Source organism: Microcystis wesenbergii FACHB-1317, assembly GCF_014696875.1.
Classification (GTDB): domain Bacteria; phylum Cyanobacteriota; class Cyanobacteriia; order Cyanobacteriales; family Microcystaceae; genus Microcystis; species Microcystis wesenbergii_A.
In genome coordinates this window covers 1-57,362 of record NZ_JACJQV010000166.1, presented here as the reverse complement: position 1 = coordinate 57,362, position 57,362 = coordinate 1, and the positions used below count along the sequence as shown (strand labels likewise).

Here is a 57,362-nt window from a genome sequence, read left to right as displayed (position 1 = left end):
GAGACTGCCGCTTTCACTGGCATTTAATTAAGAGGAACAACCGATGGCAACTTATAAAGTCACCCTGAAAACACCCGATGGCGAGCATACAATTGATGTTCCCGATGATGAGTACATTCTCGATGTAGCTGAAGAAGCAGGACTGGACTTACCTTATTCCTGCCGTGCGGGAGCTTGCTCCAACTGTGCCGGTAAACTTATATCCGGTAGTGTCGATCAATCCGATCAGTCCTTCCTCAGTGACGATCAAATGGAAGCTGGTTTCATCCTGACCTGTGTCTCCTATCCCACCTCTGACTGTGTGATCGTCACCCACCAAGAAGAAGAAGCTTTACAGTAATCTAAGATTGTCAGAAAACTCCCGTTCAAGCCATGGCACTTAACGGGAGTTATTTTATGGCTCAAAAATTTTTTCCCTAAACACTTGTGTGTTTTAGCTAAGGGTGCTATGATTGATAATCGTGGAATTAATGGGTCGGTGCCCGAGTGGTTAATGGGGGCGGACTGTAAATCCGTTGGCTACGCCTACGCTGGTTCGAATCCGGCCCGGCCCACCACGATCAATGCCCGTGTAGCTCAGTGGTAGAGCACACCCTTGGTAAGGGTGAGGTCATGAGTTCAATCCTCATCACGGGCTTAGATGGGAAAAGTTGTGATGATGGGATTTCTTTGATCCTCTTCACGCAATTTCATCTTAAGAAACCTGTGCGTTCGCCCTAGGAGCTTAAGCTGTACTGCATTTAAACTGCGTCTGGGAAAATTGAGGACAAATGCTCGAACTCCCTCTCTGGTGCTCCCTTCTCTGGTGCAGTCTTAAGGAGTAATTGAGATAGTCAACAGCTTATCCCCGTGAGCAGAGATAAGATAGAATGATATAACATCATCTGGGATTTTCTCTGATGCTATATTAGACCTCTTGTAAAAATCAAAAATTGTTGTTAGGGTTAGGAGTCAGTAGCCAGTAGTGAGTAGTCAGGCTTCGGCCGTGAGCTCAGCGTTCGACTGAGCTCACGCCGAAGTCCGAACGGAGAATTAAGGGTCTATTTACAGATTTTATGCCATTTAATCCTTATTTTTGACGTTTTTGAACCCTCAAAAGTTAATTATGCAAGAGGTTTATTATAAAAATGTCCAATCAGTCCTCACCTAACTCCACAGAAATACAAGAAATTTTCGATCGGATCGCTCCCGAATATGACCGACTTAATCAAGAATTAAGTTTAGGATTACACCGCGTCTGGAAATTAATGACAGTCAAGTGGTGTCAACCCGAAAAAGGCGATTTTGCCCTCGATATCTGTTGTGGTAGCGGCGACCTAACTAACCTATTATCAAAACAAGTGGGTAAAACCGGCCAAGTGATCGGACTAGATTTTTCCCCACAACAATTAAAAATCGCCCGTCAACGTTTTAGCGCCACTAATATTAACTGGATGGAAGGGGATGCCCTCAATTTACCCTTTGCCGATTCTAGCTTTGATTGTGCCACCATTGGCTATGGATTACGCAATGTGGTCGATATTGCCCAATCTTTGGGGGAATTATACCGAGTCTTGAAACCGGGCGCTAAAGCGGCGATTCTGGACTTCCATCAACCCACCGAAACCATCGCCAAATTATTCCAAAACTGGTATCTCGATCATATCGTCGTTCCCGCTGCCGAGCGCTACGGTTTAACTGACCAGTACGCTTATATTAGTCCCAGTATCGATCGCTTTCCCCAGGGCCGAGAACAGGTAAAATTAGGCTATCAGTCGGGATTTTCCAGCGCTGTTCACTATCCACTCCTAGCAGGACTGATGGGAGTGTTAGTCTTGAAGAAATAACCTACTGACATTTCCGTTTATTTTTTGCTGCTAAATTGAATCTCCCTACTCTTTGGACATGGATATTACCGCCGATCGCGGGGGCAATTATTGGCTATTTTACGAACGATGTAGCCATAAAAATGCTATTTCGTCCCTACAAGGCGATTTATATCGGTAAGCGTCCTCTTCCCTTTACCCCGGGGCTAATTCCTCGCAATCAAGATCGATTAGCTGTCCGGGTATCGGATACGATCATGGGTTCCCTGTTAACCCCCGAGGAACTACAAAAACTGGCTAAACGACTCCTCGACACGGAAAGGGTACAGGGGGCGATACTCTGGCTGTTACAATTAGCTTTAAAACAAATCAAAGGCGATCGGCAAGCAAAAACCGCCGAGATTTTGGCGGCGATTCTTCACGATTTATTCGGGGAATCTTTAGCGAGATTACTAAAAGTTTTAGCCCGACGACAGGACTTTTTAGAAAAACAGATCAATCAAATTTTTGATCGCCTAGTCTTAGAATTTTCTCTCAGTGAACAACAGGCCCGACAATTCTCCGATTGGCTATTAGAAACTGTCCTACCCCCCGATATTATCCGTCTAGCTTTAATCGATTTTTTAACCGATCGCAATATTCAAGTTATCGATGAAGGATTTCGGGAAAAAACCAGTGGAACCTATTGGGTAGTAGCCAATTTATTCGGTTTACGCAATGCCCTCGCTCGCTTACGCACTTTTTGCCTTGATGAAAAGGATTTAGCTAATACCAGAATCAAAGAATTATTACTATCTTTAGAGATGCGTAATCGTCTGAAAAACTGGTTACAAAGTATCTCTTTGCAAAATTTACCTATCTCCACCGTCAGACAATTGCGTAAAACCACCAGAGACACGGTGCGAATTTATATTCAAGAAAGTGGCGAACAATTTCTGCAAGATTTTGGACAAACGATCGACTGGCATCAAATAGCTAATTTAATTATTAATCGTCTGCAATCTTCGGTGTCAATGACTACATCATTAGGGGTAATTAGTCAAGAGTTAGCGTTAATTTTAGAGCGTTATCTAGAGGAAGATTTAGAGAAATTAGTCGCCCAAATTATCCCGATTCTCAACATTGATCAGGTAATCCGCGATCGGGTAAATGCCACTTCCCCGGCCGATCTGGAAAATGCCATCCAAGGCATTGTTAAACAGGAATTACAGGGAATTGTTAATCTTGGTGGTATTCTCGGTCTTCTAGTTGGACTAATACAAACAATTATTTTAATTGCACAGAATCCGGCGTAATAATTGGGGGGTTAAACTAAGTTAACCCCCCGCAATTATCCCGTTTATTTTTAAGGTAAAATCAAAAAACTTCCCTGACAGAAAAGAGTTTGATCGTCGAGAATAAAAGATTTAATCTCCACATCTTTACCTAAATCGACGGTAAAAGGTTGCAAATCAATAGATAAATCTGGGGCTAAACCTTGCCATTGTCGGGGACTAATCCCTAAAGTGCGGGCATCTTCTAGGGTAATATCAGCGCTAAAAATTACTTCTGCACCTGTTTCTCTGTGGCCGAGAAGAGAGAAATAACCCTGATTTAAGAGAACATTTTTCCAGTTAAAACGCTGTTGTGAGATAATTTCTCTGGCGTTAACAACTCCGTTATTTTCTAGGGAAAAAATTAGTAAATCGGCAAAAGCATTAATTAAAATAGTCGAGGCGATCGAATTATTTAAATCCTGCTCGTTAATTTCCACCTCACCGCTAACCCGAATAGGTTCCAAAATTTTTAGGGGTTTCCCTCGCAAAACCTGCCCGATATTAAGACGAATATTTTCCCCTCTTAATTGCGCTTTACCTAGATGTAAACCTTGATAAATCGCTCTTCCTACGGCTAAAAATACCCCGGGGATATAACCGCGCAAAATTTGCCGATCATGACCTTGCAGCTGCATTTCTAAATCTTCTATCTGTTCTACTTGTGTTCTTAAGAACAGACGTACTGCTGGCGGCAAAACCTTACTAATAATCTCACTTTGAGTATTGACCCACATAAACGTTATCTCACTCACTCCACAATGTTTCTAATTGTAACAGAGCTAGATCGATCGAACCATGAGGGGCTGCCGTCAGCTATCATACTAAATCCGTTGAGTAGAGGCGAGTTATGAGGAGAGGCAAAAGGCAAAAGGCAAAAGGCAAAAGGCAAAGGGGAATAAATAATCAGTTTTTAAGCAGGTAGGCGTTAAAAATCATCAGATGCCCCCCTTATCAAGGGGGGATTAAGGGGGGATCGGCACCCCCCTTATCAAGGGTAGATCCCCCCGCCTATCGGCACCCCCCTTATCAAGGGGGGCAGGGGGGATCGAACCTAAAATTCATTTTTAATTTAATTATAACCAACAACTTAATAACTGGATTTGGTATCAGTTATAGCTAAAAACTTCGCTACTTTCTGTTTACTGATTACTGATCACTGATCACTGACAAGCCGCTAATTTTTAGGTTTTTGAGGCGTTGAGGGAATTAAAACGAGGGGAAAGATAGGCGACTAAAATCCCGAGGACAAAACCGATTAAATTGCGGAAAAGGGGCAGTAATTCACTGGTGCGAGTAACCACCGGTCCGATGCCAAAAGCAACGAAGAGGATAAACCAGAGGGGAGAGACAATTAAAACCCATTGCCAAGCGAAAACCTGTCCTTCTTTGCGAGGAATACCGGCAAAACCGAAGACTAAACCGCCGACAATTGAGGTAATTAAAGTTAGGATCCACTGTTCCCTCGGTAAACCGGGGACCACCGCACAACCACCTTTAACTAAACAAGCTTTTACCGTGTCCAAAGATTGTACGATCGCATTATTTTCGCCATTTTCCCGGACAAAATACATATTACCGAAACGGGCCTGTAATTCGATCCAAAAAGTGCGGGGTAAAAATTCATAGACGGCATCACCAATACTAAAAGATAGTAGATTACCGCCGCGACCATCGGCCACTAGGAGAATACTTTTATCATCCAATCCCCAGAAATTAATCACTGCCCGGCCGGGGCTGCGGTCATATTGGGTTAAAACTCGCATTTTCCAGCCGGTTTCCCCTTGAAATGTCTCGATATCTCGGATTAATGCCTCTTCCTGTTTTGCGGGTAGATAATTGGCTAAATCAACGATCGGAGTGGCTTGATTGGGCAGTAATTCGGGATTATTCACCGCTAGAGCTTGATTTGGGCAGATAATCCAACCCAGACAGCTAATGACACCAATTACAAGAGCGATCGAGATTCCTCGGCAAAAACGATTGAGCATAGCACTTCTAGACAATGAGAATTTTTTCAGCAAGGGTGTAGGCTAACTTTCAGTTTCTTTACACTTATTTACTTTATCTTAAGGGAATTCTCAACTTTAGTCACCCAGTTATCGGTCATCAGATGCGAGTTTTCAGTTCACTCTCCAGAAACTCAACTCAAGCTGATGAGGTCTCAACCAGTGGCATTAACTGGATCTTTTGCCAAAATGGAGTAAATATAGTAGCGGGGGGATGGTCAATGACAGCACAGGAAGTATTAGAGTTAATTCAACGGGCAAAGGACGAAAGAGCGGGGGAGTTGGATCTGTCTGGCAGAAACTTAACAGAAATTCCCCCCGAAATCGCTCACCTCACCTCCCTGAAAAGCCTCTCTCTCAGCTATAACCAAATCAGCGAGATTCCAGAAGCGCTCGCTCACCTCACCTCCCTGCAATACCTCAACCTCAGAAATAACCAAATCAGCGAGATTCCAGAAGCGCTCGCTCACCTCACCTCCCTGCAAGTCCTCAACCTCAGCGATAACCAAATCAGGGAGATTCCAGAAGCACTCGCTCACCTCACCTCCCTGCAATTCCTCGACCTCAGCTATAACCAAATCAGGGAGATACCAGAAGCGCTCGCTCAACTCACCTCCCTGCAAGTCCTCAACCTCAGCGATAACCAAATCAGCGAGATACCAGAAGCGCTCGCTCACCTCACCTCCCTGCAAAGCCTCCACCTCAGCGATAACCAAATCAGCGAGATTCCAGAAGCGCTCGCTCAACTCACCTCCCTGCAACATCTCTATCTCAGCGATAACCAAATCAGCGAGATTCCAGAAGCGCTCGCTCAACTCACCTCCCTGCAAGTCCTCAACCTCAGCTATAACCAAATCAGGGAGATTCCAGAAGCGCTCGCTCAACTCACCTCCCTGCAAGTCCTCAACCTCAGCTATAACCAAATCAGGGAGATTCCAGAAGCGCTCGCTCAACTTACCTCCCTGCAATGGCTCTGCCTCAGCAATAACCCAGGGGACCTGCGTAGGAATAATATCCCAGCCAGACAGTCGCTCTGTAGAAGAATCAGACAAGCCATAAATGGTACATTATCAAAGCGCAAGTCCCCAGCGAGAAACCAACAACGATGACACCCCCCAAGAAACCCCCGAATCGGAGCAGTAAAGATTTGCATACCACAGAAAGGTAACTTAGGCAAAAAACTTTACAAATATTTAGGGTTTGCTGAAAAAGTTTGTTGGTGGGGTTAGGATTCAGGATTCGGTCGTCAGGATTCAGGAGTCAGTCCCGATGAAAAAATTTTCACCCCCACAGATGAAAGAGGTTTCCTTCCCCACACCCCACACCCCACACCCTACACCCCACTTCCCCATCTCCTTAACTGCGTTTCCAAGTATTCCAAGCGACTTTAAAACCGATCAAGAGGCGACGGCTGCCACGATCGAGCTTGCTGAGACCAGCTTTAGCACTACCGAGACTGCGATCGACTCCTTGGACAACTTGGCGGGTACTTTTAACCCCTTCATCGATATTGTCGGTTAATTCGCTGATTTCCGCCCCTGTCAGGCGAATTGCCTCTAGAGTCGGGGGAAATTCCCGATGGAGGGTATCGAATAATTTTTCGGCACTGCGGGCTGCCCGGGCTAACTCTTGCAGGGCAGGTAAAGCGGCGATGAAAACCGCCGTTAAACTAACGGCGACTAGCAGTAAAGAACATCCTAGCCAGAAAATAGGTTCGGTCATTTAATAGTGATTCGAGTGTTGATTATCGCCTTGGGGGGATTCTTGCGAGTCGGGGAAAGGATTGTCCGTGGCTAGACTTTGACTAGCTTCGATTCCAGCTGTCACCGCCTCTTTTAATCTCATTAAAGTATCATCCCAATTACGCCGGGCTGATTCCGATAGGCGATCGGCCTGCAATTGCATCGTTGTGGTCAGATCTTCGGCTAATTCAGGCAAAGCCCTGGCGGATTTTTGCAGAATTCGACGGGTTTCTTTTCCAGATCTGGGTGCTACTAATAAACCCGCCGCTACTCCGATCGCACTGCCCACTAAAACCCCGACGAGGAATAAGCCACCGTTACCGTTATTTTTATCTGCCATAGGATTGCCCTTGTACTTAATTCCCAATTTTACGAGCAATTACACTTCTCTTGTGCAGTTTCTTCGGCAAAATTTTGGACTGTTGCTCTTGGTAAAGAAAAACAGAGGCTCTCTTAGGTTTGGTGGGCAAAATGTATTCTAAGATACAGTCCTGCTGGCGAGCGAGTGGAAGGAACCACAAAGACACAAAGGACACAAAGATTGATCGATCATAGAGTAAGTTAAACTTATCACACAGAACCTAGAAGAGCCAAACAGACCTAGAAGGGATAAATTGAGAAAAAATAGCGATCGGGAAAAACCTGATTTTATGGCTGACTTTGAGCCAATAAGGGAGTGAAAAAGAAGAACCTCTGGGAGTCTTGCCGTGTTTCGACCCCAAAGGTTCTTCTTATGCTGAACTTATACTCCTCACACAATATTTATATTACACACAACCCACTGCTTTTGTCAAGAGGTTTATGACATTTTTTTCCACAGACCTCTGGCCAAATTAATTTCCCAGGGTCGTTAGGCGCTCTTGTCGGGGACAGTTAAGTAGGGTTTGCGGCAAAAAGTTTTTCCTGGGGGCAGGGTGTGGGGTGTGGGGTGTGGGGTGTGGGGTGTGGGGTGTGGGGTGTGGGGTGTGGGGTGTGGGGTGTGGGGTGTGGGGTGTGGGGTGTGGGGTGTGGGGTGTGGGGTGTGGGGTGTGGGGTGTGGGGTGTGGGGTGTGGGGTGTGGGGTGTGGGGTGTGGGATCAACTATTACCTTCAAGCCACGTTTTTAAATCTCGTTCTGGTTTAGCCACATTGAATAAATGTAAACCAAAATCCTCTGAAATATCTTGACAAATTTTCACTCCTCTGATGCTGTTGCCTTTTTCATCTAAAAGGGGCGAAAAAGTCCCAATTCCCAACTGATGGGGAACTACTGCCGTAATTCCGCCACCGACACCGCTTTTTGCTGGTAATCCTACCCGATAGGCCCATTCTCCCGAAGCGTCGTACATTCCACAGGTAAGCATAACACTGATCACATCTTGAACGTAGTGTTCATCGATCGCCCGTATTCCTGTGATTGGGTTGACACCTCCATTAGCTAAGGTAGCAGCCATCAGAGCTAAATCGTGAGCATGGACGAGTATGGCGCATTGTTGACAGTAAAGATCGAGGGTTTCTTCAATTTTATCGCTGACCATGCCAAAATTTAGCATCAGATAAGCCATGGCCCGATTGCGATTGCCGGTGGATTTTTCCGAGAGAAAAACGGGGACATTAATCTCGTGATCCCTGCCGGTATAGCGTTTAAACATTTCTAAAATACGTTTTAGCCTTTCCGTGGCATTCTGTCCGGTGATTAAATCCGTGGTAGCGATCGCACCAGCATTAACCATAGGATTATAGGGACGATTGGTTTTTTCATCGAGAATAATCGAGTTAAAAGCTTCTCCGGTGGGTTCAACCCCGACTTTACTATTAACGTATTCTCTTCCGTGATCTTCTAGAGCTAATCCAAAGACAAAAGCTTTAGAAATTGATTGTACTGTAAAGGTTTGCTGACAGTCTCCCACCTCAAAAATCTGACCATCAGTGCTAATTACGGAAATACCAAACCATTGGGGGGCTGCTAGGGCTAATTCCGGAATATAATCGGCGATATGACCCGTCTGTAAATCAGAGTATTTTGCGTGCAGATAGTTAAGATAGTTCCGAAAAGGATAGACTAACTCTTGCTCGGAATTGACGGGACTAATAAAATCTTTTGGGGAAGCCATAGAGGAGTATAGCAGTTATCGTTTAATTGCCCCTCTAGAGACGGTAATAAGCGCATCTCTAGAGAATTTCTGTAATCCCTAATTAACTTCTCGAACCGCGATAAATGCGATCAGCTTGGGAGGGTTCTAAATAATTATAGCCCGGTTTTTGGGTTGAGGAGCCGTTCTTTTTGGCCACAGTATTAACCGCAGGAGTCGCTTTTTTTAAGTCCGCGTGAGTCCTGATATAATCCTCAGAAATCTTGAAGGGATGACTATTGGGAAGATGACGACTAGAGGGTAATTTTTCTTCTGGTTCGGGATGGGTAATTTTACTATGGGGAGCGACAAAATCGTGTAGGATGGGATCATAGGCTAAGATTTCACCGGTTTCAATGCGAAAAATCCAACCGTGTAGAGATAATTTACCCTGATGTAATCGGGAACGAATAATTGGATAGCTTTGCAAATTACTTAACTGATTGAGAACATTTTCTGCTACTGTCACCTCGATCAGTTCTTCTCCTTCTAGTTCTTTGTAATTATCCTTAACTAAACGTCGAGTAGCTTCTGCTTGTTTTAACCAATCGTAAACTAAAGGCATTTCATCGGCCAGACTCTGCAATTTTAACAAACCTTTCATCGCTCCACAATGGGAGTGACCGCAGATAATCACTTGCTCGATGCCGAGAGCGTTGATAGCATATTCTATAGATGCACCTTCACCACCATTAGTTGCTCCGTAGGGAGGAATTATATTTCCCGCATTGCGAATTACGAATAATTCCCCCACCTCCGCTTGGGTAATTAGGTTAGGATCGATACGGGAATCGGAACAGGTGATAAACAGGATTCTCGGTTTTTGTCCGTGGGAGAGTTGCTCAAATAATTGCCGATGTTCATCAAAATAACCACTCTGGAACTTTTCTAGTCCCTCTAGGAGTTTCTTCATAATAATTTTTCTGGTTTAGTTCGATCGCTATTGAGTCGATCCTTTCAGCATTATCGGGCATGAGATAACAGCAATGCAACTGGCCAGATTAGCGATCGTTATCGGCTGCGAGATCGGTTATATTTTGTTAAGATAAGATACAGACTGTATCTAAGCAAATTTTATTTTATGGAAACTGCAACAATTTTGGGTGTTTCGATCGCTGCCGCTTTGGTGGGGATTACCGCTTTAGCTCTTTATACCGCTTTTGGACCGCCGGCAGCAGAATTAAGCGATCCTTTTGAAGATCACGAAGATTAATTCTTTAATAACCATGTGGCTATCTGCCAAGGAGAAATTTGCTCCATAGGATCGATCGCTCTTTCTAAACCGTCGATCGATTCTTTTACTGTTAATTGTAATTGATTTTGCCAATCGATAACAGCGTTTTCTCCCTGACATTCATAGACGCGCATTACCCAACTCTGAGGGGATGTTTCACTTTGTTTGAAACTCATTAAAATTAAGTTATCGGCCGAGAATTTTAACCATTGTGCCACGGGTGGCAACTGGGTTGATCGAGAAGAATTATTAATAAAAATAACGTTGACAGGTGAGTTTAACTGCCAAGCGTGATGGACAGTTTTCGCCGTTTTCCAGTTACCTTGATGGGGATATATTGCATAGGTAAATTCTTGGTTTCCCAGATCCGCCTCGGGATCTGGCCAGCGGGGACTTCTCAACAGAGTTAATCGCAGTTGCTGGTTAGTAGCATCATAGCCATATTTATTATTATTTAAAAGACTTACCCCATAGTTTGCTTCTGTATCGGTTAAATCCGCCCATTTATGGGCGTAAACTTCCCATTTTGGCGATTCTGGTTCGTGATCACGCTCGATCGCACCACAGGCAATTTCATAGGTGGTAAAATCGCTGTTGAGGGTGAGAGGAAAAGCGGTTTTTACTAAAGTATGTTCCTGTTGCCAATTAACAATAGTTTTAATCTGGAGAATAGGAGAATCTTTTTCTAAGATATAATCTTGACAAAATTGCGAATCACCTAAACTTCTGATCACGCGAATCTGCCAGCGCAAGGCACCACATTCTAAGCATTCGATCGATTTTAATACTGTTTTAGGTAAGGGATATTGTTGATAATTCGGATCGATATTCCAAGCGTCCCAATATTGTCCTTGATCTTTAAATGCCTGTAACTGATTACCAGCAGCTTGCAGGATTTCTTTTTGATTAATTATATCAAATATACTATCTATATCCCCCGTTTCCGAGTTAATGGTAACTTTGAGCAGTCCATTATCTAAAGTAAATTGGCAGTTAGTTAAATTTTTCTCCGTTGCTTGCTGATTGGGAACTAACCAAAACAACTTATAACCCACAGAAGGAATATTTTCAGCGAGAAATAATAGCTGATTGTCGTGGGATAATTGCGAAGGACAGAGACAATTATTCAAGTCATAAACCGAACAATTGACAGATTCTACAGCTAAAGAGATAACCTGGGATATTTCCCAGTTAAGAGAATTAAAAACTAGAAAAGGTTTTGCTTGGGGATGGGGGGGATTAGGTAAATTAATTTGAGTGGCAATTGCCTGTAAAGCTTGATCTAAAATTGCTTCACCTGTGCTGATAACTTGCTGCCATAACTGATTGGCATCCCTAAACACTTCGGGGATAGAAGTACCGGGAAGTATATCGTGAAACTGATTTAATAAAACCTTTTTCCATGCGGATTCTATCTCGACTTTCGGATAGGGAATCTCTAGTAAGATATTAGCCAGAGAAGACCATAATTCCCCTTGATACAAGAGGATTTCACAGTAACGATTATAGGCCTTTTGGTCGGCGTGGGTAGTATAACAACCGCGATGGAATTCTAGATATAATTCATCATCCCAGATAGGAAGATTACTTGTCTCCAGACTGTCCAGATAAGTTGTTGCTTGGCTAAATTTTAGCTGGGGGAAAAAAGGAGATTTTTGCCAACGTTGGGCCACCTCTAACATATCACGAGTCGGACCGCCGCCATGGTCACCAACACCGGGCAGCCAAAAAATATCTTTTAAGCCGGTTTGCTGTTCCCAATTGAGAGCATGATCGGTCATAATAATTGGGTTAGTATCCATAACTCCGGCAACATTGGGAGGAGACATGAGGGAAAGAATTTTACTGCCATCGGGAGATTGCCACCAGAAAAAACCGTGGGGAAATTTAGTCGTATCATTCCAATGTAGTTTACCGGTTACAAAATATTTGATGCCAAAGGATTTAAGAATTTGCGGCAATTGGTAGGGAAAACCAAAGGTATCCGGCAGCCAAGCAGTTTTAGTGATTTGTCCAAATTTTTCTTGAAAATATTGTTGTCCATAAAGCAGCTGTCGAAATAGGGATTCTCCAGAGATTAAATTGACTTCTGGTTCTACCCACATCCCGCCCAAAAGTTCCCAAGATTGCCCTTTATATGCCTCTAGAATTGCTTGAAACAGGTCAGGATGATGTTTTTCTATCCATTCGTAAATTAGGGGACTAGAATGACCAAATATGAGGGCAGGAAAATCTTTTTGCAGGTTTAAAACCGAGATAAAAGTGTTTTTTGCCACTTGCCAAGTTTCTGCCAACGGCCACAACCAAGCCATATCTAAATGTGCGTGACCGAGAAGATGAAAACTGCGTTCTTTCAGAGGTTTAGCGAGGAGTTGCAGGGATTGACGAATTGATTCTAGGGATTGATTAAATTTATCTTTGTTGGTGACATTATTCCAGTCAATATTATCGAGAGTAGCGGTAAAAGCTGCTAAGTTTTCAGGATAAAAAGTTTGCAGATAATTATGGAGAATGGTTAATTCATCAGCAACAAAACTAGGATCGATCGCTTGGCTATATTCATAGATTAACTCTGATTTCATCAAACCACCAATATCATGATTAGGACTGACTAAACGGAGAGTAACAAGAATTTCTTGACCAGTAGAGACCGAGTTAGAAAGTAAAATGCGCGTGGAAGAATCAAAGAGATCTCCCGCTTGGATAAATTGATTATTAACATAAATTTTGACATCTTCCGCCCACCAAGTTAAGATTAATCTCAGTTCCATTCCCTCTAAAGGATAACCGGCTAAATGTTCGGGGACAATAATTTTTTGAGTTAGATATTGGATTTGTCTGCCGGCCGGCCAAATAATGTATTGTTTTTCATTGAGAGTGACGGGTTGAATTGGTTTTCCCGCTGCTGTAGCGATCAACCAATTTTTCTGAACATCTGTGCGGGTGAGGTGAGACAGTTTAGCGATGTTGTCGAGGGGAGACATAGGCCAACAAATAAGTTAATTTTGACTATTTTAAGCGATCGATGCCTAATCGGGCTAGGGGGGAACTTATGTTAACGCAATAATTCTGAAGATTTGCTTAATCTCATCTTTAGTCAAACCAATAGTTTATTAGATCAAGTTAAAGCTGAGGAACTAAAAATCCCAATACTCACCGCATCTGGATAACGTTCATCTACCAAGTATTTCCTCTGTTCGGCCAATCAATACTAGTACGTTGCTCAGTCACTGCAAGCTGCCTCCTTTTAAGGACATGAATAAGTTACTAACTCCCTTTTTGGCTCAATTTTTGCTCAGAGGTGCGTTCATTCTTAGCCGGCATCATTGGACAAATTAGGCTGAATTTATCTCTCCCATTATCCGTGATTATGGCTTTGACAGACCATTACTTCGATTGACCTGAATTGGGACAATTTAGATAAATGCACAATTAAAGCTTTTTGTCAAGAAAATAACATTAAACTTATTATTGATACCTGCCATCCTCACGCCCAAATTATCTGGCAATTAGGGATTAATTACGCTACCCTAACTAATATCCCCTATCTGCACCCTATCAAAAAATCAGTCTTGAGCTAGATAGTTTAGAAACCCTCCAAGATATCGCCCCCCTGTTCATCCGTCTGCTACCTGTTGTAAACTCGTTAGAGACAGCCTGAGAAGCAGCATTGACCAGCAATCAAATTATTGCCCTCCGTCCCCCATTTGCCTCGATTTAGAACTGGCTTTTGCCCGTACCCACCCTAATTATCCCAAAAAACTAGCAATTTTAACGATATTATCGATTTTTTCTGGAATATTATGACTGAAACTATCACTACCACCATTAGCGATCGCATCTGTAAACACATGAACAAAGATCACGGTGATGCCGTGCTTTTCTACGCTCAAGTTTACGGTAATATCACCGATGCAGAAACTGCTCAAATGCTCTCCATCGATCCCCAAGGCATGGATTTAGCCGTAGAAAAATTAGGGGAGAGTCAAACAATTAGAATACCTTTTGAGCGCACCCTAGAATCAGCCAAGGATGCCCATAATATCCTCGTTGAGATGCTAAAAGTTAATCAAACCCCCCCTTGACAAAGCCCGATTTTGCCCCTATCACCGAAAAAGATCAACCTAGAGAATTAGCCCATGAATCAGGTTAATAGTACGGGAATAAAAATACCCAAATCTGGCTGGCACTTACTGCCTTTTTTAGTCTTGGGTATGCTAGTTTTTGCTTTTAATTCCTCCCTAGAATTAAATTATCTAGTCAAGGGTTATATTACTCTCTTGGAATTACAGGCAGGCATCGTGGTTTTATACTTTCTTTTGGCTAAATTAGGGAAATCTCAAAAATTATGAGAAATAGAACTATAGCGGCTTTACTAGCCTTTTTTCTCGGTTATCTTGGCATCCATAAGTTTTATCTAGGGGAAAATTTGGCAGGTATTTTTTATCTACTTTTCTTCTGGACTTTTATCCCCGGCATCATTGCTTTTTTTGAATTTATTGGTTTAATCATCATGTCAGATCAAGCTTTTGATGCTAAATATAATCCTAACTATCTCCCCAGCAGTAGAGAGCGAGGACTGCCAGAATCAGCCCAGCAAAAAACCGCTACTTTACTCCAGCTTAAAAAACTTTACGATCAGGGAATTATTACTGCTGAAGAATACGAAGAAAAACGCAGAAAATATTTAGATTCTCTTTAAAAAAATATGTCTAATCTCTCTCCTCGCCCTCCCGAATCTTCCGAGTGGATCTGGCTATCTTTAGTCCCAGTTTTTGGTGGGCTTGCCATTGCTAATGCTGGCAAGAAAACTAATAACCAAAGTTGGTTATCCGTCGGCATTGCCTTGACAGTTATCTCCTTTATTTTCCTTACACAAGAGTCTTTTATCGTCATTTGGTTTGCCCAAATCGGCCTGGGTTTATACATCCGTCAACAGCTTAATTCCCATCCAATAGCTTCGGCAAATAGAACCGATTCTAGACAGTCATCCTCTCCTCTCGAAAAAATTGATATTAACAGCTGTTCCACCAACGATCTGGTTCATAAATTAGGGTTGCCGATTGTCTATGCCAATGATATCGTTTCTGTCCGTAATGAAGGACATATTTTTACCCATTTAGAAGAATTACACTTCCTGGCTGGTTTACCGGAAAATTATCTCAAAAAATTGGAACCTTTGATTATCTTTGCCTACGATATTCGCCAAGAAGTTGACGTTTCTTGGCGTTGTTTAAACTACTACTCCGTTGCGGAATTAGTCAATCTCGGTCTTGACTTTTCCGTGGCTGATAAAATTGTCGCCGAAAGAGAAAAAAACGGTGTCTATCGTTCGGCGATCGAAGTGAGAAACCGGACAGGTATTCCCTTAAAATCCTATCAGCAATTGCTCTAATTAGCTTGATTCTAGTTATGGCTTGAATTGCTTTTCTATCAAAGACAGGATCCAACTTCTGGGCAAAAAACGGGGCAGATTGACGATAATTTTATTAGCCAATTTACCGGCTACCACGTTGGGGCGTTTGTTTGCCAAGGCGGTTAAAGCCTCTTGTACCACCACTTCTGCCGAATCTAACCGGCCGTTTTTGCCCATAAAGGCACTGGGAAATCGGGCCACCTCAAAAAAATTCGATTCCGTCGGACCGGGGCAAAGAGCAAGGATTTTAACGCCTTTGTCTTTATTTTCTGCCCAGAGAGACTCGCTAAAACTGAGGACAAAAGCTTTTGTCGCCGCATAGACGGAAAGATAGGGCAGCGGTTGAAACCCGGCAATGGAAGCAACATTGATAATTGCCCCCCCAGTGCCGGCAAGCATCGGACGGAGAAAATAGTGGCTTAATTCCACCAATACCAGATTATTTAACTGGATCATTTCTAACTGTCGGGCTAAATCCTGCTCGCTAAAAGCACCATAATCACCAAAACCGGCATTATTGACCAGTAAATCAACGTTGATTCCTTTTTGGTTCACCGTATCATATACTAGCTTTCCCGCCCCAGCAACGGTCAGATCTTGAACGATAACTGTCACTTTTACCCCGTATTGTTCCCCCAATTCCGCTGCTAATTGTTCTAGTTTATCCCTAGATCTAGCGACTAAAATTAGCTCCATTTGCCGTTGGGCAAGTTGACGGGCAAAGACGACACCGATACCAGTGGAAGCACCGGTAATGAGGGCTGTTTTCATAGAAGATCAATCAAAAATAGCTTTTTTGCTGGAATTGTACCACAATTACCCATCCATTTACAGTTCTTAACTTGGCGGGGAAGGCATTTTTTCAACTCAGAATATATGTTAGGCTAGAAATAGAACAAAGGTCGAGGAAGGTGCAGAAATGACAGTTATAAGCTTCACTGATCAAGATATTGCCAAATATACCGCCGCTGATATTGCTTCTTTAGCCGAACGACTAGAAAAAGATGAGTATAGCAACCCCTTCGAGGCTTTGCGGGATTGGCACCTGTTGCGGGCGATCGCTTTTCAAAGACAGGAATTAGCGGAATCTTATCTTTATCTGTTGGATCTAGAGGCCTACGATGAGGCTTAAAGTGGCTTCGTTAAACAAAACTTAACACAAATTACTGGGGGTGTGAGACTAGCACACCCATTATTTTTGTTTATGGTATTCTCTGGCTGAAAAAAGCCTCTAGCTTTTTGCCTCTTCTTTCCCTACTATCAATAACAAAGTATTTTTAGGCGATCGACTAAATTATGGGCAAACAATACAACGTTTATGGGATCGGTAACGCGCTCGTTGATATGGAATTTCAAGTCTCTCCTGAATTACTGCAAGAATTAGGCATCGATAAAGGAGTGATGACGCTGGTGGACGAAAATCGTCAAACCCAGTTGATGGAAAAATTGGCTCTTGATTGTAAACGCAGCGGTGGCGGATCGGCGGCGAATACCCTAGTAGCGATCGCTCAGTTGGGGGGTAGAGGTTTCTATTCCTGTAAAGTGGGTAATGACGAATTAGGTAAGTTTTATCTGCAAGATCTGCGGGCCTGTGGTTTGCATACCAATGAACACGGCGGCGAAAAAGAGGTGGGAATCACGGGAAAATGTCTAGTGTTCGTCACTCCCGATGCCGATCGCACCATGAATACTTTTCTCGGCATCACCGGGGAAATTTCCGAACGAGAATTAGTCCCTTCAGCGATCGCTAATGCCGATTATCTCTATCTCGAAGGTTATCTCGTCACCTCTCCCACTGCCAAAGCTGCCGCTATTAAAGGGCGAGAAATTGCTCAGGCTGCTGGAGTTAAAACCGCTTTATCCCTGTCGGATCCCAATATGGCGATCTTCTTCCGGGAGGGATTACTGGAAATGATCGGAACCGGGTTAGATTTCGTTTTCGCTAATGAGTCGGAAGCTTTGACTATTTCTGGCAGCGAGGAAATTGAGTCAGCGATCGCCTATTTTAAAACCATTGCCAAAGGATTCGCTATCACCCGGGGTGCCAGTGGTTCTTTGATCTATGATGGCGAAAATCTCTTGGAAATTGACCCCCATCCCGTACAGGCGATCGATACCGTCGGTGCGGGGGATATGTATGCAGGTGCGTTTCTCTACGGTATTACCCACGGTATGGGTTACAAAGGAGCGGGAAATCTCGCTTCTCTAGCGGCTGCCCGGGTGGTTTCTACTTTTGGGGCGCGTTTACAAACCGAGGAAATTCAATCCCTGCGCGATTCGAGCGTTTTGGGATAGGTTTTGTCGGTGATCAGCTTTCAGTCAGTAGTCAGGTTTTTTCTCTCTGCTCCCTGCTCATAGTCTTAACCAGTAATTTAGATAGGGTTTGCTGAATAAATTTGAAATGTAGGCAAAGTAAGGGTTTTGGGGCTTTTCTCGCTCCCACAGGTGCAAGATTTTGAGAGAATCGTCGTTCAAAACCTTGCGTCTTCATCGGCCCGCGTCCTGTAGGGGCGAAGCATTCGGACAATAACCTATCGGTGAAAACGTAGATTTTCTATCCGAATGCTTCGCCCGTACTTATTCAGCAAACCCTAGATAGTCAGACTAAATCCTGTTTAAAAGGTATAGGAGAGTGGGGAGAAGGGAGCGGGTTTTTAAAGTTGGATTGGGAGTTAATCATACTATTAAAAACCGATTCAGTATAACGGTAAAGTTAGACCTTCTTCACCGATAACTTTGGCTGAGTCACAGCGCTTCAATCGTAACGCGCCCACCTTCCACTGCCTCAATCTGAAGTTTAAAGCCATACAAAAGATCCATCCCCACACATCATAAGGGCTTTCTCTGGCTGCGACTGCCAAAACGGAAGACGGCTCTATGTCCAATCCGAATCACCCAAGGTTGAGCATCAGGGACACGCTCCTAGAGATGATCGGTAGCAGTAATCGTATCGTCGGCAAGCTCAAACGCTCCAGTTTCGATGTCGATCGCCACAATTCTCCCCTGATTTCCCTCCTCTACCTGAGAACGTACCTGAGATTCATAAATCTCATTACCACGTCGAGCGAATTCTTCTTTGCTGTAGCGGGGTTGTCGAACTGTCATTGAAGCGACCCTGTGGCAACTTTTGCCCTCTATTTTAACCTAAACATCGGGAATCTTCGCTAACATTCCCCAACTAGGCCCACAAGAGCGGCATCGCACTTAAACCCACAGCTTCAATCAATGGGCATGGTGCGTTCCCCAAAAATCGATCGCTGGAGCAGTAGCACTTGCATTAGGGAACGCACCCTACAAGATACGCGATCGCACTTGCATTAGGGAACGCACCCTACAAGATCGGCGATCGCGCTACAAGAGAAAATCTAAGCACCGCCCAACATGCTCATAGTAATCCAGGTACTCCTCCTTTGTGACTTCCCAAGCAATACTTTCATCAGAACCAGGATGTGAAACACGATTAGAGTTTCTACGATCAAATAGGTTTCTGACTTTTATACATACCTCATGCTGGATACCCTTTGATTGCAAGAACTTAACTACATCGTTGACATCATAATTTTTCTTGTTTGCTTGTTCCTGTTTTATACAAACGGCATGAATTTCATTAACTAAATGATTAAGTGCAACGGAATAAGATGCGCTTTTCTCACTTAAAACTCGTAGCTTTGTCTGTTCAAGAACATCAGGCATCTCAGACAACTTTTTCATGTGCATACAGGCAAGATTATAGTATCCAGGCTGATGACAATTTAACTTGCAATCAAGGAAAATACCAATAATGTTACTCATGTGAAAGTTTTGCTTCAGCTTCTCTAATAGTTTTGTATCAGCAAATTTAGTCTGACACAAGAACTTGATAATTAAGTCGGCATCCCCTGTAGTGATAATTGTCTTATCTAAACAAAACTTCCTAAAATTATTAGTTGCAGTCGTATCTTTAAGTAGAATGATTAATATTTCAAGGGGCTGTACTTTAACTAAATTAAAATCAAAATCATTAAAAATTTTCTCTATTTTTTCCTTGTTTTCTGGTTTATCAAGGATCTGCTCAACACTTTTGTCAAATACTTCTTGAAGAATTTCCTCTTGTACTGAATCACCTCTCACAAAATAGTCTTCTACTCTGGAGTTTTTAATTTTCCTTAACTCTTCAAATATTTCTTCTAGTTTATCTTGAGGAGTTTTAGTAGGGGGTTCGGATTCCTCCTCTTCTTCCTCCTCGTCTTCTTGAATAGCACGAAAATATTCATCACTGGGAGATGACTTTCTAATATTTTTCAATAGCTCCTCTTTTTCTTCTTCTTGAGATAGTCTGTAAAGCCGTGTTTTCAGATTAAGCTTGAGACCAAGCTGACTATATAGAACCTCGGCGATTTGAGAAGCAATTGAATGAACGAACAAACCCTGATCCTTTTGATCAATAATATCTTTGAATGTTATAGAGATATAAATGTCATCGGTGTATCTAATAATCTTATGCGAGTCAACAACATGTTTGTAGCTATTCAGTACATCGTCAATGAATAGATCACCAAAAACTAAATACAAGTATCCAAGGAAACTTGAAATAATATTGTTGTCTCCTTGAGGTATGCCAGACTTACCATTCGAGATGAATTGAAATAAGCAAATAATTTGCTCCCTTGTAAACATGTCATAAGCCAAATTAGCCTGAACACTTGGCTTGATAAAACGGCTGAGAAGGCTTAACAATGTTGATATTGATAACTCATTAAAATAATTTTCAATATCAAGCTTTAATATTACTTTGCTTGCGTTGTCTAACTTAGTTTCTTCTTTAATTTTTAACTTAAACTGCTCGTGAAAACTACGATAATATACATTCTTTGGATTGATTTGGAGCTTGTTGGATTTGTAGGTGAGGTTGCCACCATAAAAAGCTTCAATGCTATCAATCTTTTTATATGTTTCAATTAAGAATTCTTGCGATAACTTAAGCAAATAAAGCCCGATGGAATAGTATACAGTTCTCATTGGGTAGGTAAAAAATTTATAATCTCTTAGCCCTAGCCCTGGTTTAGGAATGACGTAGGAGAGAACAGAAAACTCTTTCTTTAAACCATAAAAGAGGCTACTGGATATTTTTATATTGAAATAGTCTTGTGTTGGATGGTTGAGGCAATTTATATCTAGCCTCTCATAATAAAACATACTGAGAGTATTAAAGTGCCTATTGTTCATCTTCTGCTTAATCTGAAAATTAAGAAGATCCAGTGCATCTTGCCATAGGTCGAAGTTTATGAAATACCCAAGTTGGGTTCTGCCACTTTTGGTCATTGCTCAATTTCAACAGAAGCCTTGTTTTAATCTAGAGCGCCCATGAAGTAAGCCCTTCCTTCACATGCTGATAATCTTTTGGGCCTGCTCCCTAAGGGCTATGCGGCATAACGGCTAAGTTGAGCGGCGGCTAATATCCTTTGCACCACTATCAATATCTCTCGCTCGTCCGCTCCAACGTGTTGTTAGACCGTGTTTTCGAGATAAGGTAACAACTTCTCTGCCACTTTCAGCTTGTTGCTTTTGCAAATCAGCAAAGATGGCTTTCAAGTCATGATTGAATGACCGAGAGTACTCTTCACGAATTTTGTGGATCTCTTCCACAATCTCATCCTGAAACATAATCAACCTCCGAGAAGTTCATAGGGTGTACAAAGAATTGGCAACTCGTAGCCAAAATCAAGGCTGATCTCTGCCAACTTTCCTTGAATTTGAGCATTGGCGATGTGCTTGCAATTCCAGGTGAGCAGGTAATCCATGCCGTGAACGGTTGCGGCGGCGATATGAACAGCATCAATATCAGCTTTTGCGGGAAGGTTGCTGCGTTCCGGGGATTGCTCTGCTAAATCTAGCACAGCTTGGTTCAAGTCGAGTAAAGATAGATTAGCAAGGATTTCTAGTCATAGACGGTTTCGCTCACGGCAATCTAGAAAATCTATCCAATGCCTATCCTACCGCATTTAATCTTGGTTCTGAGGGTGTTGGGTAATAGTCGTCAACCCAACCTTGTACGTGAAATATTCTTGTCAGCATAAAGTTGCCGCAGAAAGCGGTAGTCCCTGATCAAGCAACAGCTTCATAGCGATTAGGAAGTTCAATGATGCGATCATCCAAGTAGGAAGAGGCAAAAATTAGGGCTTGTCGAATATCTTCATCCTCCAGTTCCGGAAACTCTTGATGTAATTCTGCTCGATCGGGATAAGTTGCCAGTAGCTCAATCACTCGACGAACCGTAAGGCGAAGATTACGAATGCAGGGTTGCCCATTCATACGGTTTGGATGGCTCGTAATACGATCTAGTTTCATTAGAGTAATTCTATCGCTTCATGATCATTTTAACCTTTAGCGGGGTAAGCAATGCCTGAAAGACATCCCCCACATATCCATTCTCTGTCATCAGATAAACCGTCACCGATACCATCCTTATATCACGTCCAAAAGCGTGTTAGCCAGATTAGCCCACAGCACACTTAAACCCACAGCTTCAATCAATGAGCATGGTGCGTTCCCCAAAATCGATCAGTGGAGCAGTAGAAGTTGCATTAGGGAACGCACCCTACAAGATCGGCGATCTGCTATGCAGTGCCTTCGGCATCGCACTACAAGATCGGCGATCACACTGCTAGTAACCTCGATAATCACAATGGCAGCTTTCGGCAGTCCGCTCCAGCCGAATTGTTAGCCTGGGTGATGGGCAACTTTTAATTCTCGTTTTGCACGCCGAATACACCACCTAGCTGGTCGAACCTTGCTGCTGTCACGCAATTCCTTAAGGCGAATCTCAAGTTCACTGAACCTGTTTTTTAGCTCACTTTCATCTGCTGTCTTAGCTGCTTGATAGCCTTCTACTAAGCTTTGTAATGCTTTTATTAATCGGCGGCATTCGGCTTGATGATCATCACACTTAAAACCTGTATGGATTCCTGTAAGAATTGCAGCTACTAGAGATAAGCTGCCGCTAACTAGCTCCCAAGTGACACCCCAAAACTTAGATTGACCGAGAAGTGTAAATCCTGCTATGAGCGGTAACACGATCCCACACCCTCTAGAAAAAGCTCCAAAAGGCTCCAATACCCCAAGCCAAATCTCAAAAGCTCTTTGTTCTACTTTGAGTTCATACTCACGTTGGCTAAACAAGTCTAAAACTCGCTCAATTTGTTCGTGGTTCATCAACTTCCGTAATCCAAAAATAGAGTTTTGTGTTTGCCCGAAAATTTAGACCGTTAACATTTTACCAGTACAACGTATGGACGGGGTGCTGATTGAGCCTGAACCTGATTTACAGATAATTTACCTATTCCTAGTGGATTGATGACTAGGAGCAAACTTAGTAGAAATGCACTGAGAGAGAATAGAGGATTACGGCGAGTTTTCATGAGAGTGAGCTTGTAGGGCTGTAATTTCTTCGTCTAAAGATAAGCACCCTGTAAAAGATTTCATCCATATGTAAGTAATTTCCGGACAAACGCCAAAAGGTGAACTTGTGGCTGCTGTCTCAACCAAGGTCTAGCGGGCTAACTACATATTACACGGAAACTTTCTGCATAAAACTCTCCATAGTAACGATATGGGTCAACTTTCGGTATATCATTCCATTTAAGAGCGATCGCCAGAACTTTTCCCTATATCAACCCCAAAAGCGTGTTAGCCAGATTAGCATATTGCCAAAAACCTTGTTTAACTAAATTTCTGACAATTAGGCTCATTCTAGCGATGATTCTTCGATCTGACCGCACCCATTGACAAAAATTTACAATTATTCGACCTTTAGCGATCGCTATCGGGGGATAGTTGTTTTTTGTTACAGCAGTGGGGAGAAGGGAGCGGGTTTTTCAAGTTGAATTGGCAGTTAATCATGCTATTAAAAACCGATTCAGTATAAAGACCCCGTTATGCCGTGTCCCTACAGATAGACTTCAATGGCTCTAGCATTCGGCGCGTCACGGAATAAAAATGCGTCTTGCGCCTCGATAGGTATCAATATCAAGCACAATTTCAACAAGACTTTCAACACACCGACCTCGATATTCGGAATCATTCAAAAGCCGATCAGCATTGCTAACGGTGATCACAGGCAATGACTCTGAGGTATTTTCTTCACGCATGACCTGCTCTAGGGAATCTTTCCCTTCCATACTGCGATTAGCGGTAAGCAAAATCATCTGATTCTCTTGAGCAAGTCGCCAAACCGTCCTGTCATCACTGTTGATCGACAAATCCATCTCTGCAAAGGTGACGAACTGCATCGGGACGATATCAAGCCAGCCCTGAGTTGCGATCGCACCCAAGAAAACCAAGGCATGACCTTTGAGATTGTGATCAATCAAAAAAATCATACTTTCGACTCACGCTTTGCCTTAGCCACTCGAAGCTTTTCCCAAGCAGCCTCGGAGCCTGGCTTAGGTGGTTGCGCAGCAATACGGGCAACTCGCTCACGATTTTGCTCTTCGTAATACTGTCGGAGTTCTTCAGCTTCTTTGAGAACTTGCTGGTACTCAGCTTCCACATCCGCACGATGAGCCTCAATATAAGCCAGGGCAGTGTTAATTTGCTCTTCCGTCAGATCAAATAATCCCTGAATGAACTTAGGTGGATATTGAGCAGTCACATAATCCATCACATCGTAGAGGGTGATGCGGGTTCCTGCGATTGTCAGTCCTCGCTCTGTACGAATGATAGCGGTTTTTCCATTAGATGCGAGCGTCATAGCTATAGTCTCAGTCTTTCACCATCTCATTCCATATTACCGCATGAAAAAGCAAGGTGAGCAAACGCCCACCCTGACTACTAATTCGCAAGCTCTTTAATCCTCAACCCAGACTTTCAAAATGTATTTCAGCCTCGTTCCTGCATCTAGCCAGTAGTGAACTCCAATATCTGGCAATTCAGTATCATTTGTGTGAGCATCACCAGGCCCCGTACTACACGATCGGCGATCAAATTTAGACCACAGCTTCAATCAATGGGCATGGTGCGTTCCCCAAAATCGATCGCTGGAGCAGTAGAAGTTGCATTAGGCAACGCACCCTACCAGATCGGCGATCTGCTATGCAGTGCCTTCGGCATCGCACTGACAATTAGGCTAATTCTAGCGATGATTCTTCGATCTGACCGCACCCCTTGACAACAATTTATAATTATTCGACCTTTAGCGATCGCTATCGGGGGATAGTTGTTTTTTGTTACAGCAGTATGGAGCAGTCTAACTGATGGCTATATTTCCAGATTATCGCCCGCAGGAAACCAATCTTCATCGAGAATTTGTTCAAGGGAACCAATGGGAATAACGGGGAAAGTATCGAGGGGTAATTGAGAGCGGTCACTGGCATTTTTTCGGGCTGAAAGATAACATTCATCAAAAATTTCCAAAAGATAAGGTTTCAGACTAGGACTATCTTTAAGTTCATCTAATATATCGAGACGAAAAGTTCTAATCTCTCCCTTCCAGTGACCTTCGTTTCTCTCTCTTTCTGCCGCCCAATATTTGAGCTTAAGTAAATGTTCTAATAATCGGGTTAACAGACTTTTAATTGTGCGCTTTTCACTCCTTCCCATACTTGCTAACTCCTCTAGTAAATTCTCTAAATCTACCCGCTCAAACTGTCTCGCTTGCAGTTGATTAATAGTAGTTCTAATCCAGAGATAAAAGTCTTCTTCGTACAGGGTTTTATTATCCATAATTTACCTCTATATATTACTCGTGGTCATTAGTGGGAAACCAATCTTCATCGAGAATTTGTTCAAGGGAACCAATGGGAATAGCGGGGAAAGTATCGAGGGGTAATTGAGTTCTAACTTGAGCCTCTTTTCTAGCAAATTGATAGCATTCCTCAAAGATTTCGAGAATATAAGGTTTCAGACTAGGGCTATCTTTAATTTCTTCGATTATTTGTCGGCGAAAGTTGATAATTTCCCCTTTCCAGTGACCCTCATTTCTAGATTTTTCTCCTGTCCAGTAAGTTAGTTTCAGCAAATGTACCAGTAATTGAATCAAAAGATTTTCGATTTTGCGCTTTTCACTCCTTCCCATACTTGCTAATTCCTCCAGTAAATTCTCTAAATCTACCCGCTCAAACTGTCTCGCTTGCAGTTGATTAATAGTAGTTCTAATCCAGAGATAAAAGTCTTGTTCGTACAGGGTTTTATTATCCATAATTGACCTCTATATATTACTCATGGTTATTAGTGGGAAACCAATCTTCATCGAGAATTTGTTCAAGGGAACCAAGGGGAATAGCGGGGAAAGTATCGAGGGGTAATTGAGAGCGATCACTAGCATCTTTTCTAGCAAATTGATAGCATTCCTCAAAGATTTCCAAAAGATAGGGTTTGAGACTAGGGCTATCTTTAACTTCTTTGATTATTTGTCGGCGAAAGTTTCTAATTTCCCCTTTCCAGTGACCCTCATTTCTAGCTTTTTCTCCTGTCCAGTAAGTTAGTTTCAGCAAATGTACCAGTAATTGAATCAAAAGATTTTCGATTTTGCGCTTTTCACTCCTTCCCATACTTGCTAACTCCTCCAGTAAATTATCTAAATCTACCCGCTCAAACTGTCTGGCTTGCAGTTGATTAATAGTAGTTCTAATCCAGAGATAAAAGTCTTGTTCGTACAGAGTTTTATTTTCCATAAATACTCACTTAAACTAAATAAAACGGGGATAATCATAAAACTTAACTATACAAACTAGCCACATATTCACCATAGCCATTATAGGGCAGAGTTTCGATAATTTCCCAAGATAAATCACTTCTACTGCCGATAAATTTCTCCGTTGCTTGCGACCAACGGGGATGGGGTTTACTGGGGTTCACATTAGCCTCAAAATCGTATTCGTGAGCGTCAATTGTGTTCCAGTAGGTGGCTGGTTGTTTGGCGGTAAATTCAATTTTTACTATTGATTTTGCCCCTTTAAAACCGTATTTCCAAGGAATAACCATTCGCAAGGGTGCGCCGTGTTGTTTGGGTAAATCATGCCCGAAAATTCCCAGGGCAAAGAAAGCTAATTCATTGGCCATTTCTTCAATTCTTAAACCTTCTGTATAAGGCCAAGGTAAGGCTCCTAAATGTAATCCTGGCCCTTTGGTAATTTCGGGATCATAAAAGGAGGTAAAACGGACGAATTTTGCTTCGGGTTTTGGTTCCACTGCCGCAATTAAAGCACTCATGGGAAACCCCAACCAAGGTAACACCATTGACCAAGCTTCCACACAACGAAAACGATAGATTCTTTCTTCGAGAGGAAAGGTTTTTTTAATAGTATCTATATCGTAGGTTTGGGGATTTTTTACCAATCCTCCCACTTCTACCGTCCAGGGATTCGTCGGTAGTTTCTGCGCTTTTAACCAGATATTTTTCCCCCCTCCGAACTCATAAAAATTGTTATATTTCCCGGCTACAGTTTCGGCAGCTATGGGGCGATTTACCGTTAAAAACTGCGGATTCTTGCTGAACCCTTCAATTTTAGGTAATTGCAAACTTTTTTCTAAAGCTTCCGAGGAGGAGGATTTACCACAAGCAGTTAATAATAGGGAACTCCCCGCAATTCCTGTCCCGATTAACCCCTGTAAAAAGCGACGACGGTTAAAATAAACACTTTCGGAAGTAACTTCATTTTCGGAAATTTGCCAGGATTTAGCTAAACGAATTAAGACCATAATTATCCCCAATTTTATTGACAAAAAAACAGAGTTATGATATGGGATACCACAACTCTGATTGTACAATAGTTTGTCAGTTTTTTTAAGAAATTTCGGCGAGCATCGGGGCCGTCACCAGAGGTTCCCGTCGTCCTTTTAAGACCATGGGAACTCCTCGCGAGGGAGCAAGGGTTAAACCGCGGCGGCTGGGTTTTTCGGGGGTATTATTAACTAGAGTTAACTGATAATTGGCCAAAATTGTGGCGATAGCGATTTTCATCTCGTAGATAGCTAAAACTTCCCCGATACAACGACGCGCTCCACCACCAAAAGGCATATATTCGTAGGGGGTGAATTGTTTTTCTAAAAAGCGTTCTGGTTTAAAAGTATGGGAATCGGGGAAAGTTTGCTCGCGGTGGTGGGACAGATAAATACAACCCATAAGAATTGTCCCTTTTTCTAAAGGATAACCATCTAGTTCTACCGGTTCTTGCACTACTCGCGGAAAAGTTAACATTCCCACGGGATGAATGCGTAAAGTTTCCGAACAAACCGCCGAAAGATAGGGTAATCGAGTTATATCAATGGGGTTAGGATTATCTCCTAAAGTGGCTATTTCTTGCAGAATTTTTGCTTTAATTTCTGGATAGCGATGGGTCCAGTAGAGCGCCCAAGACATAGCAGTGGCTGTGGTTTCATGACCGGCGAATAATAAGGTCATTAATTCATCGCGCAATTCCTTATCGCTCATCGGGTTGCCTTCTTCATCCCGGGCCGACATCAGTAGTGATAAAATATCGGTACGATTGGGGTTAGGATTAGCTTTTCTTTCGGCAATTTCTGTATAGATAATATCATCAATTTTTTCTTGGTAACGCTGGTATTTTCCCCAGGGACTCCAAGCACCCAAATCAGCCCGCAAAATTGGGAAAAATAACAAAGAAGCCATCACTGGAGAGTTAAAAATATCGAGCATTTCAGCCAGAATTTTTTTCAGGGTTTGATAACGTTCCCCTTGACTAATTCCAAAAACTGCCTCCATAATTACTTGTAAAGCAATCGCTGTGGTGGCTGAACGGGCCTTAAAAGGTTGATTTTCGGGCAATTCTGCCATTACTCTCAGGGTAATATCGCGGATTAAATCGCCGTAAAAACGCATTCTCTCCCCGTGAAAAGGTGGCAATAAAAGCTGACGGCGTTTTTTGTGGATGTCTCCGTCTAACATGACGACGGAATAATCACCAATAATCGGGGCAATAATCCGATTTGCTTCCCCCGGTGCCGAAAATTGTTTACGGTCATTAGTTAAAATTTGTTGTAGGGCCGAAGGACTACTGACAAAGATAAAATTATCTACAGTTAAACCCACTTTTGTGCTAAAAATATCGCCATGCTTGCGGGCGGCATTTTCCATAAAAGCTACGGGATTAATGATCCATTGTGCCATTTGCACGAAGGTGGGGGCCTTGACCTTGGGGAGGATTTTCATAGATTAATTGCTATATCCAATGCTAATTATTTCTAATTGTGACATTTTTTCCCCAGAGACGGCAAGGTGTAATAAGCTGCCCGCGCATTTAAATTGCTTATTGAGATGAGGCAAGAGGCACTCTTGCAAGGGGCAAGAGGCAAAAGTAAAGGGATTAGGGGAGATTTAGCTAATCTAAGGATAGGCAGTTAAGATACCTCTTAGCTTATCAAGTAAACAGCAAAATTTACCGGGCTGTTGCTTGTCCTATCTTCTCCCAGAGAGGGGGATTTTCTGGGAATTTTCAGGATTGGCTTTCTGGTCTAAACAATGATAACTACGGTAGAATAGCCCCTAGTTCTATTTAATTCGCTTTTATAGTTTAATCTCTCTTTTATTCTCTTTTTAGGGACTTGTGATGATTATTTCCCAGTCCAGCAACTGGAAAAAGCTGGTTATTTGCCGTTATTTGCCGCTGCTAATCGCCTTTAGCGGCACTTTTCTCCTGACTACTTCCCCCGCTTTTGCCCTCGAATCCAGTGCCTCCACCGGTTTTAATCCTCAAACTATTCTTTTCCATGCCTTAACTTGGGTGGATAGTTTGGGGTCTGTGGGAGCGATCGCGTTTATAATTATCTATATTCTAGCTACTGTGGCCTTTTTTCCAGGTTCAATCCTGACTTTAGGGGCTGGTGTGGTTTTTGGCTTGGTTTTAGGCTCTTTTTACGTCTTTATCGGGGCAACTATCGGCGCTGCTGCCGCTTTTCTGGTGGGACGTTATCTGGCTAGGGGTTGGGTGGTGGAAAAAATTCAAGGTAATAGTAAATTTCAAGCTATCGATGAAGCTGTGGGAAAAGAAGGCCTAAAAATAGTGCTTTTAACCCGTTTATCTCCCATATTTCCTTTTAATCTGCTCAATTATGCCTATGGTGTCACCGGGGTTTCCCTGAAAGATTATCTACTAGGTTCCGCAGGCATGATTCCGGGGACGATAATGTATGTCTATATTGGCTCTTTAGCGGGCAGTCTTGCCACTATCGGCACCTCAACACCAGCCACTAACCCAACTTTACAATGGACTATTCGCCTGATCGGTTTTATCGCTACCGTTGCCGTCACCCTCTACGTCACAAAAATTGCCCGTCACGCCCTGGCATCAGTTATCAATGAATAGTCATCAGTTATCAGCCAGGGGTGTGGGGGAATGGGGAAGTGGGGGAATGGGGAAGTGGGGTGTGGGGTGTGGGGTGATGGGAAGTGGGGTGTGGGGAGTTTTCTCAGTTAACTGATAACTGATAACTGATAACTGATAACTGATAACTGATAACTGATAACTGATAACTGATAACTGATAACTGATAACTGACTCCTCAAAACCCAAGACTCTGCACCTCACAACTATGGGAATTGCTATAACTGCTTTAATAAACCTCTTGCATAATTAATTTTTCAGGGTTCAAAAACGGCAAAAATAAGAATTAAATTGCATAAAATCTGTAAATAGACCATTTAACTGATTATTATTCATTCTTAATTCTCCTGACTACTGACTACTGGCTACTGACTCCTAACCCTAACAACAATTTTTGATTTTTACAAGAGGTCTAATATGTTTCAAAATAGCTCCAGTGAAGTTAATATTCTCCCGGTGGACGAACATAATCAAAAATTAGTTAATCATGTTCATCCTGCCGATTGGGTCAATCCCCAACCCCAAGATTGTTATGATTTAGTCGTCATCGGTGCGGGTACTGCGGGTTTAGTTGTAGCGGCGGGGGCGGCGGGTTTAGATATAGGTTTAAAAGTGGCTTTAGTGGAAAAACACTTAATGGGGGGAGATTGCCTCAATTTCGGTTGTATTCCTTCTAAATGTTTGATTCGTTCCTCTAGAATTATCGGGGAAATTGAGAAAGCCAAAAAATTAGGAATTAATATTGGGGATACTAGGGTAGATTTTGCCAGAGTCATGACCAGAATGCGGCAAATTCGCGCCGATATTAGCCCTCATGATTCGGTGCAACGTTTCCAAAAACTAGGTATCGATGTTTTCTTGGGTAGCGCTCGTTTTTTAGGACAAAATGCTGTGGAAGTCGCGGGAAAAACCCTCGCTTATAAAAAAGCCGTCATTGCCACTGGTGCTGGGGCCTTTCATCCCGATATCCCCGGACTAAAAGAAGCGGGATTTTATACCAATGAAACAATTTTTTCCCTAACAGAATTGCCTCCCCGATTAGCTGTTATCGGTGGCGGGCCGATTGGTTGTGAATTAGCCCAAGCTTTTCAACGGTTAGGCGCGCAGGTGATTTTATTTCATAATCATTCCCATCTTTTGAATAAAGAAGACCAAGAAGCAGCCGAAATTATTGAGAATACTTTCCTGCGGGAAGGAATGCAGTTAATTCTCTCCTGCCAAATTGAACGGGTGACAAAAAATGAGCAGGGTAAAACCATTGAATATACTAGCAACGGTCAAGGAGCAACTATCACCGTTGACGAGATTTTAGTCGGTGCTGGCCGGGAGCCTAATGTGTCAGGATTAAATTTAGAAGCGGTAGCCGTGGAATACGATACTCGTCGGGGAGTCAAAGTTAATGATTATCTGCAAACTACTAACCCGAAAATTTATGCGGCCGGTGATATCTGTATGGATTGGAAATTTACCCATGCTGCCGATGCAGCCGCCCGTATTGTGATTAAAAATACTCTTTTTTCTCCCTTCGGTTTCGGACGCTATAAGCTCAGTAATTTAGTTATGCCTTGGGTCACTTATACCGACCCAGAAATCGCCCATGTGGGCATGGATGAAACCCAAGCACAGACCCGGGGATTGGTCACTAATACTATTAAAATTCCTTTGAGTATAGTCGATCGAGCTATCGCTGATGGGGAAACAGCAGGTTTTTTAAAAATTATTCACAAACAAGGTTCCGACCAAATTTTAGGAGCCACTATCGTCGCCACCCACGCCGGTGAGATGATTTCCGAAATTACCACCGCTATGGTTGCTAAAATCGGACTGAGTAAACTGTCTATGGTTATTCATCCCTATCCCACCCAAGCGGAAGCGATTAAAAAGGCCGCCGATGCCTATCGCCGAACTCTCTTGACTCCTAATAGTCAAAAATTCTTGGAATTGTTGGCTAAATTATCGGGTTAAAATCAATGATTGCCACCGGAGAACTGCGGCAGAACTTTGAACAATTCTGGTGGGAATTATAGTCATTTCAATTAAGATTGAGAATATCAATGCCAGAGTTCATAAGGGGTTCACCGGTCTAGAGTGTATCAGACTTATCTGAAATGACTATATAATCGCCATCTCCGAAGAGGAAACCATCTTGAAATACAGCAACAAAAACCCTACCATATTCTACTTATTCCGTAGCTATCGAATATTTCATCTGCGCTAATAATCGACATTTTTTCTACCATCGCTTGAGCAATTAATAATCGATCAAACGGGTCACGATGATGAAATGGTAAAGTTGTGACAACTGTAAGATGTGCCATGCTGATTGATAGAATTTCCATGTCGTTAAGTTGCACTTGTTGAGGAATAAATTGATCGTATGTATTGGGTATGGTTAGCTTGCCAATACTAACTTTGATGGCAATTTCCCACAAACTGGCAATACTCAACAGTAGATCGACATCTGATTCAATTAAATTTTTAGCATCAATACTCAACTGAGGACTGTTATTAATAAACCAAAGAAATGTATGGGTATCGAGTAATAATTTCATCCCATGTACTCACTGAAATCTTCCAAAGGTTCATCAAAATCAGGTGACATCCAGATTAATCCTTTGGCACTCCCACTCTGACGGCGTTTTGGGGGTGGAGTCAATCGCACTAATTTTAAAACCGGTTGATCATTCTGGGTGATGATAATCTCATCCCCCTTGAGTGCAGATTGCAATAAGCTTTCTAGTTGTGTTTGAGCTTGATTTATATCAATTTGGTGCATAGTCTCTTATTATTAAAGTTTTCTAGAAGTTTAGCAACAAAAATCTCCCATCACTATCCAATTCTAAAAAGTGATGGAAACCATGACACCATCCAAGATATCAAATTTCCTTGGCATCAACTCACTATCAAAGTGCAAAAAGGGCATTCAGCTAATATTCTATCGATAATTCGGTGGACATTGCTGAAGTTGAGCATTGACTTCATCAAGTGACTTTTGAACTTCCTTTAAATTGTATTCTGCGTTAATTTTATCCGCTTGTGTTGGTTGGCTGTATGGACTTGGTGATGAAATTTGCTGTTTCCAGGACTGAACGAGAAATTCCGCTCCTTCCTTCTGTTGCATGAGACTGATGCAATTTTCGTGTACAGAACGTGGTATTACGGCTTCCGTAGGCGAGGATTGCATTTCTTGGGGGTTGTTCAGGTCGTATGGAGTTGACCCACTTGAAGGCTGAGAATTTACTTGAGTAGGCGAGGGTTGCATTCCTTGGGAATTGTCCTGACTACCTGTAGGAGACTGCCGCTCAGAAGAGCAACCCAGAATAGGCACGCAAGCCAGCAGAGCTATGGTAGCAAGTTTTGCAGCACATGAGCTTTTCATAACCCTACCTCGGCTATGCGGTTGTTGAAGAGGCTCAGTTAAACCTTTGATTATACTATAAACAAAGAAAATACCAGAGGGACGCATTTTCAACTTTTCTTAACTTTTATTACTCTAGAGGCTCTGTTGCCCGAAAACCGCTATCCTGATGTAGTCAAGCCAGATAAAGTCCCCTTTCAGGGCAGTTTTGAGGAAATTGCGGTCATTACGGTCAATAATGACATTGGAAAAATTGAAGATAACGGCAATGGTTTAGTTGTCAGTGAAGAATTAGCCGAACATTTACGCTTGTTGGAACAGCAGGCAATTGAAACGGGCTTTCAAGTAGGATTCCAGCAGGCAGAAATCATGGGGAAAGTCATCCCGCAAGTGACCATCATGCGGCTCAAAGAGATGATTGCCACCGGAGAACTGCGGCAGAACTTTGAGCAATTCTGGCGGGAAGCTGCCGCGCAGTTGGGAAACGCTCAATCCCTCACCGAACAGGGGTCGGGGAAATGGCAGGAGTATCAGTTGGAGAAATACCAACCCCTGACGCAGCTCTGCCCTTTTTAGAATACAAGTAAACGGTGAAAACCTTCTTGCTCAAAATGGCGATCGGTGGTTAATGCTTCATTAATATTGAACTGACGCATCAATAAAAAGCTAACTGCATCGCATAAAGAATAAGTCTTATCTTGCCGTGCCATCAATAGTTTGACAGCAGCACGATGTAAAGGCTCATCTATCCAAACTGTCTCGATATCTGGATTTTCTAGCAAATCGGTGATAAATTCTAGGGTAGCTAAACGTGGGTAATGGCGAACTTGAGCTAGAGCAACTAACTCTGCTAAAACGTAACTGTGGGTGATGCTTTTACCTGCACTATCTAACAATTGGACAGCTTCTTCATGTCCTGGTTCATCACGATAGACATAGCAAAGTAACCCAGAAGTATCGAGGAGTATCACCGATTTCATGTCTCCTCATGAGTATCTCCATACTCTCTTCCTAAGTCAGCATCAATGCTTTCATTATCTGCTCCTGTCGGATAGCCGCTAATTGAGCCAGCGTGCGCTCGAAAGCGTTGACGTGCTGCTTCTTTTTCCGCTTCCGTGCGTTGGTCTTTATTTTTGTTCAAGCGATACTGTCGCTCAAGGGAAGTTGTTACTAATTCTGACAGGTCGATACCTAATATTTTAGCTTGCTGTTGCAAGGCGGCATAGACTTCATCGCTCAATTCTAGGGTTAAGACTTGACTCATTTGGCTGTACCTTCATTGTGGCTATTGATTAGATTAATTTCTTTTTTAACTCTTTGACCATTATAACCTCGGACATCAGCTTGTCTCTTCACAGTGGCACTGTAGGGTGGGTTAGCGACAGCGTAACCCACCGCATATTAGAAAATTGATGGTGCGTTACACCCGCGTTTTCGCACCCTATGGCGATGGCGTACTGCTACGCAGTGCCTTCGGCATCGCACTGTCGGTTGGTAATTTCAATATAAGCAGCATCGTGGCGCACTTGATTCGTCCAGCCTGCTTTCAACACCCATGCGGAAAAGGAAGCTTTATTACGGGCGCTGTTACAATTTACGGCTTTTTCAGCCTTGTCGGGAAGACAGGGCTGGGAATTTTTTTCAGCAGGCGAACTTGAAGCAGGTTAGGTTAAAATTAACTTATTCGGCTCTGATTTTGGATTGGGGAGTTATCTGCTCTCTTCCTACGAAAGGAAACGATTTGCCGAAACGGGATGCTCCCTAAAAATCAGAAAAAATTCGCCACACCAGTCTCAAGGAGGAAAGGATGTCTCAAGTCTCTATTCAATCAGATTTGGTCGAGGATAAAATTCAGTCTAGGCTCGTTATTCGTATCGCGTCAATTATTGATGATTTTATCAAGAATGAGAGCTTATTGGAAGATTTAAATAGAGATGAAATGGTTAAGTATTTTGTGAATTTACTGACCGAAAAATTTTCCTCTTCAGAATTAGAAACAATGCCCGATGAAAGTCTAGGTCGCAAAATCAGGCGAGTCTTAGGAGTGCAGGCAATGGCGGGACTGCTGAAGGATTTAACTCCAGAACAAATGGCAGAGTTTGAAGCAGTGATGGCAAGTTTTAGATAGAAATAGTAAATAGTCGTGGGTTATCTACTCGATACTAACATCGTCACAGCTATTCTCAAAGACAACCAAGTAGTCGTTGAGAGATTGAGTGCAGTAAGGCTACAAGGAAAGGATGTTTTCATAAGCTGTATTACTTATTTAGAAACTGAAGCTGGACTATTAGCAGTTAAGGCAACGAAGAAGTTAGCAAGATTTCAGAATTTGTGTCGCACTGATTTGAGAGTATTGTTGTTAGATACAATGGAGATTGTTCATCAAGCCGCAGCAATTTCTGCTGATTTAAGGCTTAAGGGAACCCCCATACAAATGACTGATATTCTCATTGCAGCAACAGCTATTAGCTATAATCTCATTGTCGTTTCTGACGACTCAGATATGCTGAGAGTTCAGGGATTAATCGTAGAAAATTGGCGGCGATGAGATAATTTGCTGGTGATGATCTCACCCATCCAGGAAAGGAAGCTTTATTACTAATATTTTAGCCTGCTGTTGCAAGGTGGCATAAACTTCATCGCTCAATTCTAGGGTTAAGACTTGACTCATTTGGCTGTACCTTCATTGTGGCTATTGATTAGATTAATTTCTTTTTTAACTCTTTGACCATTATAACCTCGGACATCAGCTTGTCTCTTCACAGTAGCACTGTAGCACTGTAGGGTGGGTTAGCGACAGCGTAACCCACCGCGTATTAGAAAATTGATGGTGCGTTACACGCGCGTTTTCGCACCCTACAGCGATGGTGATCGCACTGTACCTCTCTTTTTAGCTTTCTGTTGAATTAGTCTCTTATTTTTGGGGAGTTATTACAAAAAATTATAAGTTAGTTTGACGCAAGAAAACTCAACACAGATAACCTTTTGTTGGGTTGCGCTATCGCTTAACCCAACCTACTTTACTGAGAATTTTACCAATTTATCTGAACAGGATATTTGGCTAATGTTAAATCGTGGCTAATTAGTATGACATTTTCAATGTTAGCTTGAGCAACCAACAAACGGTCAAATGCATCTTTATGGATATTCGGTAAAGTATTTAAAGCTAAAACATGGCTAACTGTAATTGACAACAGTTCAAGTTGATTAGTTTGTTGCTGAGTATTAATCATTTGTGCCAAAGGTAGCTTGAGTGATAGTTTACCTAATTGGAGCTTGATTTGCATTTCCCAAACACTGGCAATACTGAGTAATAGTATGTTAGTTGGATTTCTACACAATTCTAAAGCACGTTGAGATAGTTTCTCTGGTTCACTATCCCACCAAATAAATGTATGGGTATCCAAGAGTAATTTCATAACTCGCCTGTCCAAAATTCTTCAGGAAGTGGCTCATCAAAATCTTCGCTCGTCCAAATTTTTCCTGAGTGTAGTCCTGGTTGTCTTAAGTTAGAAGTTTTAGTGGTTGTTTCTTCAGTTTCTACTAGGGAAATAAGACGAGCTAGAGGTTTATTTCCTTCAGTTATAATAATCTCAGTATCTGCCTTTACTAGAGAAAGTAACTCTTTTAATGTTAACTGTATTTTGTTGGCATCAATAATTTTATTTGACATGATGAATTTTCTCCTGTTATTTTCTTAATGAAGAATCTCTTCTCACCTTATCTAGTTTTCACAGAAAATTGTAGGTTGGGTTGACGCAAGGAAACCCAACACAGATAACCTTTTGTTGGGTTGCGCTATCGCTTAACCCAACCTACTTTACTACACCTTCATCTAAGGAATGGATGAGAAAGTAAGCTAGTTCAGCGCGATCTTGCATAGGAAGTTGAGCAAGTTCTATTTTGAGGGTTTCTGCTGTTTTAGTCATCTTGAAAGCATCTATAACCAGTCATCTTAGATTGTAACAGATCTCGGCTCGCAAGATAAACCATACTCCTTGAAATCATGGGAATTGAGAGAGTTATGCCAAAAATACCCCCTCAACTGACTGAATGAAGGGGCATTTGTCCTATTTTTAGTGGGCAATTTAGCCTACTTTTGTGGTCTCTTTTTCTGAAGATTTGGATGACTTCAGTTTGCGTTTGAGGGTTGAGGCTGCGCCGAGAGTGCCGAGGGCGAGGAGGCTTAGGGTTGATGTGGGTTCAGGAACAGAACAATCTGCCACTCCATTTGAAAAAATTGTTCCTGTTAACGAGCCAGCCTGTGTTTCCAGCGCAAAGGAAAGTGCCACAGATTCTTGCAGCGGATCAGAAAATGTTACCGAGCCAACAGCTGTACCAATAAATGGTATCCAATCTTGACTTCCATTAAAGGATACTTCTCCAACTATTGGAATCGAGAATGGAACAATTGTATTTGCTCCTGGTTCAACTGTAGACCAAGCACTTGCCAAGTTGAATTTGTATTCCCCATCATTTGTCAGACGAAGGGAAAAAAAGTCATTTGAGTTAGAGCCGTTAACATGAAAGCTGGATGCGGGTATAGCACCAGTTACTTCCCCATAATTAGAAGCAGTTTCCTCATAAATGACATTGGTATCAAAGGCAGAGAACGAGCCCGTTAGGGAGTATTCCATAGCTCCGAATGTAGCTTGCGAGCCCGAAGAAATTGTATGTGTAGTACGGGAAGTTGTTCCCATGAGGGGTTGTATTACTGGCAGAAGATTTACTGATGGATCTGAGTCTTCACTGGATTCTACAGTAACTGGTCCGGGTGTATTTGGAGGAATTCTAATTTTTTTGTTAGGAGGAATAGGTCCTTTGCCAGTCCATATCACTTTACCATTCTTGTCTTTAACAGTAATGGTGCTATTTTCGCTTACAAGACCAATTATTTTCATGTCATTAGCCGTGCATTGTAAACAATGGTCAACAACAATATCTATTGTGGCTAACGCTGGTTTTACCCCCAACCCTATCGCTGTAGTTGTTACAGCAGTTCCAAAAGCCAAAGCTAAAGTTAAACTTTTCATTCCTGTATTATCTGGTAAATTAAGCCCGAGAGTCGCCTCTCTCATATCTTGGGTCAAGCAACAGCCCAACCCAACCCCAAAGGCGGTTGAAAACAACAATACACACTACCCCCCCCGCAAATGTATCCTAAACTACAATTTAATAAATCTTTACATTCTTCTCCCTGACTAGGGATTCACAGCAGAAAATGAAGTCTGCGTCCCCAGAATGCCCGATGGGGCAGAATTGATTGTCACCCGCAGCCCCCTGGTGAATTCCAACGGTGTCATCACCCTGACTAACCGCCACCTCCCCCAACTGATGCGGTTGGAAGGCACAATTCACATCCATCCCGAAACCGCTGCCAAGCACCTACAGGCGGACTTCGATGGCCATAGTGGGACTTAGACAAAAAACAAATCGAGAAAAGCCTCAACCCCAATCCCTGCTTGGGATTTACTTCGAGAAGCCCAAAATCGCTGAAACCCAGATAGATCAAGGAAAATCATAAATCGAGGTTAACCCTTTGTCCCGTAATGGTTTGAGCCTTTTTTGCTGCCCGAAAATGCCTAAGTCCCAATAGGCTGGCGTTTGAACGGGCGGACAAATATCCCACTCTGACGGCAGAAATTAAAGAAGCTCTGTTGCCCGAAAACCGCTATCCTGATGTGGTCAAGCGAGATAAAGTTCCCTATCAGGGCAGTTTTGAAGAAATTGCTGTCAGTGCGGTCAATAATGACATCGGCAAGATTGCCAATCAAATTATGATGGCTGTCACCTTGCGTTGGGAAACCATTTTGATGCCAGGGGAAAAAAAAGAGGGTTATGTTAAGCCGGTTGCTCAGTATTATCGGAGTATTCTTGCCAAAAATGCCGATCCAGAACAAGATTTCCAGATTCCTGGGTCATATCGGGACGGGATACAAGCGATCGCTAACTTACCGCAACAACTCTCCCCCCAACAAATTGAAACAGCCCTACAACAGATGCGGGACATCCAATTTAAGATTGTTGGGGACTTATCCAACGAACTACAGGTAGCGGTTGACGGGACAAAAAGTGCTTTACGTCCAGACACCACAATTTTGAAGGCCTGTAAAGAAATTGGCGGTTATCAACCCTTCACTTGGTTAGCAGGGAGGGATAAAAGCCGTTATCCCCAAGTTTATCGCACTCATCCCTTAGAAAGCAGCAATTATGGGGCAGTTGACCGGATGATTGGGGTTGCTAATCAGAAATGGCAAGAAAGCCTCTTAATACCTCGTCCTGTCAATCAATTTCGTGGTTTTTTTCCCGAAGTTAACAATCAGAATCTTACTGAGATAGCGATCAAAATCAAGGAAACCTACAATGATTATTTAAAGTCAGCGCGATCGCTTGAAGACCTGAAAAACCGGCATCCCGAACTGAGAGAACCTTATATCGAGGTAACATCGACTAAAAGCCAGAGAACGCTTTACCTGACACGGCTAGATCGGTTTGGGACTTTAGAATCGGGTTTTTTTAGTCAAGATAAGCTGTTTCCCGTTGATTTACAGCTTGTTAACAACAAGATTGACCGAGAGATTCCTAATTCTCTTTTGGCTGTAGCAACGCTCGATCTAGAAGGGAAATCAGTGGAACAACCCATTGGAGCGATCGCCTTATCCTCGGTAGAGGAATACAACCTGAAAGCGGAAATAAATATGTAGAGATGGTGCGTCAAGAACACCCTGAAAGTGAAAGACAGCAATTAGCGGCGGCTCTCTGGCATCATGCTCATATCAGGGGTCATCAGTCATCAGTTATCAGATTTGCGTTTTCAGTCCACTGATTACTGGAAATACTCCCCAACTCCCACTCGGCAATAACTACTGGCAGCCAGAAATACGTTCTGCTCCTATCATGCTTTGTGCTTTTTGTCAAAAAAACTTTTTTTTTGCAATAAAACTACACAAAAAAAAGATCATCGTTGTGGGTGAAATTGACTGATTTACCCGTCTTAATTAGGATTACCTTGTAGGTGTGGCAAGGGTTTCAACCATTGCTGTTCAAAAAAGCACATAATAACCCACTATGAAATTCTATCAAATCGCTGTAACCATTGTAAAATCGTTGTTAAATAAAAATCTTTCTCAATTAATTCTTAAGAATTTATAAATATTGCGGAATGTTAATTTAAATATTCTCAAGTTTTTGGAGTTAGTAGATAATTTTTGCTTATCTTTGTCGGAAAATAGAACTCCTGCAACAATCCAACATCTACCATTGGGTTAGAAGTCAGTTATCAGTTATCAGTTATCAGTTATCAGTTATCAGTTATCAGTTATCAGTTATCAGTTATCAGTTATCAGTTATCAGTTATCAGTTATCAGTTATCAGTTATCAGTTATCAGTTCACTGAGAAAATTCCCCACACCCCACACCCTACACCCCACACCCCACATCCTACACCCTACACCCCACACCCCAATTCTTATGAGAGATTCCACGTCGGGCTATCTAAGAGTACAACAACATTGCCTCAATCAAGTTAAATTAGCCGTGAGAAAACAGGGCTTTAGCAGTCAACGCTCCTTAGCCAAAGAAGCTGAATTTAGTCTGGCTACTGTCAGCAACTTCCTGACCGGTAAACCGGTAGAACAAGCCACTTTTGAACAAATTTGTCGTCGATTATGCCTCGACTGGCAAGAAATCGCCGCCCTGAATTTTCAGCTAACAGCACCCCCTCAAGACAAAATTCTGGTTAATTCCGCAGCCAAGAGCGAAAAATTGGACACATTGCCCCCCTATCCTAATGGGGCTGTTCCCCTTGGTTCCCCATTTTATTTAGAACGTCTTCCCCTCGAAGAACAGATAAGGCAGGAAATCAAGAAACCGGGGGCTTTAGTGCGGATAAAGGCTCCCAAAGAAATGGGCAAAACCTCCCTACTTTTGAGAATGCTCGATTTTGCTAAACAGCAAGGCTACCGCACGGTGAGTTTGAACTTAGAACAGGTGGACCAGGCCATTTTGAGTGATTTAAACCAATTTTTGCGCTGGTTGTGTGCCAATGCCGCCCGTCAACTACAGTTAAAACCGCAATTAGATGAGTATTGGGATGAGGATTTAGGCAGCAAGATTAGCTGTACGGTTTACATTCAAGACTATCTGCTTGAATCGATTACCGCCCCCATTGTCCTCGCTGTCGATGAACTTAATCAGATTTTTGAACATCCCCAAGTGGCCAAGGATTTTTTACCGCTGCTGCGTTCTTGGTACGAGGAAGCCAAAACCCTACCTATCTGGCAAAAACTCCGTCTTATCGTCGTCCATTCCACAGAAATTTATGTTCCCCTGCAGCTCAATCAATCCCCCTTTAACGTGGGATTCCCCGCACAGTTAAGTCATTTTAGTCTGGAGGAGGTATTGCAATTAGCCCAACGTTATCAACTCACCTGGGAAAATCAGGAAAAAGTCCAACAACTGATGGAGCTAGTAGGAGGACATCCAGCTTTGGTACAAACCGCCCTCTACTATCTCAGTCGGGAGGAAATAACCATGACGCAAATATTAACCAGTGCCACCTCCCTCATGGGGATTTATGCCCATCACCTGCGGCGCCATTGGGCGGTATTAGAACAACAGCCTGAACTAGCAAAAGCCCTCGATCGGGTGATGAGCGCGGTGGAACCCGTACAATTAGACCCAATTCTCGCTTACAAACTCAGCAGTATGGGACTACTCAAACAATCAGGAGATAAAGTAGTACCAGGCTATGAATTGTATCGACGCTATTTTTTAGAGGTGAAATCCTCTATCAGTTATCAGTAAACAGTAATCAGTTATCAGTGAGGGTGTGGGGTGTAGGGTGTGGGGTGTAGGGTGTGGGGGGAATAAATAAAATAATCTCCTATCTCCTGACGACCGGCTCCTATCTCCTGACTCCTATCTCCTGACGACCAGCTACTAACCCCACCAACAAACTTTTTGCCGCAAACTCTACTTATTATGAATATGTCAATCAAAGATACTGTCCAAAATACTGTCAACGTTAGTAATTTTAGTCGCTCGCAACTAGGTCAACCGGATGAGAACAATTTATATCAAGCAGTCGCCACAGTTACCGAGGGACATTGGCCAGAAAATCTGTCGGGATACGTTTTTATCGTCTGTCCTTTTCATAGAAAAAATGACCGTCATTTGTTCTCTGGTGAAGGTGTAATTATTAGATGGGACTTGCAGGGGAAAAATAATCAAGTTAATGTTTACAGCAAAAAACTGAAAACTTGGGATAGTTTCTGGCGAAAAGTTTTACCGATGTTTAATATTATTAAAGCCAATTTTCCCGCCGTAATCAGCATTTTAGGTTGTTCAGAAATAGCAAATACTGCTATGGTTAAACTAGAAAAAGTTTCCGAAGATGAACAACTAGAAGAAACCAGATTAATTCTCACCGCCGATGCTGGACGTTACTGGGAAGTGGATCCCGTTTCCCTGGATACTATCACCCCGATTGGTTATTTTGACCAACATCTTGTTTCCGTGCCTTTGTCTTTTTTCCCAGTCCTAGAAAATACTGCTCACCCCTTCTACGACAAAAAGACCCAAGAATTTATCACCTGTGAATTAAAGCTAAAACTTATATCGGGAGGTATGTTAAAAGATTTAGATAAATCGGTGTATATTGTGCTTTGGGATCAACAAAAACAACTTAAACCCTGGAAGTTACAGGGAACTATCCTCGATGGTAGCCCCCATTCGGTTATCGTCACCGAAGATTATATCATGATTCCCGATATGCCTTTTCAGATGGGAGTAGCCAAACTATTAGGTATTAGAATCAAGCCGGAAGAAACCTATCCGAAAACTCAAATTTATCTGGTTAAACGTCAAGACCTCAAGGAAGAAGAAACCACCGTTCCCTCGCGATTAATTACCTTCAATGGCGACAGTTATCACTTCCTTTGTAATTACCATAATACCAACGGTCAAATTCAGCTGGTGGCCATCCAAAACGCCACTATTAGTTTAACCGAAGCGATCGAAAAAGACGATATCCAACATTTTACTGGTCAGAGTTATCCTCCCGAATACCACGGCATTCCCTGGATGTTTTCCTTTGACCCCGGAGTGCTGCGCAAAGTGGTTATCAAAGATGCCAGGGTGATGAGCGAACAAGCTTTCATCCATCCGGGGTGGTTCTCTACCACTCTCTACACCGCCGACCCGCGGGAATTGGAACAGGGATACAGCGCTATTTATCAGGTTTATGCCGGTTATGTGCGCGAATTAATCTGTCGTCGTCAGTATATGGATTTTCGCGACCAAAGTAATCGCATCCTCAGGGATGCCGAACTTCCCTGTCATGACTTGCCCTCGGTATTAGCCAAGGTTCCCTTCGATAAGGATTGGAATCAGTTAACTGAAAAGATTAGCCAAGAAAAAAATGCCAGTGATACTCATGTATCACATTTAGGTCGGGGACTACTGGATTTTTATGTTTGTCCCGATGGCTATATTTTAGATAGCATTCAGTTTATTCCCCAAGAACAGGGCTATCTATTTACGACGGTTTTAACCCCGACCAGAGTATTAGAAGCTTGGTTATTTAACCCTGACAATCTCAAGGACGGACCGATTGCTAAACTGAGTTTGCCGGAAGATGTTCACTTTGGTTTTACCTTGCATTCCGAGTATTTCGAGCAAGCGCTGCCTTCTCCCCGTCCTTCCGTCTCACAGGTAAATCGAGTTCTGTCAGCCTTGCGGAGTCTGGTCTTGGTTCCCGTAGAATTTTTCCTAGGGAAACCCGCAGCCGTTTACAACCGCCAAGTAAAAAAATGATTGTTCTCAACGGATACGACATTCTTGCCCAAATCTACGAAAGCGTTAACTCAGAAGTCTATCGGGCCATTCGCATCGCCGATAATCAACCGGTTATGCTCAAAATCCTCAAGCAAGAATATCCCACCGCACAACAACTAACCCACTACAAACAGGAGTATAAAACCATCTGCGGCCTGAACTTCGAGGAGGCGATTAAAGCCTATGGTTTAGAAACCTACCGCAGAACTCCCGTGATTATTTTGGAAGATTTCGGCGGTGTATCCTTAAAAAAATGGCTAGGGGGCAAAACCCTAGCCTTAAGGGACTTTTTAAGCCTTGCACTCCGAATAGTGGCTAATTTAGAGAAAATTCACAACGCTAAGGTTATTCACAAAGATATTAATCCTGCCAATATAGTTCTTAACCCCGAAACCGGACAAATTAAAATCATCGATTTTGGCATTGCCAGTGTTCTGCAACGGGAAAATCCCGGGCTAAAAAATCCCAACGTTCTGGAGGGGACTTTAGCCTATCTTTCTCCCGAACAAACCGGACGGATGAATCGTAGTCTCGATTACCGCACGGATTTTTATTCTTTGGGCGTTAGCTTCTACGAACTTCTCACTGGACAATTACCTTTTCGGGCTAACGATGCTTTGGAATTAGTTCACTGTCATCTGGCAAAACAACCCTTGGAGATTAATAGTCTCGTCAGGGAGAAAATTCCCCCGGTGGTGGAGGCAATCATCAGGAAACTGATGGCTAAAACCCCCGAGGAACGATACCAAAGTGCCTACGGTATTCGGGCAGATTTAGAGGAATGTTTAAGACAACTGGAAACAACGGGTAAAATTGAGGATTTTGTCATCGCTAGGCAAGATCTAGCTAATCAGTTCCAAATTCCCCAAAAACTCTACGGCAGGGAGGCGGAAATCGCCACTCTCCTCACTGCTTTTCAACGGGTAGCCACGGTGGCTAAAAACTCCTCTCACACCGAACTGATGCTAGTTACGGGTTATTCTGGCATGGGTAAAACCACCTTGGTTAAGGAAATTTATCAGCCAATTACTGAAAAACGCGGCTTTTTTATCTCTGGTAAATTTGACCAATTTCAGCGCGATATTCCCTATGCTGCCGTGGTTAGCGCTTTGACTCATCTTGTCAAGCAACTTTTGGGGGAAAGTCAGCCACAACTGCAACTATGGCGACAAAAACTCTTAAAGTCTTTGGGGGCGAATGCACGGGTTATTATTGATGTGATTCCCGAATTAGAATTAATTATCGGTTCACAACCAGAGGTGTTACAATTAGGAGCGATCGCTACTCAAAATCGCTTTAATTTAGTCTTTAAAAATTTTATTCGGGTCTTTTGTTCCCCAGAACATCCCCTGGTCATCTTTCTCGATGATTTACAATGGGCAGACTTGGCTAGTCTCCAGTTGATAGAATTAATTATGCTCGATGGCGATATGGACTATTTGTTTTTAATTGGCTCCTATCGCAGTAATGAAATTAATTCCACCCACCCCCTAACCGCTACTCTCGATAAATTAGAGCAGGGGGGCATAATTATCAATCAAGTTATTTTAAGACCTCTGAGTCCTGAACAGGTCAATCAGTTGATTGCTGACACCTTAAACCATTCACCAGAATATGTGCAATCCTTGTCCGCTTTAGTCTGGCAAAAAACCCACGGTAATCCTTTTTTTGTCAATGAATTTCTCAAAACTATCTACTGGGAAAATTTGCTATTTTTTCAACCAGGGCAAGAAACAACCACTAAAACCGATAAGAATAGGGGCTATTGGCAATGGCATCTCGGTCAAATTCAAAGGATTGGTAGTACCGATAATCTGATTCAATTTATGATGGGCAAAATGCAGAAATTGCCTCCTGAAACCCAGGAAATTTTAAGTTTAGCGGCCTGTCTTGGGGCAGAGTTTAATTTAAATATTCTAGCAGTAATCTCTGAAAAATCACCTTCAGAACTTTTACCAATTCTAACTTCTAGTAGCGAAGCTGGTTTAATTATTCCCCTCTCAGAATTAGATGAACAATTACTGATTCAAGAATATAAATTTACTCATGATCGCATTCAACAAGGAGCTTACGCTCTCATCGAAGACAGCCAAAAAGCGGTAATTCACCTAAAAATTGGTCGCTTACTTTGGCAGCATACTTCTGTCAACGAATTATCAGAAAAGATTTTTAAAATAGTCGATCATCTCAATCTTGGTTATCAACTAATTAGCGAGGAAAAAGAACGAGAGTTAGTGGCTAAATTGAATTTACTAGCAGCCCAAAAAGCCAAAGCCGCTAATGCCCAAGCTGGAGCCTTAAAATATATCAAAACCGCTCAAAAACTTCTCAAAAAATCAAGCTGGAAAAATAACTATCAACTGACTTTAAATATTTATTCTGAAGCCACAGAAATCGCCTATTTAAGTGGGAATTTTGAGCAGATGCAACCCTGGGCTAATCTCGTATTAAAACAGGCAAAAACAACCCTAGATAAGGTGAAAGTTTATGAAGTCATCATCGAAGCCTATCACGCCCAAAATCAAGAACTAAAAGCGGTAGAAATTGGTTTATCCGTCCTCAAAAGCCTAGATTTCGAGATTCCTGAATCCTTACAATCATCAGATATTCAAAAAGAACTAACTAAAACCGGACAAAAATTAGCGGGTAAAAATATCAAAGATTTAATTAATTTACCGCCGATAAATGAAGAAGAAAAATTAGCAATCATGAAGATAGCAAGTGCCATATTTTCTCCTGTTTATATTGCCGCCCCTCATCTCTTACCCATCCTAGTATCAAAACAGGTTAACTTATCAATTGAATACGGCAATAGTTATCTAGCGGCTTTTACTTATGTCAATTATGGCTTAATTCTTTGTGGTCTTTTAGAAGATTGGGAAACGGGTTATCAATTTGGACGATTAGCTTTAAACATTGCTGATAAATTTCATGCCAAAGCCCTGATGCCGAAAATAATTGCCGTCTTTTCCGCCACTATTAGTATCTGGAAAGAACCGATTAAAAATTCCCTGTCCTTGTTAAAATCTTCCTATCAAACCGGTTTAGAAATGGGCGATCTCTACTACGGAACAACCTGCGCCTATCTTTACTGTTTTCATTCCGCCTTTATCGGACAGGAATTAACCGAATTAGCCCAAGAAATAGCTAACTATGATCTGGCTTTTGTTAAGCTCAAACAAGAAAACCCCCGCAACTATCTAAAAATCTATGGTCAAACAGTTTTAAATCTGCTGAGGCACTCGGAAAATCCCGGTCATTTAGAAGGACAGTACTATCAAGAAACTATTATGTTACCGTACCATCTAGAGGCTAATGATCTCTTCGGTCTCTGTGCTTTATTTGTTAATAAATTATACCTTTGTTATCTATTTGGACAGTACGAACCAGCCATTGAAAATGCTAACCAAGCCCAAAATTATCTAGGGGGAGCTACCGCTACTTTATTGATTCCTCTGCATAATTTCTATGATTCCCTCGCCCATTTAGCTATTTATAATCATCTGGACAATGACCAAAAACAGCAAGTATTAGAACGAGTGACGAATAATCAGAAAAAGCAACAGGAATGGGCGAATCAAGCCCCCCCTAACTATCTCCATAAATTTTATTTAGTGCAAGCGGAAAAGGAGCGGGTACAGCAATCCTATCTAGAAGCCATAGAAAATTATGATCTAGCCATTGCTAAAGCCAAGGAAAATGAATACATTAATGAAGAAGCACTGGCTAACGAACTAGCGGCGAAATTCTATCTCGATTGGGGTAAAGTAAAAATTGCCAAAACCTACATCAATGAAGCTGCTTATCTCTATTCTCTTTGGGGAGCAACAGCTAAAGTCAAAGATATAGAAAGCCGTTATTCTCAGTTAATGGTCAATAATTATGGTTCCAATTCCCTGACCGAAACTAGGAAAACTACCACCAGAAAAAATTCAGTTAGTCATGCGGGAGAACTGTTAGATTTAGCCACGATTATGAAGGCATCCCAAGCCATTTCTAGCGAGATAGTTTTAGATAAATTACTCGCCACCCTGATGAAAATTCTCATCGAAAATGCTGGGGCGCAGCTGGGCTATCTTATCCTAGAAAGCGGCGGACAACTATTGATCGAAGCCTCCGGTTCCGTGCAGGAAGATGGGGTGACAGTCTTTAAATCTAATGCCATCGAAGAACATCTTCCCGTCTCAATTATTAACTATGTAGCCCGGAGCGGTCAAACCGTTCTTAATAACGATGCCGCCCATCACGGCAATTTTAGCAACGATCCCTATATTAAAACCCATCAAACCAAATCGCTGCTCTGCACACCCCTCCTCGACCAAGGACAACTACGGGGAATTGTCTATCTAGAAAATAATCTCACCGTCGGGGCTTTTACCCAAGAAAGATTGGAAGTGCTGCAACTGCTCTCCAGCCAAGCGGCGATCGCAATTACTAACGCCAAACTCTACGCCGAAATCAAAGCCAAACAGAGACAACTAGCGCAATTTTTAGAAGCCATGCCGGTGGGGGTATTCGTCCTCGATGCCGACAGTCAACCCTACTACGCCAATCAAACCGCCCAGGAGATTTTAGGAAAAGGGATAGTTAATATCACCACGGCTAATCAGTTGGGGAAAACCTATCAGTTATATCAAGCAGGAACCGATCGATTGTATCCCACCGAAGACCAGCCGATTGTCCGAGCTTTAAGGGGGGAAAAAAACACGATGGATGATCTAGAAATTCACCAAGGAGAGAAGATTATTCCCCTAGAAGTGTATGCCACGCCCGTTTTTGACGAAAAAGGAGAAATTATCTATGCGATCACCGCTTTTACCGATATTACCGAACGAAAACAGGCGGAAGCGGAACGGATTCGCTTTACCGAAGAATTAGCCGAGTATAGCCGCACCCTAGAACAGAAAGTGCAGGAGCGCACCCTAGAACTCAGCCAAACCCTAGAAATTCTCAAGGCCACCCAAGCAGAATTACTGTTTGAAAATGAACTGCTCAGAAACACCGAAGAATCTAGCACCTTTGACTACCAAGTGGGGGGCAGTTTACCCATGGATGCCCCCACCTACGTGGTCCGCGCCGCCGACCGTTATCTCTATAAAGCCCTCAAACGCGGCGATTTTTGCTATGTCCTCAATCCCCGTCAAATGGGTAAGTCTAGTTTAATGGTACGCATGATCGATCACCTCCAACACGAGGGCATCTGTTGCGCTCCCATTGATTTAACCCGTATCGGCAGCGAAAATGTCACTCCTGACCAATGGTACAAGGGGATAGCCTTCGAGTTAGGACGACGTTTTGGCCTGCTCAAAAGGGTCAATCTCAAAGCTTGGTGGCAAGAACGGGAAGATGTCTCGGCAGTGCAGCGATTAGGCGAATTTATCGAAGAGGTGTTATTGCTGGAAGTAGGGATAGTAGAAGGTTCTCCCCCAAAACCGATCACGATTTTTATCGATGAAATCGATAGCGTTTTAGGCTTAAATTTCGCGGTTAATGACTTTTTTGCCCTGATCCGTTCCTGCTATAACCAGCGCGGTTTTAACCCGCTCTATCGGCGTTTGACCTTCGCTTTCTTCGGTGTTGTCACCCCCTCCGATTTAATTACCGACCACCAAATCACCCCTTTTAATATCGGTCATTGGATTCAATTGGAGGGTTTTAAGGAACACGAAGCCCAGCCTTTACTGCGCGGATTGGCCGAGAAATTTAGTAACCCGCAAACTGTCTTAAAAGAAGTCTTTGCTTGGACAAACGGTCAACCTTTTCTAACGCAAAAACTCTGTCAGTTAATTCGCACCGCCACCTCGTCGATTCCCGCCAATGGTGAGGCCCTCTGGATTGAGGACTTGGTACAGAAGAAGATCATTGACAATTGGGAGGCTCAGGATGAACCAGAACATCTGCGGACTATTCGCGATCGCCTTCTCAACAGTCATCGCTCCCAGTTGCTCCTAAGACTCTATGAACGGATTTTAAGGGAAAAGGAGGTGATTGCCGAGGATAGCCCCCCAGAAAAAGAGTTACTTTTATCGGGGTTAGTGATCAAAGACCGGGGCCAGCTGCGGGTCCATAATCCCATCTATCGGGCCATCTTTAACCTCGATTGGCTGGGTTGCAGCTCAAATTTGTAGAAATATCCACTACAGAGCAATTATTGGGACTTAAACGCTCAATACAGATCAAATCGATTATAATCGCTACAGAGTCGGCACTTGACGTTGAGAGATTGGCAATGAAACAGACAACCCCCTCCGCGTCAGAGATAAATGAAGCTTACTTCGCCATGTTATCTTGGTGTTTTGTGCCTAAATTTCCCCGCAAGTCAGCCCCCTGTCTCGGCCAGTGCGAGTCGCTATTCTCGGAGCAACACGAGCAGTCGTGACTAAATTACTCGAATTCCGCTATTTTCCTTTCGTAAGATTAGAGCCATGAACAAAACAGATGTAATGAGTTGGATTTATTTTAGTCATCCAAAAAAAGCTGATATTGTCAATATTTTAATAATTATTGCCATCTGGACTGTGATGGTAATTGTCGTCAATCCTTTGGGTAATTTTCCTCTTAATGATGACTGGGTTTATGGACTGGCAGTAAAATCGATTCTGGAGAAAGGTGATTTCCGCCTTCCCAGTCCAGCCCATACTAACCTATTTTTTCAAGCCTTTTGGGGAGCCTTATTTTGCCTTCCTTTTGGATTTTCATTTACCGCATTACGCTTCTCAACTTTAACCTTAGGATTAATCGGTGCGATTGGTACTTACCTGCTGCTTAGAGAAGTTAATGCCAATCAGAAAATCTCTTGGTTGGGTGCTTTGCTGCTAGTGGTTAATCCTCTATACTTTGGATTAGCTAACAGCTTTATGACCGACGTTCCTTTTCTGGCTTTAAGTGTCCTATCTTTCTATTTTCTGATCAGGGGATTGAAGCGGGAATCAATAATTGAAATTATTCTCGGTATTTGCCTAGTTTATATCAATATTTTGATTCGCCAATACGCCATAGTGATTCTTTTATCATTTGCCCTAGCATACTCGTTTAAACAAAGATTTAAATTAAAAATTTTATTGGGCAGTTCCCTGATATTTTTATCAGGAATTTTACTACATGAACTGTATCAAAAATGGCTTTATTCTACAGGACGCATGCCTTTAACAGCAGAGAATACCCTGACTATAATAGCAGAGAAGGTATTGATAGCTATAGGAAAATTAGATTTCGGCAACCACATTTTAATGATTTCAATTATATACCTGAGTTGTTTAGTCTTCCTTGCCCTAGCGATCTTTTGGACAAAAAAATTAAAATTAAAAATTTTGTTGGGCAGTTCTCTGATGGTTTCCTTGGTAATCTTACTCTATAAATTGTATCAACAATGGCTTGAATCTAAAGAGCGGACTCTTTTAATAATGGAGAATGTGTTGATCAATATGCAAAAATTAGATTTTGGCAACCATATTCTAATTATTTCAATTGGTTGTTTTATTTTCCCATTCATAGCGATATTTTTTTCTGGAAAATTTAAGGAAATATCGCGCCAACACCAAAGAATAACGCTCTTAGCTTTATCTAGCTTTTTTGTTGTCGTGATGGGTAAATTGATCCAGCAAGGCAAAACTATGCCCTTCATCGGTAATGTCCTAGTTTATTTTGGCTTAGGCCCTTTAACCCTTCGAGATACTTATATCTTGAAGGTAAATTATCCCCCCTATTCCCTTGGCTTAAAAATATTTTGGTTGATGATGACGGCGATTGGTGTAGTTGGAGCGCTCTTATTGCTTTACTATTTATGCTCAGGGATATTGCAAACCTTTTCTGAATCAGAAAAATGGTTGAATTTACTAATAATTTCTGCGATATTAGTTTATCTTTTTCTTTTGGGAATAAAGTATGCTTTTGATCGTTATTTTTTGCTGCTTGTACCATTATTTATGGTTCTTATAGTAATTTTAAACAAGGACATTGCCGAACGAGATATTGGCAAAAAAATAACTGCTTTTGCCTTGACAATGATCTTTATTTGGGGCGGATTTACTATGGCTGCAACCCATGACTACTTAGCCTGGAACCGAACTCGGTGGCAAGCCTTAAATGATTTGATGGAACAGAGAGTTACTCCTGAATATATCGATGGGGGATACGAATTTAATGGCTGGTATTTAAACGATATAAAATATCAGAAGCAGCGGGGTAAAAGTTACTGGTGGGTAAATCGTGATGACTACATGATTTCTTCTGGATTGCTCGAAGGTTATAAAGAAGTCAAACGCTATCCTTTTGCAAGATGGCTGCTTTTAAAGCAAGATAATGTTTTTGTTCTCCATAAGATTGCTGAAGATAAAACTAATGGGACTTAAACGCTCAATACAGATCAAATCGAGTATAATCGCCAGGGTAATCGCCTGTTGATGGAGTTTTCAAATTCTGAGGGGTTGGGTCTAAAATTTGATGACTAAATCAGGCTTTGACCTGCACAAGGCTAGAGAATTTCTGGTTTTGCCAGTTATTCTGGCTACCTCATCTACTCAGTTCCTTAAATTCCCAAAAGTACTAGCCAATTATAAGATTAACATCTACCTCCTCTCTCAGTCAACTGCACGATTCTGTCAAGATTTTTACCATGAAATTATCATTCATACTGGCCCTGTAGCGTTTCATCCTCAGGCTCATTTTTGAGGTTTCTCGCTTCAATAAATTCACACTTAAACGGCGCAATAGCCCTAGGTTTTCCGCTCCATAGCCCCGGCGAACCCGACTGGCATCTTCATTAAAGGTAACATCGAGTACCCAATGGAGACTATTTTCGATACTCCAATGTCCGCGAATCACCTCGGCGTGTTTTTGGGCATCCGCTGCTAAACTACTGATGAAGAAGCGAATTTCTGTAGTAGTTTTATTCCATAATTGGCGGACACTGCGAACCATGACTAGGGTGGTTAGGCCTGGCCACAGACTCTGCCGATGCAGGAGCGGTAATTGAGACACTGGCACTACCCAAATTTGACGGGTTTCGATCCGGTGATGCCCCGACTCCACCTTTTCGTGGTAGCTGTATTCAATCCCTTGCCAATCCCGGGCTATAGCTTGGTCAAACCAGCCTTCTACTTGTTGAAAGAGCTTGCCCTGATTGCCTTTGAGGGCTAAAACATAATCTCCTCCCCCGGACTTGATTTGTTGGGCAATTTCTGTCTGGGTTGCCATGGCATCCAAGGTGACTATCGCTCCCTTGAGATTGAGCAATTGCACTTCTCAGCGGCACGGCGGTAATTTCATTAGATTTACTGTCCACTTTTTCTTGGGCTAAGACTAACCCATGTTCGCTACTCCAAGCACTGACGGTGTGCAAAGCTTTCAGCTTTTCCTCTCGGTCATAAAAATTTCTTTCTCGCCGTTTTCCCATCTATGTGGATTAGTTCTATGTTCAACTTCTCTGTGATTTCTCTTATCCAAGTCAGGAATCCCGACTGTAATTGCTTGGGTTCTAGCTAGGCCAGCACTCGCCCAAAGGTATCGTGGGACGGTATGCCATTCGGGAGGTCTAAAAATGTTTCCAACCAAGACTGCTTCGCTTGTCCGTAGGCTTCTATGGCGGCAAAACCATCGGCACCAGCTAAGACTGCCAAGATAGCTATGGTAATTATCGAGACTAGGCTATGATTGCGCCCCCTGTCCGCTCTGGGGTCTTCTAGATGCTGAAAATGTTTCAAGACACTGTTTCTTAAAACCTTAGCCTCTCGCTCTTGCTTGGGGTTTAAAACTAGGGGACCAAAACCGGATGCCATGCTCAACTGCTACACTATGTAACTTTTTACTTCCTCTCAGATTAACTTATATCAGCTCGTCCTGCTAGTAATGACATTTAGTAACCTCTGTCTGTTACATTTTAGACAAAACGACGTGCGATTACCCTGCTATAATCGCCGCCGATTCGGCACTTGACGTTGAGAGATCGGCGATGAAAGAGACAACCCTGGCCATATCATAGATAAATGAAGCTTGCTTCTATTTTCCTTTCGTAAGATTAGAGCCATGAACAAAACAGATGTAATAAGTTGGAGCTATTTTAGTCATCAAAAAAAAGCTGATATTGTCAATATTTTAATAATTATTGCGATATGGACTGTGATGGTAATTGTCGTCAATCCTTTGGGTAATTTTCCTCTTAATGATGACTGGGTTTATGGACTGGCAGTAAAATCGATTCTGGAGAAAGGTGATTTCCGCCTTCCCAGTCCAGCCCATACTAACCTATTTTTTCAAGCCTTTTGGGGAGCCTTATTTTGCCTTCCTTTTGGATTTTCATTTACCGCATTACGCTTCTCAACTTTAACCTTAGGATTAATCGGTGCGATTGGTACTTACCTGCTGCTTAGAGAAGTTAATGCCAATCAGAAAATCTCTTGGTTGGGTGCTTTGCTGCTAGTGGTTAATCCTCTATACTTTGGATTAGCTAACAGCTTTATGACCGACGTTCCTTTTCTGGCTTTAAGTGTCCTATCTTTCTATTTTCTGATCAGGGGATTGAAGCGGGAATCAATAATTGAAATTATTCTCGGTATTTGCCTAGTTTATATCAATATTTTGATTCGCCAATACGCCATAGTGATTCTTTTATCATTTGCCCTAGCATACTCGTTTAAACAAAGATTTAAATTAAAAATTTTATTGGGCAGTTCCCTGATATTTTTATCAGGAATTTTACTACATGAACTGTATCAAAAATGGCTTTATTCTACAGGACGCATGCCTTTAACAGCAGAGAATACCCTGACTATAATAGCAGAGAAGGTATTGATAGCTATAGGAAAATTAGATTTCGGCAACCACATTTTAATGATTTCAATTATATACCTGAGTTGTTTAGTCTTCCTTGCCCTAGCGATCTTTTGGACAAAAAAATTAAAATTAAAAATTTTGTTGGGCAGTTCTCTGATGGTTTCCTTGGTAATCTTACTCTATAAATTGTATCAACAATGGCTTGAATCTAAAGAGCGGACTCTTTTAATAATGGAGAATGTGTTGATCAATATGCAAAAATTAGATTTTGGCAACCATATTCTAATTATTTCAATTGGTTGTTTTATTTTCCCATTCATAGCGATATTTTTTTCTGGAAAATTTAAGGAAATATCGCGCCAACACCAAAGAATAACGCTCTTAGCTTTATCTAGCTTTTTTGTTGTCGTGATGGGTAAATTGATCCAGCAAGGCAAAACTATGCCCTTCATCGGTAATGTCCTAGTTTATTTTGGCTTAGGCCCTTTAACCCTTCGAGATACTTATATCTTGAAGGTAAATTATCCCCCCTATTCCCTTGGCTTAAAAATATTTTGGTTGATGATGACGGCGATTGGTGTAGTTGGAGCGCTCTTATTGCTTTACTATTTATGCTCAGGGATATTGCAAACCTTTTCTGAATCAGAAAAATGGTTGAATTTACTAATAATTTCTGCGATATTAGTTTATCTTTTTCTTTTGGGAATAAAGTATGCTTTTGATCGTTATTTTTTGCTGCTTGTACCATTATTTATGGTTCTTATAGTAATTTTAAACAAGGACATTGCCGAACGAGATATTGGCAAAAAAATAACTGCTTTTGCCTTGACAATGATCTTTATTTGGGGCGGATTTACTATGGCTGCAACCCATGACTACTTAGCCTGGAACCGAACTCGGTGGCAAGCCTTAAATGATTTGATGGAACAGAGAGTTACTCCTGAATATATCGATGGGGGATACGAATTTAATGGCTGGTATTTAAACGATATAAAATATCAGAAGCAGCGGGGTAAAAGTTACTGGTGGGTAAATCGTGATGACTACATGATTTCTTCTGGATTGCTCGAAGGTTATAAAGAAGTCAAACGCTATCCTTTTGCAAGATGGCTGCTTTTAAAGCAAGATAATGTTTTTGTTCTCCATAAGATTGCTGAAGATAAAACTAATGGGACTTAAACGCTCAATACAGATCAAATCGAGTATAATCGCTGCCGAGTCGGCACTTGACGTTGAGAGAGCGGCGATGAAAGAGACAGCCCCGGCGGCGATGCCTCCTTGCTTTGACCGATGGTGTGGGCGTTTTGACAATTGCTTCAAGAGCGATCGCTCTGTCGCTGGTAGGGTGCGTTCCCTGATGCAATCCTTGTTACTCCATCGTTTGATCATGGGGAACGCACCATATTTAAGTTAAAATTTAAGGGGGAAAATTCAGTTTCGTAGGTCGGTCCCTCGGAACGAAACCCAACAACTCCACCGAATTATGCCTTGTTGGGTTTTCCTTCGGTCAACCCAACCTACAGGGGGGATTATACAAGTCAATCGAGAAGAACAGCTTTTCATCATCACTGAGATCAGTCTTCGGGGTGATATTTACAAGTAAGACAGAGGAAACCACCTGAGACTCCTTCCCCAGTAAATCCCTAAGCTAGGGAGAGGAATGTAAATATTTATTAAATCGTAGCTTAAGATACATTTTTTTGTGCGGTAGTGTGTATTGTTTTGCTGTCCGCCCTTGGCGTTGGGTTGGGCTGTTGCTTGACCTAACTGTGAGGGGGGCGATCGCTATCAGTACAATCAAAAAGCCAAAATTAATCGCCAGTTGGGGAGAAGAATGTAAAGATTTATTAAATATAGAGAAATTGCGGCATGGGATATGATTGATCTGGTTGCCTATTAGTCTAAGTCAAATGAACATTGAACAAGCAGTCATTAAAAGCCTAAGAAAACTTCCCTTAGAAAAACAACAAGAAGTGTTATCTTTCACCGAATCTCTCATACCCAAAACTTCACTTCCTTTGCCAGAGCCGACTCTTACCCCTGAACAGCGAGCCGCTAAATGGATGAGTTGGGTACAAAGCCATTCCTCTAATAATCCCCCTTTACCCGATGAAGCCTTACACCGTGACACTATGTATGAAGACTAATGACTCAATATTTACTGGATACTAACATTCTCTTACGAGCTAGTGACCCCAACTCATCCAGTTATCCCCTAATCATGAATGTTGTTGACATGATTATTAGACAAGGAGGAGAATGTTTGATTACTTCTCAAATTTTAATTGAATTTTGGGTTGTAGCAACGCGCCCCAAGGATGTTAATGGACTAGGTTGGGCTCTTCTGGTTTTCGTGTGTTAATTTTTGTTATGAATTAAAGCAAGCAAACAGCTTAAGTCGAAGATGTTGAAAATTGGTAAATCCATAACTCATTCTTTTAATAAGCTTT

At 42.2% G+C, this 57,362-nt stretch carries 54 protein-coding genes, 2 tRNA genes and 5 pseudogenes; 30 read left to right on the top strand and 31 right to left on the bottom strand.

Features of this window, described 5'->3' with window-relative positions; all coding sequences use genetic code 11:
- The first annotated feature begins 43 nt into the window (after positions 1-43).
- The 5 genes from H6F92_RS15325 to H6F92_RS15305 all read left to right on the top strand — a co-directional run bounded on the left by H6F92_RS15325 (position 44) and on the right by H6F92_RS15305 (position 3,100).
- Complete coding sequence (locus H6F92_RS15325; RefSeq protein WP_190358591.1) at positions 44-340, top strand: ferredoxin; 297 nt, start codon at positions 44-46, stop codon at positions 338-340.
- A gap of 132 nt (positions 341-472) precedes the next feature.
- Positions 473-557: transfer RNA gene (locus H6F92_RS15320), tRNA-Tyr, on the top strand.
- 8 nt (positions 558-565) lie between these two features.
- Positions 566-637: transfer RNA gene (locus H6F92_RS15315), tRNA-Thr, on the top strand.
- Positions 638-1,127: 490 nt separating this feature from the next.
- The gene (gene ubiE, locus H6F92_RS15310; RefSeq protein WP_190358590.1) at positions 1,128-1,826 is read left to right on the top strand and encodes a bifunctional demethylmenaquinone methyltransferase/2-methoxy-6-polyprenyl-1,4-benzoquinol methylase UbiE; all 699 of its coding nucleotides are present in this window, start codon (positions 1,128-1,130) and stop codon (positions 1,824-1,826) included.
- A 35-nt stretch (positions 1,827-1,861) separates the two neighbouring features.
- The gene (locus H6F92_RS15305) at positions 1,862-3,100 is read left to right on the top strand and encodes a DUF445 domain-containing protein (RefSeq protein ID WP_190358589.1); all 1,239 of its coding nucleotides are present in this window, start codon (positions 1,862-1,864) and stop codon (positions 3,098-3,100) included.
- 50 nt (positions 3,101-3,150) lie between these two features.
- On the opposite strand, the gene H6F92_RS15300 is transcribed toward H6F92_RS15305, so the two are convergent.
- Positions 3,151-3,855, bottom strand: coding sequence for an LmeA family phospholipid-binding protein (locus H6F92_RS15300; protein ID WP_190358588.1), 705 nt, complete (start codon positions 3,853-3,855; stop codon positions 3,151-3,153).
- Between the two features lie 447 nt (positions 3,856-4,302).
- Positions 4,303-5,109, bottom strand: a complete 807-nt coding sequence (locus H6F92_RS15295; protein ID WP_190358587.1) for a TPM domain-containing protein — start codon at positions 5,107-5,109, stop codon at positions 4,303-4,305.
- Between the two features lie 239 nt (positions 5,110-5,348).
- Between H6F92_RS15295 and H6F92_RS15290 the strand changes: the two genes are divergently transcribed.
- Positions 5,349-6,236 (top strand): leucine-rich repeat domain-containing protein, encoded by an 888-nt coding sequence (locus H6F92_RS15290; RefSeq protein WP_190358586.1) that lies wholly within the window; start codon positions 5,349-5,351, stop codon positions 6,234-6,236.
- A 247-nt stretch (positions 6,237-6,483) separates the two neighbouring features.
- On the opposite strand, the gene H6F92_RS15285 is transcribed toward H6F92_RS15290, so the two are convergent.
- The 4 genes from H6F92_RS15285 to H6F92_RS15270 form a co-directional block, all read right to left on the bottom strand.
- Entirely contained in the window at positions 6,484-6,849 is a 366-nt protein-coding gene (locus H6F92_RS15285; RefSeq protein WP_002735843.1) for a hypothetical protein, read from the bottom strand.
- Entirely contained in the window at positions 6,850-7,209 is a 360-nt protein-coding gene (locus H6F92_RS15280) for a YtxH domain-containing protein (RefSeq protein ID WP_190358585.1), read from the bottom strand.
- Between the two features lie 736 nt (positions 7,210-7,945).
- On the bottom strand, positions 7,946-8,962 hold the full coding sequence (glsA, locus tag H6F92_RS15275) for a glutaminase A (RefSeq protein WP_190358584.1): 1,017 nt from the start codon (positions 8,960-8,962) through the stop codon (positions 7,946-7,948).
- 82 nt (positions 8,963-9,044) lie between these two features.
- Positions 9,045-9,893, bottom strand: a complete 849-nt coding sequence (locus H6F92_RS15270; RefSeq protein WP_190358583.1) for a carbonic anhydrase — start codon at positions 9,891-9,893, stop codon at positions 9,045-9,047.
- Between the two features lie 168 nt (positions 9,894-10,061).
- Here H6F92_RS15270 and psbN point away from each other — a divergent pair, with 168 nt between their 5' ends.
- The gene (gene psbN / locus H6F92_RS15265; protein ID WP_002736132.1) at positions 10,062-10,193 is read left to right on the top strand and encodes a photosystem II reaction center protein PsbN; all 132 of its coding nucleotides are present in this window, start codon (positions 10,062-10,064) and stop codon (positions 10,191-10,193) included.
- On the opposite strand, the gene H6F92_RS15260 is transcribed toward psbN, so the two are convergent.
- Entirely contained in the window at positions 10,190-13,198 is a 3,009-nt protein-coding gene (locus H6F92_RS15260) for an alpha-mannosidase (RefSeq protein WP_190358582.1), read from the bottom strand. The two genes, psbN and H6F92_RS15260, sit on opposite strands and share 4 nt — an antisense overlap.
- A 402-nt stretch (positions 13,199-13,600) precedes the next feature.
- Here H6F92_RS15260 and H6F92_RS15255 point away from each other — a divergent pair, with 402 nt between their 5' ends.
- The 5 genes from H6F92_RS15255 (at position 13,601) to H6F92_RS15235 (ending at position 15,609) form a co-directional block, all read left to right on the top strand.
- A complete protein-coding gene (locus H6F92_RS15255) occupies positions 13,601-13,795 on the top strand; it encodes a precorrin-6A/cobalt-precorrin-6A reductase (protein WP_322874228.1) in 195 nt (64 codons plus the stop codon).
- A 222-nt stretch (positions 13,796-14,017) separates the two neighbouring features.
- The gene (locus H6F92_RS15250; RefSeq protein WP_190358581.1) at positions 14,018-14,299 is read left to right on the top strand and encodes a DUF2470 domain-containing protein; all 282 of its coding nucleotides are present in this window, start codon (positions 14,018-14,020) and stop codon (positions 14,297-14,299) included.
- A 54-nt stretch (positions 14,300-14,353) separates the two neighbouring features.
- Positions 14,354-14,566, top strand: a complete 213-nt coding sequence (locus H6F92_RS15245; RefSeq protein ID WP_190358580.1) for a hypothetical protein — start codon at positions 14,354-14,356, stop codon at positions 14,564-14,566.
- The gene (locus H6F92_RS15240; RefSeq protein ID WP_045357333.1) at positions 14,563-14,916 is read left to right on the top strand and encodes an NINE protein; all 354 of its coding nucleotides are present in this window, start codon (positions 14,563-14,565) and stop codon (positions 14,914-14,916) included. The genes H6F92_RS15245 and H6F92_RS15240 overlap by 4 nt, the downstream gene beginning before the upstream one ends.
- Before the next feature lie 6 nt (positions 14,917-14,922).
- On the top strand, positions 14,923-15,609 hold the full coding sequence (locus tag H6F92_RS15235; RefSeq protein WP_190358579.1) for a helix-hairpin-helix domain-containing protein: 687 nt from the start codon (positions 14,923-14,925) through the stop codon (positions 15,607-15,609).
- 15 nt (positions 15,610-15,624) lie between these two features.
- Here H6F92_RS15235 and H6F92_RS15230 read toward each other — a convergent pair whose 3' ends face one another.
- Positions 15,625-16,401, bottom strand: a complete 777-nt coding sequence (locus H6F92_RS15230) for an SDR family NAD(P)-dependent oxidoreductase (RefSeq protein ID WP_190358578.1) — start codon at positions 16,399-16,401, stop codon at positions 15,625-15,627.
- A 148-nt stretch (positions 16,402-16,549) separates the two neighbouring features.
- Here H6F92_RS15230 and isiD point away from each other — a divergent pair, with 148 nt between their 5' ends.
- Positions 16,550-16,762, top strand: a complete 213-nt coding sequence (isiD, locus tag H6F92_RS15225) for a protein IsiD (RefSeq protein ID WP_002796844.1) — start codon at positions 16,550-16,552, stop codon at positions 16,760-16,762.
- Between the two features lie 164 nt (positions 16,763-16,926).
- Positions 16,927-17,925 carry an adenosine kinase gene (locus H6F92_RS15220; protein WP_190358577.1) on the top strand — a complete coding sequence of 333 codons (999 nt, stop codon included), beginning with the start codon at positions 16,927-16,929 and terminating at the stop codon, positions 17,923-17,925.
- A gap of 534 nt (positions 17,926-18,459) precedes the next feature.
- Here the strand turns inward: H6F92_RS15220 and H6F92_RS15215 are convergent.
- From H6F92_RS15215 to H6F92_RS15180, 8 genes and pseudogenes are all read right to left on the bottom strand, one after another.
- Positions 18,460-18,735: pseudogene (locus tag H6F92_RS15215) on the bottom strand (hypothetical protein).
- 246 nt (positions 18,736-18,981) lie between these two features.
- A complete protein-coding gene (locus tag H6F92_RS15210; RefSeq protein ID WP_190358576.1) occupies positions 18,982-20,931 on the bottom strand; it encodes an AbiA family abortive infection protein in 1,950 nt (649 codons plus the stop codon).
- Between the two features lie 114 nt (positions 20,932-21,045).
- Positions 21,046-21,273: a hypothetical protein gene (locus H6F92_RS15205; RefSeq protein WP_016516182.1), complete on the bottom strand. Its 228-nt coding sequence runs from the start codon at positions 21,271-21,273 to the stop codon at positions 21,046-21,048.
- 2 nt (positions 21,274-21,275) lie between these two features.
- Positions 21,276-21,551: pseudogene (locus H6F92_RS15200) on the bottom strand (PIN domain-containing protein); the annotation flags it as partial.
- 163 nt (positions 21,552-21,714) lie between these two features.
- Positions 21,715-21,957 (bottom strand): DUF433 domain-containing protein, encoded by a 243-nt coding sequence (locus tag H6F92_RS15195; RefSeq protein WP_002790012.1) that lies wholly within the window; start codon positions 21,955-21,957, stop codon positions 21,715-21,717.
- A 372-nt stretch (positions 21,958-22,329) separates the two neighbouring features.
- Entirely contained in the window at positions 22,330-22,821 is a 492-nt protein-coding gene (locus tag H6F92_RS15190; RefSeq protein ID WP_004158426.1) for a hypothetical protein, read from the bottom strand.
- 770 nt (positions 22,822-23,591) lie between these two features.
- Complete coding sequence (locus tag H6F92_RS15185) at positions 23,592-23,987, bottom strand: DUF5615 family PIN-like protein (RefSeq protein WP_190358575.1); 396 nt, start codon at positions 23,985-23,987, stop codon at positions 23,592-23,594.
- The gene (locus tag H6F92_RS15180; protein WP_002784772.1) at positions 23,984-24,358 is read right to left on the bottom strand and encodes a DUF433 domain-containing protein; all 375 of its coding nucleotides are present in this window, start codon (positions 24,356-24,358) and stop codon (positions 23,984-23,986) included. Before H6F92_RS15180 ends, H6F92_RS15185 begins: the two co-directional genes overlap by 4 nt.
- Positions 24,359-24,619: 261 nt before the next feature.
- Here H6F92_RS15180 and H6F92_RS15175 point away from each other — a divergent pair, with 261 nt between their 5' ends.
- Positions 24,620-24,775, top strand: coding sequence for a hypothetical protein (locus H6F92_RS15175; RefSeq protein WP_190358630.1), 156 nt, complete (start codon positions 24,620-24,622; stop codon positions 24,773-24,775).
- Positions 24,776-24,864: 89 nt separating this feature from the next.
- On the opposite strand, the gene H6F92_RS15170 is transcribed toward H6F92_RS15175, so the two are convergent.
- From H6F92_RS15170 to H6F92_RS15150, 5 genes are all read right to left on the bottom strand, one after another.
- Positions 24,865-25,329 (bottom strand): DUF29 domain-containing protein, encoded by a 465-nt coding sequence (locus H6F92_RS15170; protein WP_002796831.1) that lies wholly within the window; start codon positions 25,327-25,329, stop codon positions 24,865-24,867.
- 16 nt (positions 25,330-25,345) lie between these two features.
- Positions 25,346-25,804: a DUF29 domain-containing protein gene (locus H6F92_RS15165; RefSeq protein WP_190358574.1), complete on the bottom strand. Its 459-nt coding sequence runs from the start codon at positions 25,802-25,804 to the stop codon at positions 25,346-25,348.
- Between the two features lie 16 nt (positions 25,805-25,820).
- Complete coding sequence (locus H6F92_RS15160) at positions 25,821-26,279, bottom strand: DUF29 domain-containing protein (RefSeq protein ID WP_002758350.1); 459 nt, start codon at positions 26,277-26,279, stop codon at positions 25,821-25,823.
- A 43-nt stretch (positions 26,280-26,322) separates the two neighbouring features.
- Positions 26,323-27,306, bottom strand: coding sequence for a protein-methionine-sulfoxide reductase catalytic subunit MsrP (gene msrP, locus H6F92_RS15155; protein WP_190358573.1), 984 nt, complete (start codon positions 27,304-27,306; stop codon positions 26,323-26,325).
- A gap of 85 nt (positions 27,307-27,391) precedes the next feature.
- Positions 27,392-28,777 carry a cytochrome P450 gene (locus H6F92_RS15150; RefSeq protein WP_190358572.1) on the bottom strand — a complete coding sequence of 462 codons (1,386 nt, stop codon included), beginning with the start codon at positions 28,775-28,777 and terminating at the stop codon, positions 27,392-27,394.
- Between the two features lie 397 nt (positions 28,778-29,174).
- Between H6F92_RS15150 and H6F92_RS15145 the strand changes: the two genes are divergently transcribed.
- Both H6F92_RS15145 and H6F92_RS15140 read left to right on the top strand, forming a co-directional pair.
- A complete protein-coding gene (locus tag H6F92_RS15145; RefSeq protein WP_190358571.1) occupies positions 29,175-29,930 on the top strand; it encodes a TVP38/TMEM64 family protein in 756 nt (251 codons plus the stop codon).
- A gap of 435 nt (positions 29,931-30,365) precedes the next feature.
- Positions 30,366-31,913 (top strand): mercuric reductase, encoded by a 1,548-nt coding sequence (locus tag H6F92_RS15140; protein ID WP_190358570.1) that lies wholly within the window; start codon positions 30,366-30,368, stop codon positions 31,911-31,913.
- A gap of 203 nt (positions 31,914-32,116) precedes the next feature.
- Here H6F92_RS15140 and H6F92_RS15135 read toward each other — a convergent pair whose 3' ends face one another.
- The 3 genes from H6F92_RS15135 to H6F92_RS15125 form a co-directional block, all read right to left on the bottom strand.
- The gene (locus H6F92_RS15135; protein WP_002790025.1) at positions 32,117-32,500 is read right to left on the bottom strand and encodes a type II toxin-antitoxin system VapC family toxin; all 384 of its coding nucleotides are present in this window, start codon (positions 32,498-32,500) and stop codon (positions 32,117-32,119) included.
- Positions 32,497-32,724, bottom strand: a complete 228-nt coding sequence (locus tag H6F92_RS15130; protein ID WP_002790026.1) for a type II toxin-antitoxin system Phd/YefM family antitoxin — start codon at positions 32,722-32,724, stop codon at positions 32,497-32,499. Before H6F92_RS15130 ends, H6F92_RS15135 begins: the two co-directional genes overlap by 4 nt.
- Before the next feature lie 159 nt (positions 32,725-32,883).
- Complete coding sequence (locus H6F92_RS15125) at positions 32,884-33,414, bottom strand: hypothetical protein (RefSeq protein ID WP_190358569.1); 531 nt, start codon at positions 33,412-33,414, stop codon at positions 32,884-32,886.
- Between the two features lie 39 nt (positions 33,415-33,453).
- On the opposite strand from H6F92_RS15125, the gene H6F92_RS15120 reads away from it, so the two are divergent.
- Entirely contained in the window at positions 33,454-33,882 is a 429-nt protein-coding gene (locus tag H6F92_RS15120) for a hypothetical protein (protein WP_190358629.1), read from the top strand.
- Here H6F92_RS15120 and H6F92_RS15115 read toward each other — a convergent pair.
- The 3 genes from H6F92_RS15115 to H6F92_RS26570 are packed head-to-tail and all read right to left on the bottom strand — an operon-like array spanning position 33,879 to position 34,701.
- The gene (locus tag H6F92_RS15115) at positions 33,879-34,277 is read right to left on the bottom strand and encodes a type II toxin-antitoxin system VapC family toxin (RefSeq protein ID WP_002732239.1); all 399 of its coding nucleotides are present in this window, start codon (positions 34,275-34,277) and stop codon (positions 33,879-33,881) included. The two genes, H6F92_RS15120 and H6F92_RS15115, sit on opposite strands and share 4 nt — an antisense overlap.
- A 5-nt stretch (positions 34,278-34,282) precedes the next feature.
- The gene (locus H6F92_RS15110; protein WP_002790029.1) at positions 34,283-34,570 is read right to left on the bottom strand and encodes a hypothetical protein; all 288 of its coding nucleotides are present in this window, start codon (positions 34,568-34,570) and stop codon (positions 34,283-34,285) included.
- Positions 34,567-34,701, bottom strand: coding sequence for a hypothetical protein (locus H6F92_RS26570; protein ID WP_002741034.1), 135 nt, complete (start codon positions 34,699-34,701; stop codon positions 34,567-34,569). The genes H6F92_RS15110 and H6F92_RS26570 overlap by 4 nt, the downstream gene beginning before the upstream one ends.
- Positions 34,702-35,113: 412 nt before the next feature.
- Here H6F92_RS26570 and H6F92_RS15105 point away from each other — a divergent pair, with 412 nt between their 5' ends.
- Both H6F92_RS15105 and H6F92_RS15100 read left to right on the top strand, forming a co-directional pair.
- Positions 35,114-35,434: a hypothetical protein gene (locus H6F92_RS15105; protein ID WP_149988568.1), complete on the top strand. Its 321-nt coding sequence runs from the start codon at positions 35,114-35,116 to the stop codon at positions 35,432-35,434.
- Positions 35,435-35,449: 15 nt separating this feature from the next.
- A complete protein-coding gene (locus H6F92_RS15100; protein WP_190358567.1) occupies positions 35,450-35,854 on the top strand; it encodes a type II toxin-antitoxin system VapC family toxin in 405 nt (134 codons plus the stop codon).
- A 484-nt stretch (positions 35,855-36,338) separates the two neighbouring features.
- Here H6F92_RS15100 and H6F92_RS15095 read toward each other — a convergent pair whose 3' ends face one another.
- The 3 genes from H6F92_RS15095 to H6F92_RS26105 all read right to left on the bottom strand — a co-directional run bounded on the left by H6F92_RS15095 (position 36,339) and on the right by H6F92_RS26105 (position 38,384).
- Entirely contained in the window at positions 36,339-36,725 is a 387-nt protein-coding gene (locus H6F92_RS15095; RefSeq protein WP_190358566.1) for a type II toxin-antitoxin system VapC family toxin, read from the bottom strand.
- Positions 36,722-36,979: a type II toxin-antitoxin system Phd/YefM family antitoxin gene (locus H6F92_RS15090; protein ID WP_190358565.1), complete on the bottom strand. Its 258-nt coding sequence runs from the start codon at positions 36,977-36,979 to the stop codon at positions 36,722-36,724. The genes H6F92_RS15095 and H6F92_RS15090 overlap by 4 nt, the downstream gene beginning before the upstream one ends.
- Before the next feature lie 415 nt (positions 36,980-37,394).
- On the bottom strand, positions 37,395-38,384 hold the full coding sequence (locus H6F92_RS26105; protein WP_242030150.1) for a PEP-CTERM sorting domain-containing protein: 990 nt from the start codon (positions 38,382-38,384) through the stop codon (positions 37,395-37,397).
- A gap of 139 nt (positions 38,385-38,523) precedes the next feature.
- Here H6F92_RS26105 and H6F92_RS27065 point away from each other — a divergent pair.
- From H6F92_RS27065 to H6F92_RS15060, 6 genes and pseudogenes are all read left to right on the top strand, one after another.
- Positions 38,524-38,712: pseudogene (locus H6F92_RS27065) on the top strand (hypothetical protein); the annotation flags it as partial.
- A 251-nt stretch (positions 38,713-38,963) separates the two neighbouring features.
- Positions 38,964-40,010, top strand: coding sequence for a hypothetical protein (locus tag H6F92_RS15080; protein WP_242030149.1), 1,047 nt, complete (start codon positions 38,964-38,966; stop codon positions 40,008-40,010).
- A 766-nt stretch (positions 40,011-40,776) separates the two neighbouring features.
- Entirely contained in the window at positions 40,777-42,111 is a 1,335-nt protein-coding gene (locus H6F92_RS15075; RefSeq protein WP_190358564.1) for an AAA-like domain-containing protein, read from the top strand.
- 177 nt (positions 42,112-42,288) lie between these two features.
- Positions 42,289-44,121, top strand: a complete 1,833-nt coding sequence (locus tag H6F92_RS15070; RefSeq protein ID WP_190358563.1) for a carotenoid oxygenase family protein — start codon at positions 42,289-42,291, stop codon at positions 44,119-44,121.
- Positions 44,118-50,270, top strand: a complete 6,153-nt coding sequence (locus H6F92_RS15065) for an AAA family ATPase (RefSeq protein WP_190358562.1) — start codon at positions 44,118-44,120, stop codon at positions 50,268-50,270. The genes H6F92_RS15070 and H6F92_RS15065 overlap by 4 nt, the downstream gene beginning before the upstream one ends.
- Before the next feature lie 297 nt (positions 50,271-50,567).
- Entirely contained in the window at positions 50,568-52,493 is a 1,926-nt protein-coding gene (locus H6F92_RS15060) for an ArnT family glycosyltransferase (RefSeq protein WP_190358561.1), read from the top strand.
- A gap of 232 nt (positions 52,494-52,725) precedes the next feature.
- On the opposite strand, the pseudogene H6F92_RS15055 reads toward H6F92_RS15060, so the two are convergent.
- A pseudogene (locus H6F92_RS15055) lies at positions 52,726-53,918 on the bottom strand (ISAs1 family transposase).
- 247 nt (positions 53,919-54,165) lie between these two features.
- Here H6F92_RS15055 and H6F92_RS15050 point away from each other — a divergent pair.
- The 4 genes and pseudogenes from H6F92_RS15050 to H6F92_RS26100 all read left to right on the top strand — a co-directional run.
- Positions 54,166-56,091 carry an ArnT family glycosyltransferase gene (locus tag H6F92_RS15050; protein WP_190358560.1) on the top strand — a complete coding sequence of 642 codons (1,926 nt, stop codon included), beginning with the start codon at positions 54,166-54,168 and terminating at the stop codon, positions 56,089-56,091.
- Complete coding sequence (locus tag H6F92_RS15045; protein WP_190358628.1) at positions 56,081-56,326, top strand: hypothetical protein; 246 nt, start codon at positions 56,081-56,083, stop codon at positions 56,324-56,326. The genes H6F92_RS15050 and H6F92_RS15045 overlap by 11 nt, the downstream gene beginning before the upstream one ends.
- A 496-nt stretch (positions 56,327-56,822) precedes the next feature.
- A complete protein-coding gene (locus H6F92_RS15040) occupies positions 56,823-57,059 on the top strand; it encodes a hypothetical protein (protein ID WP_190358559.1) in 237 nt (78 codons plus the stop codon).
- Positions 57,059-57,250, top strand: a pseudogene (locus H6F92_RS26100) (type II toxin-antitoxin system VapC family toxin); the annotation flags it as partial. The gene H6F92_RS15040 and the pseudogene H6F92_RS26100, both read left to right, overlap by 1 nt.
- Positions 57,251-57,362 lie beyond the last annotated feature (112 nt).

Bases quoted from the DNA above. Each gene is read 5' to 3' on its own strand.
- H6F92_RS15040 (WP_190358559.1), top strand. From the start codon at position 56,823: ATGAACATTGAACAAGCAGTCATTAAAAGCCTAAGAAAACTTCCCTTA.
- H6F92_RS15105 (WP_149988568.1), top strand. From the start codon at position 35,114: ATGTCTCAAGTCTCTATTCAATCAGATTTGGTCGAGGATAAAATTCAG.
- H6F92_RS15160 (WP_002758350.1), bottom strand. From the start codon at position 26,279: ATGGAAAATAAAACTCTGTACGAACAAGACTTTTATCTCTGGATTAGA.
- H6F92_RS15045 (WP_190358628.1), top strand. From the start codon at position 56,081: ATGGGACTTAAACGCTCAATACAGATCAAATCGAGTATAATCGCTGCC.
- H6F92_RS15070 (WP_190358563.1), top strand. From the start codon at position 42,289: ATGAATATGTCAATCAAAGATACTGTCCAAAATACTGTCAACGTTAGT.
- H6F92_RS15095 (WP_190358566.1), bottom strand. From the start codon at position 36,725: ATGAAATTACTCTTGGATACCCATACATTTATTTGGTGGGATAGTGAA.
- isiD (WP_002796844.1), top strand. From the start codon at position 16,550: ATGACAGTTATAAGCTTCACTGATCAAGATATTGCCAAATATACCGCC.
- H6F92_RS15125 (WP_190358569.1), bottom strand. From the start codon at position 33,414: ATGCGTCCCTCTGGTATTTTCTTTGTTTATAGTATAATCAAAGGTTTA.
- H6F92_RS15180 (WP_002784772.1), bottom strand. From the start codon at position 24,358: ATGACGCTCGCATCTAATGGAAAAACCGCTATCATTCGTACAGAGCGA.
- H6F92_RS15280 (WP_190358585.1), bottom strand. From the start codon at position 7,209: ATGGCAGATAAAAATAACGGTAACGGTGGCTTATTCCTCGTCGGGGTT.
- H6F92_RS15185 (WP_190358575.1), bottom strand. From the start codon at position 23,987: ATGATTTTTTTGATTGATCACAATCTCAAAGGTCATGCCTTGGTTTTC.
- H6F92_RS15325 (WP_190358591.1), top strand. From the start codon at position 44: ATGGCAACTTATAAAGTCACCCTGAAAACACCCGATGGCGAGCATACA.
- H6F92_RS15235 (WP_190358579.1), top strand. From the start codon at position 14,923: ATGTCTAATCTCTCTCCTCGCCCTCCCGAATCTTCCGAGTGGATCTGG.
- H6F92_RS15260 (WP_190358582.1), bottom strand. From the start codon at position 13,198: ATGTCTCCCCTCGACAACATCGCTAAACTGTCTCACCTCACCCGCACA.
- H6F92_RS15050 (WP_190358560.1), top strand. From the start codon at position 54,166: ATGAACAAAACAGATGTAATAAGTTGGAGCTATTTTAGTCATCAAAAA.
- H6F92_RS15270 (WP_190358583.1), bottom strand. From the start codon at position 9,893: ATGAAGAAACTCCTAGAGGGACTAGAAAAGTTCCAGAGTGGTTATTTT.
- H6F92_RS15210 (WP_190358576.1), bottom strand. From the start codon at position 20,931: ATGACCAAAAGTGGCAGAACCCAACTTGGGTATTTCATAAACTTCGAC.
- H6F92_RS15130 (WP_002790026.1), bottom strand. From the start codon at position 32,724: ATGCACCAAATTGATATAAATCAAGCTCAAACACAACTAGAAAGCTTA.
- H6F92_RS26105 (WP_242030150.1), bottom strand. From the start codon at position 38,384: ATGAGAGAGGCGACTCTCGGGCTTAATTTACCAGATAATACAGGAATG.
- H6F92_RS15170 (WP_002796831.1), bottom strand. From the start codon at position 25,329: ATGGATAATAAAACCCTGTACGAAGAAGACTTTTATCTCTGGATTAGA.
- H6F92_RS15110 (WP_002790029.1), bottom strand. From the start codon at position 34,570: ATGAGTCAAGTCTTAACCCTAGAATTGAGCGATGAAGTCTATGCCGCC.
- H6F92_RS15250 (WP_190358581.1), top strand. From the start codon at position 14,018: ATGACTGAAACTATCACTACCACCATTAGCGATCGCATCTGTAAACAC.
- H6F92_RS15220 (WP_190358577.1), top strand. From the start codon at position 16,927: ATGGGCAAACAATACAACGTTTATGGGATCGGTAACGCGCTCGTTGAT.
- psbN (WP_002736132.1), top strand. From the start codon at position 10,062: ATGGAAACTGCAACAATTTTGGGTGTTTCGATCGCTGCCGCTTTGGTG.
- H6F92_RS15090 (WP_190358565.1), bottom strand. From the start codon at position 36,979: ATGTCAAATAAAATTATTGATGCCAACAAAATACAGTTAACATTAAAA.
- H6F92_RS15150 (WP_190358572.1), bottom strand. From the start codon at position 28,777: ATGAAAATCCTCCCCAAGGTCAAGGCCCCCACCTTCGTGCAAATGGCA.
- H6F92_RS15230 (WP_190358578.1), bottom strand. From the start codon at position 16,401: ATGAAAACAGCCCTCATTACCGGTGCTTCCACTGGTATCGGTGTCGTC.
- H6F92_RS15135 (WP_002790025.1), bottom strand. From the start codon at position 32,500: ATGAAATTATTACTCGATACCCATACATTTCTTTGGTTTATTAATAAC.
- H6F92_RS15165 (WP_190358574.1), bottom strand. From the start codon at position 25,804: ATGGATAATAAAACCCTGTACGAACAAGACTTTTATCTCTGGATTAGA.
- msrP (WP_190358573.1), bottom strand. From the start codon at position 27,306: ATGGTCTTAATTCGTTTAGCTAAATCCTGGCAAATTTCCGAAAATGAA.
- ubiE (WP_190358590.1), top strand. From the start codon at position 1,128: ATGTCCAATCAGTCCTCACCTAACTCCACAGAAATACAAGAAATTTTC.
- H6F92_RS15140 (WP_190358570.1), top strand. From the start codon at position 30,366: ATGTTTCAAAATAGCTCCAGTGAAGTTAATATTCTCCCGGTGGACGAA.
- H6F92_RS15190 (WP_004158426.1), bottom strand. From the start codon at position 22,821: ATGAACCACGAACAAATTGAGCGAGTTTTAGACTTGTTTAGCCAACGT.
- H6F92_RS15195 (WP_002790012.1), bottom strand. From the start codon at position 21,957: ATGAAACTAGATCGTATTACGAGCCATCCAAACCGTATGAATGGGCAA.
- H6F92_RS15240 (WP_045357333.1), top strand. From the start codon at position 14,563: ATGAGAAATAGAACTATAGCGGCTTTACTAGCCTTTTTTCTCGGTTAT.
- H6F92_RS15300 (WP_190358588.1), bottom strand. From the start codon at position 3,855: ATGTGGGTCAATACTCAAAGTGAGATTATTAGTAAGGTTTTGCCGCCA.
- H6F92_RS15065 (WP_190358562.1), top strand. From the start codon at position 44,118: ATGATTGTTCTCAACGGATACGACATTCTTGCCCAAATCTACGAAAGC.
- H6F92_RS15245 (WP_190358580.1), top strand. From the start codon at position 14,354: ATGAATCAGGTTAATAGTACGGGAATAAAAATACCCAAATCTGGCTGG.
- H6F92_RS15290 (WP_190358586.1), top strand. From the start codon at position 5,349: ATGACAGCACAGGAAGTATTAGAGTTAATTCAACGGGCAAAGGACGAA.
- H6F92_RS15145 (WP_190358571.1), top strand. From the start codon at position 29,175: ATGATTATTTCCCAGTCCAGCAACTGGAAAAAGCTGGTTATTTGCCGT.
- H6F92_RS15175 (WP_190358630.1), top strand. From the start codon at position 24,620: ATGGTGCGTTCCCCAAAATCGATCGCTGGAGCAGTAGAAGTTGCATTA.
- H6F92_RS15060 (WP_190358561.1), top strand. From the start codon at position 50,568: ATGAACAAAACAGATGTAATGAGTTGGATTTATTTTAGTCATCCAAAA.
- H6F92_RS15295 (WP_190358587.1), bottom strand. From the start codon at position 5,109: ATGCTCAATCGTTTTTGCCGAGGAATCTCGATCGCTCTTGTAATTGGT.
- H6F92_RS15285 (WP_002735843.1), bottom strand. From the start codon at position 6,849: ATGACCGAACCTATTTTCTGGCTAGGATGTTCTTTACTGCTAGTCGCC.
- H6F92_RS15075 (WP_190358564.1), top strand. From the start codon at position 40,777: ATGAGAGATTCCACGTCGGGCTATCTAAGAGTACAACAACATTGCCTC.
- H6F92_RS15205 (WP_016516182.1), bottom strand. From the start codon at position 21,273: ATGTTTCAGGATGAGATTGTGGAAGAGATCCACAAAATTCGTGAAGAG.
- glsA (WP_190358584.1), bottom strand. From the start codon at position 8,962: ATGGCTTCCCCAAAAGATTTTATTAGTCCCGTCAATTCCGAGCAAGAG.